The 57,671-nt window shown below is 73.5% G+C and carries 35 protein-coding genes and 1 pseudogene (1 of these 36 running past the window's edge); 14 read left to right on the top strand and 22 right to left on the bottom strand.

What is annotated here, in order from left to right; all coding sequences use genetic code 11:
• The 4 genes and pseudogenes from HS99_RS18135 to HS99_RS41360 form a co-directional block, all read left to right on the top strand.
• Positions 1-877: the 3' portion of a hypothetical protein gene (locus tag HS99_RS18135; RefSeq protein ID WP_030554238.1), read on the top strand. The gene continues 389 nt to the left of window position 1, outside the view; only the last 877 of its 1,266 coding nucleotides appear in the window; its start codon lies off the left edge, out of view; it ends in the stop codon at positions 875-877.
• A gap of 73 nt (positions 878-950) precedes the next feature.
• Entirely contained in the window at positions 951-2,180 is a 1,230-nt protein-coding gene (locus HS99_RS18130; protein ID WP_030554240.1) for a hypothetical protein, read from the top strand.
• Positions 2,180-3,421: a hypothetical protein gene (locus tag HS99_RS18125; protein ID WP_030554241.1), complete on the top strand. Its 1,242-nt coding sequence runs from the start codon at positions 2,180-2,182 to the stop codon at positions 3,419-3,421. The genes HS99_RS18130 and HS99_RS18125 overlap by 1 nt, the downstream gene beginning before the upstream one ends.
• Positions 3,422-3,427: 6 nt before the next feature.
• Positions 3,428-3,644: pseudogene (locus tag HS99_RS41360) on the top strand (transposase); the annotation flags it as partial.
• Between the two features lie 30 nt (positions 3,645-3,674).
• Here HS99_RS41360 and HS99_RS18115 read toward each other — a convergent pair.
• The 5 genes from HS99_RS18115 to HS99_RS18095 all read right to left on the bottom strand — a co-directional run bounded on the left by HS99_RS18115 (position 3,675) and on the right by HS99_RS18095 (position 8,529).
• Entirely contained in the window at positions 3,675-4,949 is a 1,275-nt protein-coding gene (locus HS99_RS18115; protein ID WP_030554243.1) for an NAD(P)/FAD-dependent oxidoreductase, read from the bottom strand.
• 200 nt (positions 4,950-5,149) lie between these two features.
• Complete coding sequence (locus HS99_RS18110; protein WP_370863272.1) at positions 5,150-5,581, bottom strand: nuclear transport factor 2 family protein; 432 nt, start codon at positions 5,579-5,581, stop codon at positions 5,150-5,152.
• A gap of 7 nt (positions 5,582-5,588) precedes the next feature.
• On the bottom strand, positions 5,589-6,392 hold the full coding sequence (locus HS99_RS18105; protein WP_030554247.1) for an MBL fold metallo-hydrolase: 804 nt from the start codon (positions 6,390-6,392) through the stop codon (positions 5,589-5,591).
• Positions 6,393-6,652: 260 nt separating this feature from the next.
• Positions 6,653-7,216 (bottom strand): hypothetical protein, encoded by a 564-nt coding sequence (locus tag HS99_RS18100; protein WP_030289719.1) that lies wholly within the window; start codon positions 7,214-7,216, stop codon positions 6,653-6,655.
• Between the two features lie 32 nt (positions 7,217-7,248).
• Entirely contained in the window at positions 7,249-8,529 is a 1,281-nt protein-coding gene (locus tag HS99_RS18095) for an MFS transporter (RefSeq protein WP_198429365.1), read from the bottom strand.
• 179 nt (positions 8,530-8,708) lie between these two features.
• On the opposite strand from HS99_RS18095, the gene HS99_RS18090 reads away from it, so the two are divergent.
• Positions 8,709-9,803 (top strand): DUF5937 family protein, encoded by a 1,095-nt coding sequence (locus HS99_RS18090; RefSeq protein WP_030289717.1) that lies wholly within the window; start codon positions 8,709-8,711, stop codon positions 9,801-9,803.
• 47 nt (positions 9,804-9,850) lie between these two features.
• On the top strand, positions 9,851-10,702 hold the full coding sequence (locus HS99_RS18085) for a PhzF family phenazine biosynthesis protein (RefSeq protein ID WP_030554253.1): 852 nt from the start codon (positions 9,851-9,853) through the stop codon (positions 10,700-10,702).
• A gap of 57 nt (positions 10,703-10,759) precedes the next feature.
• On the opposite strand, the gene HS99_RS18080 is transcribed toward HS99_RS18085, so the two are convergent.
• From HS99_RS18080 to HS99_RS18035, 11 genes are all read right to left on the bottom strand, one after another.
• On the bottom strand, positions 10,760-12,019 hold the full coding sequence (locus tag HS99_RS18080; RefSeq protein ID WP_078867651.1) for an aminotransferase-like domain-containing protein: 1,260 nt from the start codon (positions 12,017-12,019) through the stop codon (positions 10,760-10,762).
• 65 nt (positions 12,020-12,084) lie between these two features.
• On the bottom strand, positions 12,085-13,215 hold the full coding sequence (locus HS99_RS18075; protein ID WP_030554258.1) for an alpha-hydroxy acid oxidase: 1,131 nt from the start codon (positions 13,213-13,215) through the stop codon (positions 12,085-12,087).
• Entirely contained in the window at positions 13,212-14,330 is a 1,119-nt protein-coding gene (gene hppD, locus HS99_RS18070) for a 4-hydroxyphenylpyruvate dioxygenase (RefSeq protein WP_046386242.1), read from the bottom strand. Before hppD ends, HS99_RS18075 begins: the two co-directional genes overlap by 4 nt.
• A gap of 143 nt (positions 14,331-14,473) precedes the next feature.
• Positions 14,474-15,781 (bottom strand): MFS transporter, encoded by a 1,308-nt coding sequence (locus tag HS99_RS18065; protein ID WP_050366368.1) that lies wholly within the window; start codon positions 15,779-15,781, stop codon positions 14,474-14,476.
• Between the two features lie 54 nt (positions 15,782-15,835).
• Complete coding sequence (locus HS99_RS18060) at positions 15,836-16,858, bottom strand: pyridoxal phosphate-dependent aminotransferase (RefSeq protein ID WP_046386243.1); 1,023 nt, start codon at positions 16,856-16,858, stop codon at positions 15,836-15,838.
• Positions 16,858-17,904, bottom strand: a complete 1,047-nt coding sequence (locus HS99_RS18055) for a class I SAM-dependent methyltransferase (protein ID WP_030289710.1) — start codon at positions 17,902-17,904, stop codon at positions 16,858-16,860. Before HS99_RS18055 ends, HS99_RS18060 begins: the two co-directional genes overlap by 1 nt.
• Before the next feature lie 81 nt (positions 17,905-17,985).
• A complete protein-coding gene (locus tag HS99_RS18050; RefSeq protein WP_079151529.1) occupies positions 17,986-31,425 on the bottom strand; it encodes a non-ribosomal peptide synthetase in 13,440 nt (4,479 codons plus the stop codon).
• A 78-nt stretch (positions 31,426-31,503) separates the two neighbouring features.
• On the bottom strand, positions 31,504-41,250 hold the full coding sequence (locus HS99_RS18045) for a non-ribosomal peptide synthetase (protein WP_050366367.1): 9,747 nt from the start codon (positions 41,248-41,250) through the stop codon (positions 31,504-31,506).
• A 130-nt stretch (positions 41,251-41,380) separates the two neighbouring features.
• Complete coding sequence (locus HS99_RS18040; protein ID WP_030280678.1) at positions 41,381-41,593, bottom strand: MbtH family protein; 213 nt, start codon at positions 41,591-41,593, stop codon at positions 41,381-41,383.
• Between the two features lie 107 nt (positions 41,594-41,700).
• The gene (locus tag HS99_RS45020; RefSeq protein ID WP_157846595.1) at positions 41,701-41,859 is read right to left on the bottom strand and encodes a hypothetical protein; all 159 of its coding nucleotides are present in this window, start codon (positions 41,857-41,859) and stop codon (positions 41,701-41,703) included.
• Positions 41,860-42,095: 236 nt separating this feature from the next.
• Positions 42,096-43,340, bottom strand: a complete 1,245-nt coding sequence (locus HS99_RS18035; RefSeq protein WP_030598234.1) for an IS256 family transposase — start codon at positions 43,338-43,340, stop codon at positions 42,096-42,098.
• Between the two features lie 372 nt (positions 43,341-43,712).
• Between HS99_RS18035 and HS99_RS18030 the strand changes: the two genes are divergently transcribed.
• From HS99_RS18030 to HS99_RS18015, 4 genes are all read left to right on the top strand, one after another.
• Positions 43,713-44,696, top strand: a complete 984-nt coding sequence (locus HS99_RS18030; RefSeq protein WP_030280673.1) for a helix-turn-helix transcriptional regulator — start codon at positions 43,713-43,715, stop codon at positions 44,694-44,696.
• A gap of 158 nt (positions 44,697-44,854) precedes the next feature.
• Positions 44,855-46,096 carry a phosphotransferase family protein gene (locus HS99_RS18025; protein ID WP_046386685.1) on the top strand — a complete coding sequence of 414 codons (1,242 nt, stop codon included), beginning with the start codon at positions 44,855-44,857 and terminating at the stop codon, positions 46,094-46,096.
• A 42-nt stretch (positions 46,097-46,138) separates the two neighbouring features.
• Positions 46,139-46,708 (top strand): hypothetical protein, encoded by a 570-nt coding sequence (locus HS99_RS18020; protein ID WP_030280668.1) that lies wholly within the window; start codon positions 46,139-46,141, stop codon positions 46,706-46,708.
• Entirely contained in the window at positions 46,705-47,469 is a 765-nt protein-coding gene (locus tag HS99_RS18015) for a hypothetical protein (RefSeq protein WP_050366366.1), read from the top strand. Before HS99_RS18020 ends, HS99_RS18015 begins: the two co-directional genes overlap by 4 nt.
• 173 nt (positions 47,470-47,642) lie before the next feature.
• On the opposite strand, the gene HS99_RS18010 is transcribed toward HS99_RS18015, so the two are convergent.
• Both HS99_RS18010 and HS99_RS18005 read right to left on the bottom strand, forming a co-directional pair.
• A complete protein-coding gene (locus HS99_RS18010; RefSeq protein WP_141763751.1) occupies positions 47,643-47,900 on the bottom strand; it encodes a ferredoxin in 258 nt (85 codons plus the stop codon).
• A complete protein-coding gene (locus HS99_RS18005) occupies positions 47,897-49,117 on the bottom strand; it encodes a cytochrome P450 (RefSeq protein WP_046386684.1) in 1,221 nt (406 codons plus the stop codon). The genes HS99_RS18010 and HS99_RS18005 overlap by 4 nt, the downstream gene beginning before the upstream one ends.
• Positions 49,118-49,773: 656 nt before the next feature.
• On the opposite strand from HS99_RS18005, the gene HS99_RS18000 reads away from it, so the two are divergent.
• The 3 genes from HS99_RS18000 (at position 49,774) to HS99_RS17990 (ending at position 51,953) form a co-directional block, all read left to right on the top strand.
• Positions 49,774-50,859: an S-(hydroxymethyl)mycothiol dehydrogenase gene (locus HS99_RS18000; RefSeq protein WP_030280653.1), complete on the top strand. Its 1,086-nt coding sequence runs from the start codon at positions 49,774-49,776 to the stop codon at positions 50,857-50,859.
• Positions 50,859-51,488, top strand: a complete 630-nt coding sequence (locus tag HS99_RS17995; RefSeq protein WP_030280651.1) for an MBL fold metallo-hydrolase — start codon at positions 50,859-50,861, stop codon at positions 51,486-51,488. Before HS99_RS18000 ends, HS99_RS17995 begins: the two co-directional genes overlap by 1 nt.
• A gap of 63 nt (positions 51,489-51,551) precedes the next feature.
• Positions 51,552-51,953 carry a pyridoxamine 5'-phosphate oxidase family protein gene (locus HS99_RS17990; RefSeq protein ID WP_030280649.1) on the top strand — a complete coding sequence of 134 codons (402 nt, stop codon included), beginning with the start codon at positions 51,552-51,554 and terminating at the stop codon, positions 51,951-51,953.
• Between the two features lie 37 nt (positions 51,954-51,990).
• Here HS99_RS17990 and HS99_RS17985 read toward each other — a convergent pair whose 3' ends face one another.
• The 3 genes from HS99_RS17985 to HS99_RS17975 all read right to left on the bottom strand — a co-directional run bounded on the left by HS99_RS17985 (position 51,991) and on the right by HS99_RS17975 (position 53,802).
• On the bottom strand, positions 51,991-52,395 hold the full coding sequence (locus HS99_RS17985) for an SRPBCC family protein (protein WP_030280641.1): 405 nt from the start codon (positions 52,393-52,395) through the stop codon (positions 51,991-51,993).
• Entirely contained in the window at positions 52,392-52,706 is a 315-nt protein-coding gene (locus HS99_RS17980; protein WP_030280638.1) for an ArsR/SmtB family transcription factor, read from the bottom strand. The genes HS99_RS17985 and HS99_RS17980 overlap by 4 nt, the downstream gene beginning before the upstream one ends.
• Positions 52,707-52,842: 136 nt before the next feature.
• Positions 52,843-53,802, bottom strand: coding sequence for a hypothetical protein (locus HS99_RS17975; RefSeq protein WP_050366365.1), 960 nt, complete (start codon positions 53,800-53,802; stop codon positions 52,843-52,845).
• 198 nt (positions 53,803-54,000) lie between these two features.
• Here HS99_RS17975 and HS99_RS44115 point away from each other — a divergent pair, with 198 nt between their 5' ends.
• Positions 54,001-56,415 (top strand): hypothetical protein, encoded by a 2,415-nt coding sequence (locus HS99_RS44115; RefSeq protein ID WP_030554839.1) that lies wholly within the window; start codon positions 54,001-54,003, stop codon positions 56,413-56,415.
• A gap of 365 nt (positions 56,416-56,780) precedes the next feature.
• Here HS99_RS44115 and HS99_RS17965 read toward each other — a convergent pair.
• The coding region (locus HS99_RS17965; protein WP_063737879.1) for an MBL fold metallo-hydrolase at positions 56,781-57,671 on the bottom strand (891 nt) is incomplete at its 5' end.

The following is a 57,671-nucleotide window of genomic DNA, read 5'->3' as shown; positions in this document are numbered from 1 at the left end:
CATGCGGATCAACACGGTGGTCGGCAGCTCGCCGCTGCGGATCGACGTCGAGTGGGCCGAGAGCGGCGACGACTACTGGACCACCGACTCCACCGTCATCGACGTCGGCAAGTTCCCGCCCGACTTCGTGCTGCGCAACTTCATCCCCGAGCAGCTGGTCATCGACAACGGCGGTAGCGTCAAGCTCAACTGGGAGGCGGGCGGCGCCTCCTCGCTCAAGCTGCTGTACGACGTCGCCGAGGTCAACGTCCTGGGCAAGAGCACCTACACCGTCAACAACGTCCGCAGCACCACGGTCTTCTACTTGCGCGCCACCGTCCAGGTCGGCACCGGCACCGTCGAACGGATCCTCAGTACGACGGTCACCGTCCGCGTCCCGGACCTGGAGGTGCGCAACCTCAAGGTGACCGGCGACCTCACCGCGGTCACGAGCGGGACGACCGTGCGGATCAGGGATCTGCGCGGTCCATACGGCGCGCCGCTCCGGGTCAACAGCCACCTGGAGGTGCTGACCGGCAACAACGTGAGCATCGCCGACAACCTCACCGTGGGCGGGGACGTCAACGCCACCGCGACCGGGAGGGTGGTGCGGATCAGGGACCTGCGCGGTCCCTACGGCGTGCCGCTCCGGGTCAACAGCCACCTGGAGGTGCTGACGGGCAACAACGTGAGCATCGCCGACAACCTCACCGTGGGCGGGAAGAGCGTCCTGCGCGACCAGGACTCGGTGCGGATCCGAAACAACAACTACCCGGAGAACCACCTCAACGCCACCACCGCCTTTGGCACGGACAACAGCGGCAACTTCATCGCGGCGGCCTACTGGCGCAAGAACTCCTACGACAGTGCCAGCACCATGACCCTCGAGAAGCGGTAGCGGTCGGAGTCGGCCGGCCCCGTAGTCCCGCAACCCGCCAGCAGAGAACGAGCAGAGAACGAGAAGCACGCTGATGGCCGTCCCGCAGATCACCGCCACCGAGTCCGACGCCAAGAACGGCGCACTGGCCGGGCAGGCACTCCACTTCGAACTGAACACCAGCCCGGACCCGGTGCGGGTCTCGCCGTCCGCCGGCGACCCGGCCCGGGCCGACCTAGTCCTGGTCGGCAGTCGCCGCAGCACCCTCCCGATCGACTGCCGAAAGATCGTGCTCAACGTCCCGACCGGACCCAACTCCCCGGACCTGACCTCGGACCTGAACAGCGCCACACCGCAGATCAGCCTCCCCGGCTGGACCGCGACCACCAACACCACGGCGAAGACGATCACTTTCACCCCCGCCTCCGGCCACGCCACCATCGGGCGCGACGAAGGCGTCACCGTGCAGTTGATGGGGCTCCGGATCAACGCCGTGGTGGGCAGCTCCCCGCTGCGTATCGACGTCGAGTGGGCCGAGAGCGGCGACGACTACTGGAGCACCGACTCGACCACCATCGACATCGGCAAGTTCCCACCGGACTTCGTGCTGCGCAACTTCATCTCCGAGGACCTGGTCATCGAGAACGGCGGCTCGGTCAAGCTCAACTGGGAGTCCAGCGGGGCCTCCTCGCTGCGGTTGCTGTACGACGCCGCCGACGTCAACGTGCTCAACCTGAGCACCTACACCATCAACAACGTGCGCCACACCACGGTGTTCTACCTGCGCGCGACCGTGCAGGTCGGCGGCAACACCGTGGAGCGGATCCTGTCCACCACGGTCACCGTCCGCATCCCCGATCTCGAAGTCGCCAACCTGCTGGTCAACGGCGCCATCACGGCCAAGGGCGAGCTGATCGCGCCCGCCGGCCACCGGCTCGCGGTGAAGGGCGAAGTCGCTTTCGAGGAGGGGGCGGTGGAGCTGCTCGGGAGCCGCCAGGTGTTCGAAGTTGACGCCTCGGTGCAGCAGTTCACGGCGCAGACCGACGGCCTCGCGGTGCTGACGGTGAAAAAGCTGAATGGCAGCATCGACCTCCATAGCGCCTATGTCTCCAGCGGCGGATTGATTGCCCGGGCCCATCCGACGAGCGGTGCCGGGGCCTCGGCGACGCTCCCGGTCCGGAAGGGCGCGCGCTGCGAGTACTACTACAGCGGCCCCATCGACAAGGCCACGGTGCGGGTGACCTGGATCCCGTTCGGCGGGGTGGCGGACAGCGTGCTGGTGGAGAGCGAGCCGGCAACCGTGAACGAGACAGGAGTCAACTGATGGCCACCATTGCGCAGATCACCGTCACCGAGTCCGAGGCCAAGGCCGGCGAGCGGTCGGTGCAGCCCCTGCACTTCCAGCTGAACACCAACCCCGATCCGGTGCGGGTCTCGCCGTCCAGCGGTGATCCCGAGCGTGCCGACCTGGTGATCGTCGGCAGCCGCCGGTCCCTCGGTGCGATCGACTGCCGCAAGATCGTGCTCAACGTCCCCACGGGGCCCAATTCCCCGGACCTGACCTCGGACCTGAACAGCGGCACTCCGCAGATCAGCCTGCCGGGGTGGTCGGCGACTATCAGCACCACGGCCAAGACCGTCACCTTCACCCCCGCCTCCGGCCACGCCACCATCGGGCGCGACGAGGGCGTGACCGTGCAGTTGATGGGTCTTCGGATCAACTCCCAGGTCGGCAGTTCGCCGCTGCGGATCGACGTCGAGTGGGCCGAGAGCGGTGACGACTACTGGGCCACCGACTCCACGACGATCGACATCGGCAAGTTCCCCGCGGACTTCTACCTGCGCAACTTCATCGCCGAAGACCTCATCATCGACAACGGTGGCTCGGTCAAGCTCAACTGGGAGGCGGGCGGCGCCTCCTCGCTGCGGCTGCTGTACGAGGCCGCCGACGTCAACGTGCTGGGCCTGAGCACCTTCACGGTGCACGACGTCCGTCGCAGCACGGTGTTCTACCTGCGCGCCACCGTGCAGGCCGGCACCGGAACGGTGGAGCGCATCCTGTCCACCACCGTGACCGTCCGCGTCCCCGACCTCGAAGTGCAGAACCTGACGGTGCGCGGGAGCGCGGCGTTCGACGCCGGCGCCTCGTTCGCGGCGGACACCGCCTTCGCGGGGAACGCCACTTTTGCCGCGGGCGCACAGTTCGGGGGCAGCGTCACCGGCGCGAGTGCCACGTTCTCGGGCACGGTCCAGGCCGACCGGGTGCGCGGGGTGTTGAGCGCGAACGCCGACAGCTACCTGTTCCAGCGCAAGAACACCATCACGGCCGGCTCGTACCAACGGGCCCTGCCCAGCGACGGCTACCTGGTCCTCAACCATCGTGGCACCGGCGGAAGCGCGACCCTCGAACTCACCCGCTACGGGACGGTCCTGGCGCGCGCCACCGTAGGAGTCGGCCAGTCGGCCACCTTCCTCGTCAACAAGGAGACCGAGTTCCAGCTCACCTCGTCCGGCAGCCCGAACCACGTCCTCGAATGGTGGTCGATCGGCGGCATCGGCCTCTGACCCACCCTCGACGTCGAGATCGTCCGCCGCACCCCCATGACCAGGAGACTCATCGAGCAGCCCCGACGCTGGGTAGTCGAGCGGGACCTTCGGCTGGCTCATGAACCACCGACGCCTGGCCCGCGACTACGAAGCCCTGCCGGCCCGCTCCGAAGCCGTGATCCACGGCGCGATGATCGGCCTCATGACCCGCCGACTCACCGGCGAGACCACCCAGACCTGACGCGGAACCTGACAGGAACGAAACGCCCAGTCAAACCTCGCCGAGGGCGATGTTCGGGTTCGCCAGGCGGTCGGCGTCCACCACGCGCTTGGAGACGATCAGTTCGCGGATCGGGTCGGTGACGTCCCAGACGTTCATGTTCATACCGGCGAGGACCCGGCCGTCCTTGAGCCAGAACGCGATGAACTCGTTGGCCTTCACGTCCCCTCGGAACACGACCCGGTCGTAGCCGTCAGGCTCGACGTAGCCGAGGTATTCCATGCTCAGCTTGTCCCGCGACGCCACCGGCTCGTTAGGCTGCCGGGGTGTCCACTCGGCATCGGTGAAGAAGTACGGGACCCGGTCGTACACCGCGTCCGGCTGCCCGAGCATCGCGCGGGCGGCGGTCTGCGGCTGGTTGAGGGCGTTGGCCCAGTGCTCGACCCGGATGTGCCGGTCGAACAGCGGGTGGTGGGCGTTGGCGACGTCCCCGGCCGCGTACACGTCCGGGTCCGAGGTGCGCAGGTGCTGGTCGGTCCTGATGCCGTTGTCGACCTCCAGCCCGGCGGCCTCGGCCAGCGCGGTGGCGGGGGAGATGCCGATGCCGACCACCACCGCGTCGGCCGCCACCTCGCTGCCGTCGCCGAGCTTCACGCCGCTCACCTTGCCGTCGGCGCCGGTCAGTTCGGTCACCTGGACGCCGAAGCGCAGGTCCACGCCGTGGTCGCGGTGCAGGTCGGCGAAGACCTGGGCGACCTCCCGGCCGAGCACCCGCAGCAGCGGCAGCTCCAGCGCCTCCAGGACGGTGACCTCGGCGCCCACCGTACGGGCCGCGGCCGCCACCTCCAGGCCGATCCAGCCGGCGCCGATCACCGCGATCCGGGCGCCCGGGCGCAGCGCGGCCTTGATCCGGTCGCTGTCGTCGACCCGGCGCAGGTAGAGCACGCCGTCCTGCTCCGCGCCGGGCACCGGCAGCCGGCGCGGCTCCGAGCCGGTGGTCAGCAGCAGCTTGTGGTAGCCCACCTGGCCGTCGTCCGCCAGGGTCACGGTGTGGGCGGCCGGGTCGATCGCGGCCACCGCCGTGCCGAGGCGCAGGGTGATGTCGTGCTCGGCGTACCACTGCGGCGGGTGGACGTAGATCTTCTCCCGGTCGTCCTTGCCCGTCAGGTAGCCCTTGGACAGCGGCGGCCGCTCGTACGGGCGCTCGTGCTCCTCGCCGATCAGGACGATGCCGCCCCGGTATCCGGCCTCGCGCAGTGCCTCGGCCGCCTTGGCCCCGCCCAGGGACGCCCCGACGATCACGATCGGCCGCTCGCTGTCCGCCATTCCCGACTCCTTGCGCTCCGTGGATCGCGCTCCGTTGATCGCGTTGCGTTGATTGCGCTGCGTGGATTGCGCTGCGTTGAAGATCCGGGGCCAGCCTGCCGCCGTCCGGGTGGTCTGTCGAGACCGCGCCGGGCGCGCCGCGCCGCGCTGACCCGTTCGGGTGAACGGCGCGACCGCGGGCGCTCCGGATCACCCGGGCGTCACCCCGTCGTCGCGTCCCTTACCAGCGCGGTGTCCGTGAACTGCTCGAACCGGACGATCCGGCCGCCGCGCACCGTGAAGTGGTGGGCGACCCGGACCGAGAGCGGCTTTCCGGTGTCCCTGTGCACGGCCGTGTAGCGGCCCAGCACCACCACGTTCTCGCCGTCCACCACGTAGGTGTCGTCGTGCGCCGTCCAGTGGTCCCACTCGGCGGCCAGTCGCTCCATGACGTGGGCGATGACGCCCTTCGGGGTGCGGTAGGTGCCGGCCAGCGGGAAACCGGCCATCTCGGTCCACTCGACGTCCTCGGCGAGGGTGCTGCGCAGCGCGGCCAGGTCGCCGCGGGCGGAGGCCAGGTACTGGCGGCGCACCACGTCCGCGGGGGCGGGGGACTCGGCGAAGCCGGCCACGTCCCGGGGGATCTCGATCACCGGTTGCTCACCCCCACGCCATCTCGCCCTTGGCGACCTTGGTGCCGATGTCGACCGCGATCCGCAGACCCAGCTCGGGGAAGCGCCGCTCCAGCGCCTCCTTGGCGGCGGCCGCGTCGGCGCTGCGGCCCAGTTCGGTCTCGAAGGCGCGCAGGTAGGCGCGGGTGTGGTCGATGGCGTTCAGGTCGGTGGGGGCGTCGGCGACCCGGTGACCGGCCGCCACCCAGGTCGGGTGGAGCGCCTCCATGCCGTCCAACAGATCGATCCAGGCGGTCCGTTGGGCGGCGGTCGGGGTGTCGGCCGTCCACACGTGCAGACCCTCGAAGAGCAGCACCCCGCCGAGCACCGCGCGGTGGTGGTGCTGCCACAGGTAGTGCCGGTCGGGCAGGTGGAAGTCGGCGCCGCGCAGCTCGAACCGGTGGCCCTCGAAGACGAGTTCGTCCCCGGGCAGCACCTCGGGTCGCACCAGCCGGGTGGGCAGCTCGGGGCCCAGGTGCGCCCAGGCCCGCAGCTTCTCCTCGAAGGTCTCCTGGATGTGCTCCACGGTCGAGGCGGTGGCCAGGAAGCGGGCCCGGGGGAAGGCGTCCTGGACCTCCTGGGCTCCGAAGTAGAAGTCCGGGTCGCCGTGGCTGACGAACACGGTGGTCAGCTCCTTGCCGGTGGCACGCACCCGCTCGACCAGCCGGCGCCCGTCGGAACGGGTGAACCCGGCGTCCACCAGGAGGGCGTTGTTCGGGCCGCTGACCAGGACGGCGGTCTTGTTGAGCGAGCTGTCGGGAGCGTCGATGATCTCGAAGTCGAGAGCGCTCATGCGCCCACCTCGCTTCGCTCGGCAGGCGCTTCGCGCAACCCGCACCTTGTGCCGACTCGCTCACTGCGTTCGCTCATTCCTAGTGGTCCTTCCTCTGGCCGGGCACGCCTCGTCGCCAGCATCGGCGCTGGCGGCCCGGTCCGCATCCGGAGCCCCGGCCCGCGGCGGCACGCCGTGTGCAGCCGATCGGGTGCACACCGCCGCGGGCTCGGACGACACCCCGTCCGCATCGCGGACCCGGCCACCGGTGTTGAGCGGCGTCAGTGCCGGGTCCAGAGGGTGAGGTCGCTGCTGGTGGCCACGGCGAGGGTGCGGCCGGTGGGGGAGAAGCCGGCGGCGCGGAACTCGGACCAGCAGACGTGGAAGACGTGGTGCCAGGCCTGGCCGTGCTCGCCGGTCCAGGGGCCGGAGGTGAGCAGGACGCGGTGGTGCGGCCACTCCGGGGAGATCACCTCGACGCCCCAGCCGCCGGCCGCGTCGGTGTGGAGGCCGCCGCCCCACAGGCCGGCCACCGGGATCCGGACGTCGGCGACCGGGCCGATGCCGGGGCAGGAGAGGTCCGGGCCGTCCGGGTCCTCCTCCGGGTCGTAGTCGCGCTCCAGCTTCTCGCCCGTCACCGCGTCGAACAGGCCGTGCCCGGTGCTGGAGACCGTCAGCACGAGGTCGTGCCCGGTCTCGGGGTGGACGGCGAAGCCGATGCCCGTCAGCCCGCCGACCGGGATCAGTCCGCCGCGGACCGGCCGCCAGGGCGCCGGCGGGGGGACCACCTCGGTCGCGGCGACGACTCGGTCGTGCAGCTGCTGCTGGTACGGGGTCAGGGCCATGCCGATGATCATCCCATCCCGTCGAACACGCCCTACTCCGTCGGCCCCAGCCGCAGCACCGCCAGCGCCCCGACCGCCGTGGTCAGCGCGAGCGCCCCCCAGAGCAGCCCGGGGCCGGAGGCCAGCAGCGCCGTCAGCACCGCCGGCGCCGCCGCCCGGCCGACCCCCGAGGACAGCTCCCACCGGGCCAGCGCCCGCCCGAGCAGGTGCGGCGGAGCGGAGGCCGCGACCAGGGCCGTGCCCGAACCGGTGTAGAGGATCTCGCCCAGCGTGTACAGCACGGCCACTGCCGCGACGCCCGCCGCCCCCGAGGTGCCGCCCAATGTGCCTGCTGCCCAGAAGCCCAGGTAGGAGACGCTCAGCACGGCCCCCGCGGCCGCCAGCACGGCCCGCCGCGAGCGCTTCGCCAGCCGGAGCACGACGGCCAGCTGCAGCACGATCACCAGCACGGTGTTGCCCACGAACACGCCCGAGGACCAGGCCGCGGAGGTGTGCAGGTGCAGCACCAGCAGCGCGGGCAGCGCCACCTCCAGCACGTCGAAGCAGAACGCGTACGGCAGATTGGCCAGGCTCAGCACGGTGATCCGGCGCAGCGGCTCGCCCGGCGCCACGGCGGCCCCGGCTCGCTCGGCGGCCTTCTGCGGCGCCCGGACCCGCAGCGAACCGACCAGGGCGGCGGCGACCAGGCAGGCCACGCCCGTCACCCCGGCCAGCAGCCGGATCGAGTCCGTGCCGCCGGCGACCGCGACGGTGGCCAGCAGCGCGCCCGCGCCCAGGCCCGCGTTGCGCACCGACTTGCCGGCCGCGAGTGCGGCGTCCCGCAGCCGGCCCTCGGTCAGGGTGCTCACCACGGCGGCGTGGGTGGTCGGCCAGGACTGGCTGCCGATGCCGAACAGCACCGCCGCCGCGGTGAACAGCACCAGCCCGTCGGCCGTCAGGAGGGTCAGCGCGCCGGCCGACCGGAGCACCAGGGTGACGGCGGCGGGCAGGGTGCGGGCGCCGCTGTCGATCCAACGGCCGGTCAGCGGCACCACCAGCAGGCCCGCGACCATCCCGGCGGACAGCGCCAGGCCGACCGATCCGGCGTGCAGGTGCAGCACCCCGACGCCGTACAGCAGCAGGAACGGGCGCAGCATGCCGCCGCCCACCGCGTCGACGGCGAGCGCCGCTGCGTACCGGGGGCCACCCGCGGCGGTCAGCAGGCTCAGCAGGGCGGACGGGCCGTTGCGGCCGGTACCGATCGGCGGGGCGGCCGGCTCGCCGGTGCGGACGGCGGCGTGGTCATGGACGGACTTCTCCTGGGTCACACTCATGGCCGGTACGGTCCGCCCGGGTGGGGGCCGGTGTCCCGTCGATTGACGATTGGCGTCAATCGACGGAAGGGCAGGTGGGAGAGGGTGGCAGGATCGGTTGTCGTGAGTGAGCGAAGCGAGCGAACCGTCGAGAGGTGCGGGTGGGCGAGTGCCCCTGCCGAGCGCAGCGAGGTGGGCGCATGAGCGTGACGATAGACATCACCGGTTTGCCCGAGGAGCGCCTGCTCTTCAGCCCGTCCCCGCTGGCCGAGCTGAACGCCGTGCTGCACGTGCTCTCCGAGCCCGCGCACCACCCGGCGCTGCACGGCTGGGCGGCCAGTACGACCGCCGCGATCCCGCCGGAACTCGCCGAGCGGCTGTTGGAGGCCGACTTCCTGTGGCGCTCCTCGCGCGCCGACTTCCTCGTCCCCGGCCTGCCCGGCACCACCCTCGCCGAGGAACTCGACGCCGTCGACCGGCTCGACGACGAGCGGTACGTCGCCTCCGCCCTGATCACCACCTGCGGCGCCTCCCGGTTCCCCTACCGGCTGGCCTCCCCGCTCACCGACCCGGTCGCCAATGAGCGCGCCCGCGACCTCGCCCTCGCCCGGGGCCCCCGGCAGGCCGCCTTCGCGGAGCGGCTGCTCGCCGATCCGCCCGCGGTGCGGGCCCTGGTGCGGCAGTTGCTGGAGGACTGCCAGTCCGCGTTCTTCGCCGACGCCTGGCAGCGCGTCCTGCCCGACCTCGCGGCCGATGCCCGGCGCAAGGCCGACCTGCTCGCCCGCCGCGGCCTCGCCGAGGCGGTCGCCGCGATGTCCCCCTCGGTCTCCCTGGACGAGCGCGACGGGCGGCGGCGGATCGTCATCGACAAGCTGCAGGACAGCACCGCCAGCGCCGCCGACCGGGGCGGCGTCACCTTCATCCCCACCGTCTTCGGCCGCCCCCACCTGCTGGCGGTGTACGCCCAGGGCTGGCGGCCGGTGCTGCAGTACCCCGTCGCCGAGGCCGGACTGCCAGAGCCGGTCTCGCTCGCCCTGGTCCAGCAGCGGCTGGAGGCGCTCGCCCACCCGATCCGGCTGCGGCTGGCCCGCACCATCGCCCGGGGCCCGCACACCACCGGCGAACTCGCCACCGCCTGGCAGCTCAGCGCGCCCGAGGTGTCCCGCCACCTGGCCGTGCTGCGCAGGGCCGGGCTGCTGATCACCGAGCGGCGCGGGCGGTACATGCTCTACCAGCTGGACCTGGCCGGCAGTGCCCGACTGGGCTCGGACTTCCTGGAGGCGGTGCTGCGTTGACGCGGGCCGCCGGGAACAGTGATCACCGGCGGGACGTTCGTCCGGTCATGACCGACGACGCTCCTGAGATCCTTCGCTACGCCGCCTTCGCGATCCGCCCCGAGGGCGGCAATCCGGCGGGCGTGGTGCTCGACGCCACCGGCCTGACGGAGGAGCGGATGCTCGCCGTCGCCGCCGAGGTCGGGTACTCCGAGACCGCGTTCCTGACCCCGGGGGACGCCCGGGACACGTACCGCGTGCGGTACTTCAGCCCGCTCACCGAGGTGCCGTTCTGCGGGCACGCGACGGTGGCCTCCGCCGTCGCGCTCGCCGACCGGATCGGCCCCGGGCGGTTCGTGTTCAGCACCGCCGCCGGTGACGTCCCGGTCGAGGTCGAGCGAGGTGCCGACGGCTTGCGGGCGACGCTGACCAGCGTCGAGCCGAAGGTCGAGGAGGTGCCGGCCGCGGACGTCGAGGAGGCGCTCGCGCTGCTCGGCTGGGCGGCCGCCGACCTGGACCCGGCGTTCCCGCCGCGGATCGGCTACGCCGGTGCCCGGCACCTGGTCCTCGCCGCGGGCACCCGGGCCCGACTGGCCCGGCTGGACTACGACTTCGACGGCCTGGCCGCCTTCATGCGCGCCCGTGACCTGGTCACCCTGCAACTGGTCTGGCGCGAGGCCGCCGAGGTCTTCCACGTCCGCGACCCGTTCCCGGTCGGCGGTGTGGTCGAGGACCCGGCCACCGGCGCCGCCGCGGCCGCCTTCGGCGCGTACCTGCGCGAGCTGGGCGCGGTGACGGCGCCGACGGTGCTGACGCTGCACCAGGGCGAGGACCTCGGCCGCCCGGGCGTCCTGCGGGTCGAACTGCGCGCCGAGGACTCCCGGGTGCGGGTCTCCGGTACGGCGGTGGCGATCCCGTAGCACCCGATCCGGCGGGCGGGGCCGCCCCCCGCCCGCCGGAGTTCAGGACCGGGCAGCTCAGGACCGGGCGGCTCGGGTCCGGGCGGCTCGGGACCGGTCGGCGAGCAGGGCGGCCAGGCCGTCCAGCCCCCGGTCGACGGTGGCCGGGTCGACCTGGCTGACGGACAGCCGCAGCTGCCGCTCCCCGCCCTCGCCCGGGTAGAAGTGGGACATCGGCGTCCAGATCACCCCGTACCGGGAGGCGGAGAGTTCCAGCAGCGCGTCGTCCACCGTGCAGGGCACGGTGAGCACCAGGAAGAACCCGCCGCGCGGCTCGTTCCAGCTCACCCCGCCGCCGGGCGGGAAGCGCCGGGCCAGCCCGTCCAGCACCAGCGCGAGGTTGCGCCGGTAGAGCGCGGCCACCTCGGCGTTGGCGGCCCGCAGGCTGAGGCCGTGCTCGAGCAGCGCCCCGCCGATCACGGCCTGGGCGATCGGCGAGGTGTTCACCGTGGTCATGCTCTTGACCATGCCGAGCAGGTCGGCCAGCAGCACGGTGCCGCCCGCGCCGTCCGCCACCAGCTGGTCCGCCACCACGTACCCGACCCGGGCGCCCGGCAGGGCCGTCTTGGCGAAGGACCCGAGGTGGACCACCCGCCGCCCGGTGTCCAGGGCCTTGAGCGAGGGCAGCCGTTCCTCGCCCGCGAAGACGCAGTACGGGTTGTCCTCCAGGACCAGGAAGTCCTCCTCGGCGGCCAGCGCCAGCAGCTCCCGGCGCAGCTCCAGCGGCAGACTGGCGCCGCTCGGGTTGGCCACGTCCGGGACCAGGTAGAGCGCGCGCGGGCGCAGCCCCTCGGCCCGGGCGGCGGCGATCTGGCGGCGCAGGTCGGCGAGATCCAGCCCGTCCGGGCCGTCGGCCACCGGCCGCACCGGCAGGTCGGCCAGCAGGGCGGCGCCGGTCAGCCCGACGTACGTCGGCGAGACGGCCAGCACCACGTCCTCGGGGCCGCGGCGCAGCGCCCGCAGCACCAGGAACATCCCCTCCTGGCAGCCGACCGTCACCACGACCGACTCGGCGGGCACCTCAATGCCCTCGTCCACCGCGAGGTGGGCGGCGATCAGCTCGTGGATGATGCCCTTGGTCCGGCCGTACTGGAGTACCTGACGCCGGGCCGCCTCCTCGGAGAGGCCGCGCTCGGTGCGCAGGTGGTCGACGTAGCGGTCCAGGTGGCGGTGGACGGCGTCCAGTTCGAAGAACTGCTCCGCCGGGCGGCCGGCCGCGAAGGAGACCGCCTCCGGGTAGCGGATGGAGATCTCGTTGAGCAGGTTCATCGAGGTCATCGCCGGGTCGGCGAGGGACGCGTGCAGTTCGGCGAGCAGTAGTTGGTGAGGTGGGGCGACGAGGGTCACGGGGCACTCCAGGCGGGACAGGGCATCGGGGTGGTGCGCAGCTCGGCGGCGGCGCCCAGGTCGGCGCAGCCGGCCAGGCCGAGCGCGTGCCGCAGTTCGGCGGCCAGCAGCTCCAGCACCCGGGCGCAGCCCGGCTCGCCGCCGGCCGCCAGGCCCCAGATCAGCGGACGCCCGAGCAGCACCCCGGACGCCCCGAGCGCCAGTGCGGTCAGCACGTCGGAGCCGCCGCGCACCCCGCTGTCCAGCAGCACCTGGCAGTCCCGGCCGGCCAGCGCCTCGGCGACGGCGGGCAGCGCCGTCAGCGAGGGTACCGCCCGGTCGAGCTGGCGGCCGCCGTGGTTGGACACCACCACGGCCTCGGCGCCCAGCTCGGCGGCCCGCAGGGCGTCCGCCGGATCGAGCAACCCCTTGACCACCAGCGGCAGTTCGGTCCGCTCGTGCAGCCAGGCGAGGTCCGCCCAGGTGACTGCGGGGGAGAGCAGCTCGGCGGTGTGCGCGGCCACCGCGGAGACCTCGGCACCCGCCCGGTGCGCCCGCCCGGCGGCGCCGCCCTCCAGCAGCGCCGCGCGGACGTCCCCGGGGAGGGCGAAGGCGTTGCGGGCGTCCCGCAGCCGACGGCCCATGTACGGCACGTCGGCGGTGACCACCAGGCACTCGCTGCCCGCCGCCGCGGCCGCCGCGACCAGATCGAGCAGGCGGCCCCGGTCGCGAAGCCAGTACAGCTGGAACCAGAGTGTGGCACCCGTCGCCGCCAGCTCCTCGAAGCCGACGCTGCTGAGCGTGCCGACGGTGAACGGCACTCCCGCCGCGGCCGCCGCCCGGGCCGAGGCCAGCTCGCCCTCAGGATGGAAGAGCCGGTGGTAGGCGACCGGCGCCACGGCGACCGGCAGGGCCGACCGGCTGCGCACCAGGGTCGCGGTGGTGTCGCAGGCGGACACGTCGGCCAGCACCCGGGGCACCACGGCCAGCCGGTCGAAGGCCGCCCGGTTGGCGGCGAGGGTGTGTTCCTGCTCGGCGCCGCCGGCGAGCCAGTCCCAGACCTCGGGCGACAGGGCGGAGCGGGCGGGGCCGGCGAACTCGGCCACCGAGAGCGGCGGCCGGCGGTCGGTGGCGGTCGGCGCGCTCATCCCGCGACTTCGCTGGCGTTGCGCTGGAGTTCGACGGCCTCGTAGAGGGCGCGGATGTTGTTGCTGCCGAAGTTGCGGGCCCGGATGCGCTCGATCACCTCGAAGAAGAAGGTGCCGCGCGGGTGCCGGGAGCGGGTGAAGATCTGGAACAGCTGGCCGTCGTGGTCCTGGTCGACCAGCAGGTTGAGCTCGCGCAGCTGGTCGAGGGAGTGCCGCAGCGGGGTCAGCCGGGCGGGCAGGGCGTCGAAGTAGGCGGCCGGGGTGCGCAGGAAGGGCACGCCGCGCGCGGCCATGGTGGCGACGGAGTGGACGGCGTCCTGGGAGGAGAAGGCCACGTGCTGCACCCCGGCGCCGCCGTGGTCGGCGAGGAAGGAGGCGATCTGGCCGCCGGCGTCCGGGGTGAGCGGCTCGATCAGGGTGAGCGTGACGCTGTGGTCGGGGCTCTGCACCACCATCGAGTCCATGCCGAGCGCGCCGACCTCGATCCGCTCCTCGAAGATCATCCGGAAGTCGAAGACCTCGCAGTAGCGGCGGACGGTCTCGCGCAGTTCTCCGGAGGGGACGCAGACCGCGAAGTGGTCGACCGAGCGCAGGCCCACCGCGTCGGCGTCGAGGGTCGGCCCCTGGTCGGCCGGCGCGGCGTCGGGCAGGCCGGGTATCCGGTCGGCGGGGACGTCCGGGCCGCGCTCGATCAGGGTGTGCACCACGTCGCCGAAGGCGCCGACCACGGCGGTGACGCAGCCGTCCACGGCCTGCGGGGGGCGCAGCCCGTCGGCGCCCCGGCCGGTCAGCGTCCGGTAGGCGGCGGTGGCGTCCGGCACCCGCAGGGCCAGCGCGGCCACGCCGTCGTCGTGCCGGGCCAGGTAGTCGGTGGCCGGGTGCCCGGCGGCCAGCGGCTGGGTGAGCAGCAGTCGGACGGCGGCCTGCCCGACCAGGGCCGAGACGCAGCGCTCGGCGGTCCCACCGCGCTCGGTGGGCGGGACGAGCAGGTCGAAGCCGTACTCGGTGGTCAGCCGGGTGAGTTCGGCGGCGAGGTCGGCGACGTAGAACTCGACGTGGTCCAGCTGGAGTTCCAGGGGAAGCGGGGCGGTGTCGGGAGAGGAACGGTCGGGCATCTGAGGAGGCTCTCTCGTGAGGAGTGCGCGGAGGCCCACCCCGGGCGGCGGTGCGGTGCGGCAGGGCCGCCGCCGGGGTGGGCCGGTGGCGTGGTGCGAAACGGCGGGGGGTGAAAGGGCGCAGGGCCGCAAGGGCGCAAGGACTAGGGTCGCGGGGCGGACTCGGCGGGCACCTCGGTGGGCTCCTCCGCCGGGTCCTCGGCAGGATCCGCGGTCAGTTCCCCGGTCGGCCGGACGGCCGGCTCCTCCTCGTCCTCGTCCTCGTCGTCCTCGATGACGGCATCGGGCTTGCCGAGCAGGAAGACTGCCGACAGGAGGGCGCCGACCACCATGGCGGCGAGCACCGTCCGGAAGTCCAGCGCCGCCACCAGCCCGGCGCCGACGCCGATGGCGAGCGCCTGCGGGGCGGTGAGCGAGAGGTTGACGGCCGCCTGGGTGCGGCCCATCAGCTGTGGCGGGGTGAGGGACTGGGCGGCGGTGGCCAGGCCGACCACCCCGGCCGGCATGCCGGCCCCGGCGATCAGCAGGCCGGCCGACACCACCCAGACCGAGGGCACCAGCAGCAGGACGGCGCCGAGCCCGAAGACGGCCGAGCCGAGCATGACGGTCCGCCGGGGGCCGAGCTTGCCGATCAGGACGCCGCCCAGCACCGAGCCGCCCAGCGCCCCGATCCCCTCCACCGTCTCCAGCACGCCCAGGAACTGCGGCGAGCGGTGCAGCCCGCCCTGGATCAGCGAGAACAGCACCGGCTGGAGGAAGCTGAGCACGGTGGCGGTGGCGGTGGTGGCGATCAGCAGCGGCAGCAGCGAGGCGGTGGTGCGCAGGTGCTGGAAGCCTGCCAGCACCTCGGTGCGCCAGCGCCGGCCGGACGGTTGCGGCGTCGGCTCGTTCACCCGCAGCGCCAGGAAGGCCAGCGCCGCCGCGACCAGGATGCCGATGTCGACCAGGGCGACGGCCCGGCCGCCGAGCCACCCGTACAGGCCGGAGCCGACCAGCGGCGCCACCAGGGTGGTACCCGCGCGCATGGTCTGGGTGAACCCGACGGCCGCGCCGAAGTCCTGACGCTCTGTCAGAATACTTCGCAGCATGGCGCTCTGGGCCGGGGTGAGGACGGCACCGGCCAGCCCGTAGAGCACCGCGGTGACGTAGATGATCCACAGATGGCCGCGGCCGTCGACCAGCAGCAGCGGCGAAACCGCCACCGCCAGCACGAGGTTGACCGTGACCAGCAGCGGCCGGCGGCGGACCCGGTCGGCGACCAGGCCGCCGAGCGGCAGCAGCAGCATCGGGACGGCGTAGCAGAACATCACCAGACCGGCCGCCGAACTGCTCCCCGTCAGGACCTTCGCCCAGATGCCGAGGGCGATGAAGAGGGCGCTGTCCCCGAGGACGGACAGCGTCTGTCCCGCGATGTAGAGCCGGAATTCCGGCCGCGCCAGAAGTGGGTGCATGTCCTGTCCTTAGTTGCTGCGGTCTGGTGGTTGGTGCTGGACGGCCGGGCGACGCTAGCGGGGCGGGGCGACGGCCCGGTGGGCGCGGGTGAAACCTTCGATCACGGCGTCGTTGGCGTCCTTCTCGCCGACGGCGATCCGGATGCCCTGGCCCGGGTAGAAGCGGACGGCCACGCCGAGCCGCTCCAGTTCCCGCCTGACCGGCGTCTCGTCGCCGGGGGCGGACACCCAGAGGAAGTTGGTCAGGCTCGGCGGCACCGACCGGCCCAGGGCGAGCAGTTCGGCCCGCAGCCGCTCCCGTTCCCCGGCGATCTCGGCGATGCGCCGGTCCACCTCCTCCTGGGCCGCGACGGCGGCCAGCAGGCCCGCCTCCTGGAGCCGGTTCACCGCGTACGGCACCTGGTGGTCCCGTACGCGCTGCGCCACGGCCTCCTCGGCGACGGCGTAGCCGATCCGCAGCGCGGCCAGGCCGTGCGACTTGGACAGGGTGCGCAGCACCACCAGGTTCGGCCACTCGGCGATCCGGGCCGGCACGTCCGGGGCCTCCCAGCCCCGGGCGAAGTCGATGTACGCCTCGTCCAGCAGGACCAGCGCGGTGGCCGGCACCCGGCGGAGGAAGTCGGTCAGCTCCGCCCAGGAGTAGACCGTGCCGGTCGGGTTGTGCGGGTTGCACAGCACGACGATCCGGGTGCGCTCGTCCAACTGCCCGGCCATCGCGGCCAGGTCGTGCCGGGCGTCCGGGCCGAGCGGCACGGCCCGGGCCTCGGCCCCGGCGATCCGGCAGAACAGCGGGTAGGCGTCGAAGCAGGGCGCGGAGTGCACCACGTTGTCGCCGGGGCGGACGACGGAGTGGAAGAGGTCCAGCGCCACGCCCGCCGAGCCGTGGCCGACCACGACCTGGGCGGCCGGGACGGACTGCCAGTCGGCGATCAGCCCGGCGAAGCGCTCCGGGCGCAGGTCCGGGTAGCGGTTCAGGTCGGAGGCGGCGCCGGCCAGGGCGGTCAGGACGGAGGGCAGCGGCGGGTACGGGTGCTCGTTCTGGGCCAGCAGGTGTCTGGCGCCGGAGTCGCCGGCCATCAGTCGGCCTGCAGGACGTAGAGCCAGGAGTGCGGGGTGGCGAGCGCCTCGACGCGGTCGATCCGCAGTCCGGCGTCGGCGAACAGCCGCTCGTAGGTCTCCTTGGTGTGCAGCGGCACGCCCATCATCGCGTGCGCCAGCTCGAAGCCGACCGAGAAGACGGGCATCGCGCTCTGCGACTCGCCCGGGCCGCGCAGCATGGTGTCGCCGAGCACGAAGGTGTGGGCCTTCGGGAAGGCCTCGCGCATCCGGGTGAAGATCGAGGAGCGGGTGGTCGGGTCGGCCAGCAGGTCGTGCAGCAGGAAGAAGCTCATCACGGTGTCGACCTCGGCCACCTCGGCGGCCTCGGCGTCGTTGTCGATCTGGGTGCCGAGCAGGCCCAGCACGTCGGCCCGGACGGCGGTGACCCGGTCCTGCATTCCGGCCGCGGCGATGTCGGCACGGGCGATCTCGGTGGCCGGGCGGCTGATGTCGATGCCCAGGCCGCGGGAGCCCTCGCGCTGCGAGACCACCCGGCGCACCCGGGCGGAGGTGCCGCTGCCCAGGTCGGCGATGGTGCGGAAGTCGATGCCGGAGAGCACGTCGGTCAACTGCGCGGCGAACAGCGACTGGTCGCACTGGGCGGAGCCGAGGGCGACCATCGCCTCGTCGCGGTACACGTCCTCGTTGTAGCGGTGCGAGCCGGTGCTCAGGTGCCCGGCGCGGCCGAACACGTCGTGGTAGCCGCCGACGGCCCAGGTGAAGTAGCCGCGGGCGGAGGCGATCTCGATGCCCGCCTCGGTGGGCAGGAAGCCGGCGCCGTCGGCCTTGAGGTAGCCGTAGTCGGCGGCGGCGCGCAGCACGGCCTCGGTGCGCGCGGTGTCACCGGACCCGGCGGTGAGCGCGGCGGCCGAGAGCGGCTCGCCGCGGCCGATCTGCTCCAGCACGCCGATCCGGTCCAGCGCGAAGATCACGTTGGCGGCGATGAAGCCGTTGTAGGCGTCGGTCGACGAGATCGGCGCCGGGGTGACGCCGCGCCAGGAGTCGGGGATGACGGCAGTCTGCATCGGTGGTGTCCATTCCTCGTGTGGGCCGGGTCGCGGCCGCTTGGCGTGGTGGTGCGGGGGTGTCGCGGCGGGGCATGGCGTTCAGGGGTGGCGGGGCCCCTGGTCCGGCGCCGGGTGGCGCAGGCGGTCGGCGAGCACCGGGCCGATGACCGCGAGCGCCTCCGCGCCGGTCATCGCGCCGTGGGTGCTCGGCACCTCGTGGATCTCCACCCGGCCGCCCACATGGGCCCGCCAGGTCTCGGGGTCAGGGGCGTCGGCCGGGCGGTCCTTGGCGGCGACGAACACCAGCGCGTCGCCGTCGTAGCCCGGCAGCGGGGCTTCCGCGGCCAGGGCGAGGTTGGCGAGGAAGACCTCGACCACCCGGGCCACCCCGGCTCCGCTCAGCCCGGTCAGCGGGCCCTCGCCGTGCCGTACCAGCTCGGCGTAGCCGGCCTCGTCGGCGGGCCAGGCGGTGATCTCGCCGGCCGGCTGGCCGAGGGAGTCGAGGATCGCGGCGAGCAGCGCCGGGTCGCGCTCGGCCCGGTCGTCGCCCGTGAACTCGGCGTACTCGTCGAGTTCGGGATAGCCGTCCAGCACCGCGAGCAGTTCGACCTGCTCGCCCTGCTGCCGCAGCAGCGCCGCCATCGCATGGGCGACCGGGCCGCCGAAGGACCAGCCGAGCAGCGCGTACGGGCCCTCCGGGCGCACCGAGCGCAGCTCGGCCAGGTAGGTGCGGGCCATCTCGGCCAGGCTTTCCGGGTGGCGCGAGAGGTCGGCCAGCCCGGGCGCCTGGAGACCGTAGATCGGCCGCTCGGCGTCCAGGTGGCGCAGCAGGCCGGTGTACACCCAGCTGATCCCGGCCGCCGGGTGCACGCAGAACAGCGGGGGGCGGGAGCCGCGGGTGCGGATCGGCAGCAGCACCGGGAAGGCCTCCTCGGCGGGGGCGCCGTCCCGGGCTCCGGCGAGCAGCTCGGCCAGCCCGGCGACGGTCGGGGCCTGGAACAGCGCCCGGACGCCGAGGTCGTCCGTGCCGGTCAGCTCGCGCATCCCGGCGACCAGCCGCCCCGCCAGCAGCGAGTGGCCGCCCAGTTCGAAGAAGTTGTCGTCGATCCCGACCCGATCCAGGCCGAGCACATCGGCGAACAGCCCGCAGAGCACCTCCTCCAGCGGGGTGCGCGGCCCCCGGCCGCCGCCCGCGCGGCCCGGTCCGGGGGCGGGCAGCGCCCGCTCGTCGAGCTTTCCGTTCGGGGTCAGCGGCAGACGCTCCAGCGGCACCAGGGCGGCGGGCAGCATGTAGTCCGGCAGTTCGGCGGCCAGGTGGGTGCGCAGGGCGTCCGGGTCGACCGGGCCGGCGGCCGGCACCAGGTAGCCGACCAGGCGCTTCTCGCCCGGGGCGTCCTCGCGGACCACCACGGCGGCGGAGGCCACCTCCGGGCGGCGGCTGAGCACCGAGCCGATCTCGCCCAGCTCGATCCGGAAGCCGCGGATCTTCACCTGGGCGTCGATCCGGCCCAGGTAGTCCAGCTCGCCGCCGGCCGTCCAGCGGGCCAGGTCGCCGGTGCGGTACATCCGGGTGCCGGGGGCGCCGTACGGGTCGGCGACGAAGCGTTCGGCGGTCAGCCCCGGGCGGCCCAGGTAGCCGCGGGCCAGGCCGGCCCCGGCGACGTACAGTTCGCCGGGTACCCCGGCGGGCACGGGGCGCAGCCGGGAGTCCAGCAGGTAGAGCCGCAGGTCCGGGATGCCCGCGCCGATCAGCGAACGGGACTGTCCGGCGGCCGTGCCGGCGTCCAGGGGGCGGTAGGAGACGTGCACGGTGGTCTCGGTGATGCCGTACATGTTGACCAGCACCGTGGCGTCCTCGGCGTGCCGCTCGTACCAGGGTGCCAGCCGGGCCAGGTCGAGCGCCTCGCCGCCGAAGACCACCCGCCGCAGGGCGAGCAGGGCGCCGAGCTCCGGCTCCTCCTGGTCGGCCTGCATCAACTGGTAGAAGGCGGAGGGGGTCTGGTTGAGGAAGGTGACCCGCTCGCGGACCAGCAGCTCCAGGAACTCCCGGGGCGAGCGGCTGGTCTCGAAGGGCACCACGACCAGGCTGCCGCCGTGCAGCAGCGCGCCCCACAGCTCCCAGACCGAGAAGTCGAAGGCGTAGGAGTGGAACAGCGTCCAGACGTCCTCCGGGCCGGGGGAGAACCAGTGGTCGGTGGCCGCGAACAGCCGGGCGACGTTGGCGTGCGGGATCACCACGCCCTTCGGGCGGCCGGTCGAGCCCGAGGTGTAGACGACGTACGCCGGGTGGTCCGGGCCGAGCGCGGGAGCGGGGGCTCCGGCGGCGGTGCGGTCCAGTTCGGCCGCGGTCTCCGGGGTGTCGAGCAGCAGCAACGGTACTGCGGAGTCGGGAAGTCGGGCGGCGGCCACGGTGGTGGTGAGCAGCAGCTCGGGCGCGGAGTCGCGCAGGGTGTAGGCGATCCGGTCGGCCGGGTAGTCCGGGTCGATCGGCACGTAGGCGCCGCCCGCCTTGAGCACCGCCAGTACGGCCACCACCAGTTCCACCGAGCGCGGCAGGGCCAGCGCCACCAGGCGCTCGGGGCCCACTCCCCGGGCGGCGAGCAACCGCGCCAGCCGGTTCGCCCGGGCGTCCAGCTCGGCGTAGCTGACCCGCTCGTCCCGGTGGACCACCGCCACGGCCTCCGGGGTGCGGGCCGCCTGGGCCGCGAACAGGGCCGGGATGGTGGTCGGTTCGACCGGGTGCGGGTGCTGCTCGGGTCGGCTCCAGTGGTCCAGGATCAGCGTCCGCTCGGCCGGCGTCAGGATCTCCGCCTCGACGACCGGGCGGGCCGGCTCGGCCACCACGGCGGCGAGCAGTCGCTCGAAGCGCCCGCCGATGGCGGCCACCGTGGCCGGGTCGAACAGCTCCCGGGCGAACTCGACCACCACGCCGATCCCGGCCGGTGCCCCGTCCGCGTCCAGCTGCTCGCTGAAGCCGAACGCCAGGTCGAACTTGGCGAGTTCGGCCGACGGGGGTTCGATGCGGGCGGGCAGGCCGGCGAACGAGGGGGTGGCCGGTTCGCCGGTGCCGAAGGTCAGCATCACCTGGAACAGCGGGTGCCGGGCCGTCGAACGGGCCGGGTTGAGCACCTCGACCAGCCGCTCGAAGGGCACGTCCTGGTGCTCGAAGGCGTCCAGGTTGGCCAGCCGCACCCGCTCCAGCAGTTCGTGGAAGCTCGGCTCGCCGGACAGGTCGGCGCGCAGGACGAGGGTGTTGACGAAGAAGCCGATCAGCTCGTCGAGCGCCTCGTCGGTGCGGCCCGCGATCGGGGTGCCGAGCGGGATGTCGGCGCCCGCGCCCAGTCGGCTCAGGGTGGCCGCGAGCGCGGCCTGCACCACCATGAACACCGAGGAGCGGCTCGTACGCGCCAACTCCGCCATCGAGGCGTGGAGTTCGGCCGGGACGCGGAACTCGACGGTGTCTCCCGCGCGGGTCGGGAGCATCGGCCGCCTGCAGTCGTACGGGAGCGTCAGCTCCTCCGGCAGCCCGGCCAGTGTCCGCTTCCAGTAGGCGAGTTGGATGTGATGGGTGCTGCCCGGATCGTCCTCGGAGCCGAGCAGTTCGCGCTGCCACAGGGCGTAGTCGGCGTACTGGACCGGCAGCGGCTGCCAGTCGGGGGCGCTGCCGGTGCGGCGGGCCCGGTAGGCGGTGTCGAGGTCGCGCAGCAGGGGAGCGACGGACCAGCCGTCGCTGACGATGTGGTGCATCAGTACCAGCAGCACGTGCTCGTCGGCCGGGAGCGAGAGCAGCCGGGCGCGGACCGGCAGATCGACGGCCAGGTCGAAGGTCTCACGGCTCGCCTCCGCGAGGGCCTCCCGCAGCTCCTCCTCGTCCGCCACCGGGTGTACGTGCAGGGCGAGTTCGGAGGTCGCGGCGATCAGCTGGTGGGGCCGGCCGTGGGTGGTCGGGAAGGTGGTGCGCAGTACCTCGTGGCGGGTGACCACGTCGTTGAGGGCCATGGCGAGGGCGGCGGTGTCCACCGCGCCGGAGAGACGGAGGGCGAAGGGGGTGTTGTACAGGGCGCTCCGGCCCTCGAACTGGTCGATGAACCACAGCCGTTGCTGGGCGTACGAGAGCGGGACGAGCTCGGGGCGCTCCCGGGTGGTCAGCCGGGCCCGCACCGGGGTGCGGCTGTTGCCGAGGTGCTCGGCGAGGGCGGCGACCGTCGGGGCGTCGAAGAGGGTGCGGATGGGGAGTTCGGTGTCGAACGCGGTGCGGATGCGGCTGACGAGCTTGGTGGCGAGCAGGGAGTGTCCGCCGAGGTCGAAGAAGTTGCCGTCGATGCTGACGGTGGGCAGTCCGAGGGTTTCGGCGAACAGCTCGCAGAGGGCCTGTTCGGTGTCGGTGCGGGGGGCGCGCCCTTCGGGGGTGCCGGTGTGGTCGGGGGCGGGGAGGGCACGGCGGTCGACCTTGCCGTTGGGGGTGACGGGCAGGGCGTCGAGGGTGACGATCGCCGCCGGGAGCATGTAGGCGGGCAGGCGGTCGGTGACGAAGGCGCGCAGTTCGCCGGGGGTGGCTGCGCCGGTGACGTAGGCGACGAGGCGCTTGTCGCCCGGCTGGTCCTCGCGGACCATCGCCACCGCGTGGCCGACCGCCGGGTGGGCGGCGAGCGCGGCCTCCACCTCGGCGGGCTCGATGCGGAAGCCGCGGACCTTGACCTGGTCGTCGGTGCGGCCGAGAAACTCCAGGACGCCGTCCGCGCTCCAGCGGACGATGTCGCCGGTGCGGTACATCCTCTCGCCCTTTCCGGCGAACGGGCAGGCGACGAAGCGCTCGGCGGTCAGTGCTGGCCGGCCGACGTAGCCGCGGGCCAGACCGTTGCCCGCGATGTACAGCTCGCCGGGCACCCCGGCCGGGACCGGCTGGAGGGCGTCGTCGAGCACATAGGCCCGGGTGTTGGCCAGCGGACGGCCGATCGGCACCACGGCGGGGACCTCCTCACCGGGCGACATGGTGAACGTGGTCTTGATCGCCGTGGTCTCCGTCGGCGCGTAGACCGCGACCACCTCCGTCTCCGGGCACACCCGGAACAGCTGCCGCACGGCCTCCGGGGGCACCACGTCGCCGCCCGTCCACACCTGCCGGACGGCCCGGAACGCCTCCGGGGCCTCCTCGGCCATCAGCCGCAGCAGGCCCGAGGGAGCCTGTACCAGGGTGACGGCGTGCCGGGTGATGGTCGCGGCCAGGGCGGACAGGTCGAGCTGCCCGGGGGCCGCCAGCACGATCCGCCCGCCGGTCACCAGCGGCGCCCACACCTCGGTGGTGGAGGCGTCGAAGGCGGTGGGCGAGTGGAGCAGCACGCTCTCGTGGTGGCCCTGGTGGAAGTGCCGGTTGGCCAGCAGGTCGACCACGTTGCGGTGGGTCACCGCGACGCCCTTGGGAACACCGGTCGAGCCCGAGGTGTACATCACGTAGAGGAGCTGGCCGGGGAGCGAGCGCCGGCTCGCCGGCGCGGCGGCGCGGGTTCCGGTGACGTCGAGCGGGGTCGGTCCTTCGGAGGTGAGCACCGGGTGGTCGCGGTGGGACGGGTCGACCAGGACGAGCTGTGCCCGGGTGTCGGCGAGGATGTGCCGCATCCGGTCCAGCGGGTACCGGGTGTCCAGTGGGACGTAGGTGCCGCCGGCCTTGGTGACCGCGAGGATCGCCGTCACCAGGTCGGCCGAGCGGTCCATCAGGATCGCGACCGGCTCCTCCACCGCCAGCCCGCGCTCCAGCAGGACGGCCGCCAAAGCTCCGGCCCTGGCGTCCAGTTCGGCGTAGCTCAGCCGCTCGGTGTCGGAGACCACGGCGACCGCGTCGGGGGTGGCGGCGGCCTGGGCCTCGAACAGCTCGGACAGCGTGGTGTCGGCGACCGGGACGGCGGTGTCGTTCCAGCCGGTGAGGACCAGGCTCCGTTCGGCCGGGCTGAGGATCTCGATCCCGCCGATGGGCGCGTCCGGTTCGGTGACGACGGCCTCCAGGACGCGCAGCAGGCGCTCGGTGAGGGTGGTGACGGTGGCGCGGTCGAACAGGTCCGCCGCGTACTCCACCGCCGCAGCGACCCCGAGCGCCGTGCCGTCCTCGCCGTGCCGCTCGGTGAAGTTGAAGTTCAGGTCGAAGTGCGCCAGGGACTCGCCGGCGCCCTCCAGGACTCCGCTGACCTCGCCGAGGGTGAGCACGGGCGCCGGGCCGCTGCTGACGGTCAGGACCGTCTGGAAGAGCGGGTGGCGGGCCGGGGTGCGAGTGGGGTTGAGGTGTTCGACGAGCCGCTCGAAGGGGAGGTCCTGGTGCTCGAAGGCGTCCAGGTCGGCCCGGCGGACGCGGTCGAGGAGCTCGCGGAAGGTGGGGTCGCCGGAGGTGTCGGTGCGCAGGACGAGGGTGTTGACGAAGAAGCCGACCAGGTCGTCGAGGGCTTCGTCGGTGCGTCCGGCGGTCGGCGTGCCGAGTGGGAGGTCGGTGCCTGCGCCCAGGCGGGTGTAGAGGGTGGCGACGGCGGCCTGGAGGACCATGAACAGGCTGGCGCGTCCAGCGGCGGCCAACTCGGTGAGGCGGCGGTGCAGTTCGGCGTTCAGCCGGTACTCGACCGTCCCGCCGCGATGGCTCGGGAAGGCGGGCCGCGGACGATCGTAGGGGAGCGCCAGCTCCTCCGGGAGATCGGCCAGCGCGCGGCGCCAGTGGGCGAGTTGGGCAAGCTGGACGCTGCTCGGATCGTCCTCGGCGCCGAGCAGTTCGTGCTGCCACAGGGCGTAGTCGGCGTACTGGACCGGCAGCGGCTGCCAGTCGGGGGCGCTCCCGGTGCGGCGGGCCCGGTAGGCGGTGTCGAGGTCGCGCACCAGGGGCGTGACGGACCAGCCGTCGCCCGCGATGTGGTGGAGCAGGACGACCAGGGCGTGCCGGTCGGCGCCGCCGTCCGTACCGTGAGAGACCAGCGTGACCCGGATCGGCTGGTCCTCGGCGAGGCGAAACACCTCGGCGGTGGCCTCGGCCACGGCGGCCTGCAGCTCCTGTTCGTCGGCCACCCGGTGGGTGCGCAGCACGGGCCGGCCGCTCGCGGCGATCAGCTGGTGGGGCCGGCCGTCGGTGGTGGCGAGGGTGGTGCGCAGCACCTCGTGGCGGGTGACCACGTCGTTGAGGGCCTCGGTGAGGGCGGTGATGTCGATCTCGCCGGTGAGGGGGGCGACGAAGGGGGTGTTGTAGAGGGCGCTCGGGCCCTCGAACTGGTCGATGAACCAGAGCCGTTGCTGGGCCGGGGAGAGCGGGATCCGGGCCGGCCTGGTACGCCGCTGGAGCGCCGGTCGCGCCTGGGCGGCGGGCAGCGCACCGGACAGCTCGCCGACCGTGGGGTGGTCGAAGAGGGTGCGGATGGGGAGTTCGGTACCGAGGGTGGTGCGGATGCGGCTGGCGAGCTTGGTGGCGAGGAGTGAGTGTCCGCCGAGGTCGAAGAAGTTGTCGTCGATGCTGACGGCGGGCAGGTCCAGGGTTTCGGCGAAGAGCTCGCAGAGCGCCTGTTCGGTGGCGTTGCGGGGTGCGCGGCCTTCGGGGGCGCGGGTGTGGTCGGGGGCGGGGAGGGCGCGGCGGTCGACCTTGCCGTTGGGGGTGACGGGCAGGGCGTCGAGGACGACGACGGCGGCGGGGAGCATGTAGGTGGGGAGGCGGTCGGTGACGAAGGCGCGCAGTTCGCCGGGGGTGGCCGTGCCGGTGACGTAGGCGACCAGGCGCTTGTCGCCGGGTTGGTCCTCGCGGACCAGGGCGAGGGCCTGGCCGACGCCGGGGTGGGCGGTGAACGCCGTCTCGACCTCGGCGAGTTCGATCCGGAAGCCGCGGATCTTGACCTGGTCGTCGGTGCGGCCGAGGAACTCCAGGACGCCGTCCGCGCGCCGGCGGACGAGGTCGCCGGTGCGGTACATGCGAGTTCCGGGCCCGCCGTAGGGGCAGGCGACGAAGCGTTCGGCGGTGAGGGCGGGGCGGGCCACGTAGCCTCGGGCGAGGCCGTTGCCTGCGATGTACAGCTCGCCGGGGACTCCGACGGGAACGGGCTGGAGCGTGTCGTCCAGGACATACGCCCGGGTGTTGGGCAGCGGCCGGCCGATCGGGACGGTGGCGGGCACCTCGGCCAGGGTGGCCATGCGGTGGTGGGTGGCGAAGGTGGTGGTCTCGGTGGGCCCGTAGCCGTCGACCACGGTCAGGCCGGGGCAGGCGGTCATGACGCGTCGGACGGCGGCGGGGGAGACGACGTCGCCGCCGGTCCACACCTCGCGGAGGCCGGTGAAGGCACTCGGGTCCTCGGTGGCCACGACGTTGAACAGGCCGGCGGTGAACCAGGCGGCGGTGGCCGCGCCCCGGTCGATGGTGGCGGCGAGTTCGGTGACGCCGAGGCGTCCGGCGGGGGCGATGACCAGGCTGCCGCCGGAGAGCAGGGGTGCCCAGAGTTCGTAGGTGGAGGCGTCGAAGGCGGTGGGCGAGTGGACCAGGACGCGGTCGTGGCCGCCGCCCGCGAACGTCCCGCCGAGGGCGAGGTCGACGACGGAGCGGTGGGTGATGCCGATGCCCTTGGGAGTGCCGGTGGAGCCGGAGGTGTGCATCACGTACGCCAACTGGCTTCGATTTATCGCGAGTTCAAGGTTGTCGGCGGTCTCGTGGCCGACCGCGAGGGTGGTGAGTCCGGCCAGGGCGGGGTGGTCGCGGTCGGTGACGGCGATGCCGGCTCCGGCGTCGGCGAGGACGGCCCGTAGCCGCTCCTCCGGCTGGGCGTCGTCCAGCGGGACGTACGTGCCACCAGCCTTGAGGACGGCCAGCAGAGCGATCACCAGGGCCGCCGAACGGTTCAGCAGCAGCGCGACCGGGGTCTCGATGCCCACGCCCGCCTCGACCAGCCGCAGCGCCAAGCCATTGGCCCGGGCGTTGAGTTCGGCGTACGTCAGTTCCTCGCCGCCGGAGACCAGTGCGACCGCTTCGGGCGTCGTGGCGGCCTGCGCCTCGAACAGCTCCGGCACCGCTCCCGACGGCAGTTCGGCGGCGGGGCCGTGCCAGCCGGAGAGCAACTGCTCCCGCTCGGACGCGCTCAGGATCTCGATGTCGCCGATGGGTGCGTCGGGATCGCCGGCAGCGGCGTCGAGGACCCGCAGCAGGCGCTCGGCGAGGGTGGTGACCGTGGCGCGGTCGAAGAGGTCGGCCGCGTACTCGATCGCTCCGGAGAGGCCCCCCGGTCCGCTCGGTTCGGCGAAGCCGAAGGAGAGGTCGAACTTGGCCACGCTGAGGTCGAATTCGAGTTCGGCGCAGGGGAGGCCGCCGAAGGTGTCGGGAACCTTGGCCTGGTTCTCCAGGGCGATGAGGGTCTGGAAGAGCGGGTGGCGGGCGGGTGTGCGGGTGGGGTTGAGCTGCTCGACCAGGCGCTCGAAGGGAATGTCCTGGTGCTCGAAGGCGTCCAGGTCCGTGCGGCGGATGCGGTCGAGCAGTTCGCGGAAGCTGGGGTTGCCGGAGGTGTCGGTGCGCAGGACGAGGGTGTTGACGAAGAAGCCGACCAGGTCGTCGAGGGCTTCGTCGGTGCGTCCGGCGGTGGGGGTGCCGAACGGCAGGTCGGTGCCTGCGCCCAGGCGGGTGTACAGCGCGGCCACCGCGGCCTGCAGCACCATGAACAGGCTCGCGCGGTTGTCGCTGGCCAACTCGGCGAGCCGCTGGTGCAGTTCGGCGCCGACGGTGAACTCGACCAGCTCGCCCCGGTGGCTGGGCGCGGCCGGTCGCGGCCGGTCGTAGGGCAGCGCCAGATCCTCCGGCGCGTCCGTCAAGGCCTGCTGCCAGAAGTCGAGTTGCTGCCCGATCAGGCTGTCGCGGTCGTCCTCGGCGCCGAGGATCTCGCGCTGCCAGAGGGTGTAGTCGGCGTACTGGACCGGCAGCGGCTGCCACTCGGGCGCGGAGCCCTTGCTGCGGGCCCGGTAGGCCTCGCCGAGGTCGCGGAAGAGCGGGGCGACGGACCAGCCGTCGCTGGCGATGTGGTGCATCAGTACGAGCAGCACGTGCTGTTCGGCCGACAGGGAGAACAGCTGGGCGCGGATCGGCAGTTCGACGGCCAGGTCGAAGGCGTGGCCGATGGCGCGGTCCAGCAGCGCGGTCAGCTCGGTCCCGTCGCCGACGCGGGTGACGGTCAGGCGGGGCCGGAGGCCTTCGGCGATCAGCTGGTGGGGCCGGTCGTCGGCGGTCGGGAAGAGGGTGCGCAGCACCTCGTGCCGGGTGACCACGTCGTTGAGGGCCTCGGCCAGGGCGGCGGCTTCCACCTCGCCGGTCAGCCGGATCGCGAAAGGGGTGTTGTAGAGGGCGCTCGGCCCCTCGAACTGGTCGATGAACCACAGGCGTTGCTGGGCGTACGAGAGCGGGACGAGATCCGGGCGCTCCCGCGCGGTCAGGCCGGCGCGCACCGGGGTGCGGCTCTCGCCGAGGTGCTGGGCCAGCCCCGCGATGGTGGGGCTGTCGAAGAGGGTGCGGACGGGGAGTTCGGTACCGAGGACGGTGCGGATGCGGCTGGCCAGCCGGGTGGCGAGGAGGGAGTGCCCGCCGAGGTCGAAGAAGTTGTCGTCGATGCTCGGCTCGGCCAGTCCGAGGACCTCGGCGAAGAGTTCGCACAGGGTCTGTTCCATGGCGTTGCGGGGGGCGCGGCCTGCGGAGGTGGCGGTGTAGTCGGGGGCGGGAAGGGCGCGGCGGTCGACCTTGCCGTTGGGGGTGACGGGCAGGGCGTCGAGCGCGACGACGGCGGCCGGAACCATGTAGGCGGGCAGGCGGTCGGCGACGAAGGCGCGCAGCTCGTCGAGCGGGGCCGTGCCGGTGACGTAGGCGACCAGGCGCTTGTCGCCCGCCTGGTCCTGGCGGACGGTCGCGAAGGCCTGGCGGACGGCCGGGTGGGCGGCGAACGCCGCCTCCACCTCGGCGAGTTCGATCCGGAAGCCGCGGATCTTGACCTGGTCGTCCGTTCGGCCGACGAACTCCAGTTCACCCGTGGTGGTCCAGCGGGCCAGGTCGCCCGTGCGGTACATCCGGCTTCCGGGCTCGCCGTAGGGGCAGGCGACGAAGCGTTCGGCGGTGAGGGCGGGGCGGCCCACGTAGCCTCGGGCGAGGCCGTTTCCCGCGATGTACAGCTCGCCGGGGACTCCGACGGGGACGGGCCGGAGGGTGTCGTCCAGGACGTACGTCCGGGTGTTGGGCAGGGGCCGGCCGATCGGGACGGCGCCCGCGAGCTCGGCGGCAGCGGTCACGGGGTGGCGGGTGGCAAAGGTGGTGGTCTCGGTGGGCCCGTAGCCGTTCACCACCCGTAGGCCGGGGCAGGCCTGCAGGACCCGCCGGACGGCGGCCGACGAGACGATGTCCCCGCCCGTCCAGACCTCCCGCAGCCCGGCGAAGGTCTGCGGGGCCTCGGTGGCCAGCACGTTGAAGAGGCCGACCGTCATCCAGGCGGCGGTGGCCGCGCCCCGGTCGATGGTGGCGGCGAGTTCGGTGACGCCGAGGCGTCCGGCGGGGGCGATGACCAGGCTGCCGCCGGAGAGCAGGGGTGTCCAGAGTTCGTAGGTGGAGGCGTCGAAGGCGGTGGGCGAGTGGACCAGGACGCGGTCGTGGCCGCCGCCTGCGAAGGTGCCGCCGAGGGCGAGGTCGACGACGGAGCGGTGGGTGATGCCGATGCCCTTGGGGGTGCCGGTGGAGCCGGAGGTGTGCATCACGTACGCCAACTGGGCGCAGTCCAAGCGCCTTTCGAGGTTGTCGGCGGTCTCGTGGCCGACCGCGAGGGTGGTGAGTCCGGCCAGGGCGGGGTGGTCGCGGTCGGTGACGGCGATGCCGGCTCCGGCGTCGGCGAGGACGGCCCGTAGCCGCTCCTCCGGCTGGGCGTCGTCCAGCGGGACGTACGTGCCACCGGCCTTGAGGACGGCCAGCAGGGCGATCACCAGGGCGGGGGCACGCTCCAGCAGCACCGCGACCGGCGTCTCGGTGCCCACGCCCGCCTCGACCAGCCGCAGCGCCAAGCCATTGGCCCGGGCGTTGAGTTCGGCGTACGTCAGTTCCTCGCCGCCGCAGACCAGCGCGACCGCCTCGGGCGTCGTGGCGGCCTGCGCCTCGAACAGCTCCGGCACCGCTCCCGACGGCAGTTCGGCGGCGGGTCCGGCCCAGCCGGTCAGCAGTTGCTCCCGCTCGGCCGGGCTCAGGATCTCGATCGTGCTGAGGGGCGCGTCCGGGTCGGCGGCGGCCGCCCGCAGCACCCGGGTCAGGCGCTGGCCCATGGTGGCGGCGGTGGCGTGGTCGAACAGGTCGGTCGCGTACTCCACGGCTCCGGTCAGGCCGTTGGCGACGCCGTCGACGTCGTGCTGCTCGACGAAGGCGAAGGACAGGTCGAACTTGGCCAGGCGCTGGTCGAGGAGGTGCTCCCGGCAGGTGAGTCCGGCGAAGTCCGAGGGGAGGTCCTCGTCGCTGTCCAGCGTCACCATGGTCTGGAACATCGGGTGCCGGGCCGGGGTGCGGGCGGGGTTGAGCTGCTCGACGAGGCGCTCGAAGGGGATGTCCTGGTGGTCGAAGGCGTCCAGGTCGAGCTGTCGGACGCGCTCCAGCAGGCCGCGGAAGCTCGGGTCGCCGGAGGTGTCGGTGCGCAGGACGAGGGTGTTGACGAAGAAGCCGACCAGGTCGTCGAGGCCCTCGTCGGTGCGTCCGGCCACGGCCGTGCCCAGCGGGAGGTCGGTGCCCGCGCCGAGCCGGGTGTACAGCGCGGCCACCGCGGCCTGCAGCACCATGAACAGGCTGACCCGTTCCGCTGCCGCCAACTCGACCAGGTCGACGTACAGTTGGGATTCGAGGGTGAGATCGGCGGCGCCGCCGAGATGGCTGGGCGCGTTGGGGCGCGGCCGGTCGCAGGGGAGGGCCAGCTCCTCGGGCGCCCCGGCCAGGACGTCCTGCCAGTAGGCGAGTTGGGTGGCGAGCACGCTCTCCGGGTCGTCCTCGGTGCCGAGCACCTCGTGCTGCCACAGGGTGTAGTCGGCGTACTGGACGGGCAGCGGCTCCCACTGCGGCTCGGCGCCGGCGCGGCGGGCCCGGTAAGCGGCGTCCAGGTCGCGGAAGAGCGGCGGGACGGACCAGGCGTCGCTGGCGATGTGGTGCATCAGCACCAGCAGTACGTGCTCCTCGGCGGAGAGCGAGAACAGCGTGCAGCGTACGGGCAGTTCGGCCGCGAGGTCGAAGACGTGCCGCACCGCCCGGTCCACCGCTGCGGTCAGCTCGCGCTCGTCGGTCACCGCCACGGTGGCCACCTCGACGGAGGTGACGGCGGGGTTGTCCGGTTCGGCGATCGACTGCCGGGGCCGGCCGTCGGTGGCCGGGAAGGTGGTGCGCAGCACCTCGTGCCGGGCGAGTACGTCCCGCAGGGCGAGGGAGAGGACGGCGGCGTCGATCTCGCCGTTCAGCCGGACGGCGAACGGAGTGTTGTAGAGCGCGCTCCGGCCTTCGAGCTGTTCGATGAACCACAGCCGTTGCTGCGCGAACGACAACGGGATCAAGGTCTGCCTCCGGCGGGTGACGTGCTGAGTGGGGACTGGGCGGTCGGGCCACCGGGGACGGCCGGTGGCGCGTGTGACCTACGACGGGCTGCCGGGCCGGCGCATCGGCCTGAGGGCGGGCCGGGCCTTGCGGGCCGCGGGCAGCGCGCCGGACAGCTCGCCGACCGTGGGGTGGTCGAAGAGGGTACGGATCGACATCTCGACGCCGAGGGCGGAGCGGATGCGGCTGACCAGCTTGGTGGCGAGCAGGGAGTGCCCGCCCAGATCGAAGAAGCCGTCGTCGATGCTGACCGTGGCCAGGCCGAGCACCTGGGCGAACAGCTCGCACAGGCGCTGTTCGCGGGCCGTCCTGGGTGCGCGGCCTTCGGGGGCGCGGGTGTGGTCGGGGGCGGGGAGGGCGCGGCGGTCGACCTTGCCGTTGGGGGTGACGGGCAGGGCGTCGAGGACGACGACGGCGGCGGGGAGCATGTAGGCGGGGAGGCGGTCGGTGACGAAGGCGCGCAGTTCGCCGGGGGTGGCCGTGCCGGTGACGTAGGCGACCAGGCGCTTGTCGCCGGGTTGGTCCTCGCGGACCAGGGCGAGGGCCTGGCCGACGCCGGGGTGGGCGGTGAACGCCGTCTCGACCTCGGCGAGTTCGATCCGGAAGCCGCGGATCTTGACCTGGTCGTCGGTGCGGCCGAGGAACTCCAGGACGCCGTCCGCGCGCCGGCGGACGAGGTCGCCGGTGCGGTACATGCGAGTTCCGGGCCCGCCGAAGGGGCAGGCGACGAAGCGCTCGGCGGTGAGGTCCGGGCGGTCGACGTAGCCCCGGGCCAGCCCGGCGCCGGCGATGTACAGCTCGCCGGGCACTCCGGCCGGAACGGGCTGCAGGGTGTCGTCGAGCACGTACGTTTGGGTGTTGGCCATCGGGCGGCCGATGGGAACGACGTCCGGCACCGACTCCGCCGAGGAGAACGGAAGTTGGGTCGCGCAGAGGGTGATCTCGGTGGGGCCGTAGAGCACCCGTACCCCGATCCCCGGGACTGCTGCCAGCACCCGGCGGACGGCGGGCGCGGAGACCACGTCCCCGCCCGTCAGCACCTCGCGCACACCTTCGAAGACGCCCGGCTCCTCCTCCGCGATCACCCGGAACAGCCCTGCGGTGACGTGCACATGGGTGAGCCGGTGGGCCCGGACCAGCCCGCGGATGGCGGCGGCGTCCAGGTCGCCCCGCGGCGCGACGACCACCTGGCCGCCGGAGAGCAGCGGCGCCCACAGCTCGTAGGTCGAGGCGTCGAAGGCGTGCGGGGCGTGGAACAGGACCCGCAGGCCGTCGGGGTGCTGCCAGCACGGGTCCGAGGCGAGCTGCACCACGTCCCGGTGGGTGATGGCGATGCCCTTGGGCTTGCCGGTGGAGCCGGAGGTGAACATCACGTAGGCGAGCTGCTCCGGGTGGGGTGCGGCGCGGTGGGCGCGCCGCCGGCGCGGGCCGTCGAACCAGCCCTCGGTGAGCGCCAGGACGGGGCAGGGGGCGTCGGTGGCCAGCGGGTGGTCCCGGTGCGCGGGGTCGACCAGGACGAGCGCCGCGCCGGTGCCGGCGGTGATCTGCCGCAGCCGCTCGGCCGGGTGCCGGTCGTCCAGCGGGACGTAGGCGCCACCGGCCTTGGTGACCGCGAGGATCGCCGTCACCAGCTCGGCGGAGCGGTCCATCAGCAGGACGACCGGGGTGTCGGCGCCGATCCCGGCCTCGGCCAGGTGGGCGGCCAGGTGCTCGGCCCGGGAGTCCAGTGCGGCGTAGCTCAGCCGGGTGTCGCCGCAGACCAGGGCGACGGCGTCGGGGGTGGCGGCGGCCCGGGCCTCGAACAGCTCGGGCAGGGTGGCGTCCGGGACGGGCACGGCGGTGTCGTTCCAGCCGGTGAGCAGCTGCTCGCGCTCGGCCGGGGCGAGGACGTCGATGCCATTGATCGGCGCGTCGGGGTCGGCCGCGACGGCGCGCAGCACCCGCAGCAGCCGCTCGGCGAGGGCGGTCCCGGTGGTGGCGTCGAACAGGTCGGTCGCGTACTCGACGGCCACCGTCAGGCCGGCCCGGGGGCTGGGGGCCTGCTCGGTGAAGCGGAAGGACAGGTCGAACTTGGCCACGTCCAGCTCGAAGGGGTGCTCCGCGCAGGCCAGTTCGCCGAAGGTGGCGGGTACCGCGGCGCGGCTCTCCAGGGCCACCAGGGTCTGGAAGAGCGGATGGCGGCCCGGGGTGCGTGTCGGGTTGAGCTGCTCGACGAGGCGCTCGAAGGGGATGTCCTGGTGGTCGAAGGCGTCCAGGTCGGTGCGGCGCACGCGCTCCAGCAGCTCGCGGAACGTGGGGTTGCCGGAGGTGTCGGTGCGCAGCAGCAGGGTGTTGACGAAGAAGCCGACCAGGTCGTCCAGGGCGGCGTCGGTGCGTCCGGCGACGGGGGTGCCGAGCGGCAGGTCGGTGCCTGCGCCGAGGCGGGTGTAGAGGGTGGCGACCGCGGCCTGCAGGACCATGAACAGACTGGCGTTCTGCATGGTTGCCAACTCGGCCAGGGCCGAGTGGAGTTCGGCGCCGACGGCGGCCTCCGCCAGTCCGCCGCGGTGGCTCGGCGTGGCCGGGCGCGGGCGGTCGTAGGGCAGTGCCAGTTCCTCGGGGGCGCCGGCCAGGGCCTGTTGCCAGTGGGCGAGTTGCCCGGTGAGCAGGGCGGTGGGCTGCTCCTGGGTGCCGAGCAGTTCGCGCTGCCAGAGGGCGTAGTCGGCGTACTGGACGGGCAGCGGCTGCCAGGCCGGTGCGGTGCCGGCGCTGCGGGCCCGGTAGGCGGTGGCGAGGTCGCGGAAGAGCGGGGCGACGGACCAGCCGTCACCGGCGATGTGGTGCATCAGCACCAGCAGCACGTGCTCGTCGTGCGGCAGGGAGAACAGCGTGCAGCGGACGGGGAGTTCGGTCGCGAGGTCGAAGACCTGCCCGCCGGCCGCGGCCAGGGCGGTGCGCAGCTCCTCCTCGGTGGCCACCGGAACGGCACGCAGCGGGAGTCGGGGTGCCTCGGTGACCAGCTGGTGGGGCTGGCCGTCGGTGGTCGGGACGAGGGTGCGCAGCACCTCGTGCCGGGCCACCACGTCCCGCACCGCCCGCTCGAGGGCGGTGATGTCGACCACGCCGGTGAGCCGGACCGCGACAGGTGTGTTGTAGAGCGCGCTCGGCCCCTCGAACTGCTCGATGAACCACAGGCGTTGCTGGGCGGGGGAGAGCGGGACGAGCGCGGGCCGGTCGGCGGGCCGCAGGGCCGGGCGGACCGGGCCGGTGCGGGGCAGCGCGGTGGTCAGGGCGGCCACGGTGGGGTGGTCGAAGAGGGTGCGGATCGGCAGCTCCGCGCCGAGCGCGGTGCGGATGCGGCTGACCAGCTTGGTGGCGAGCAGGGAGTGCCCGCCCAGGTCGAAGAAGTTGTCGTCGATGCTCACCTCGGCCAACCCGAGCACTTCGCCGAACAGTTGACATAGCGACCGCTCCGCGTCGGTGCGCGGTGCGCGGCCCTCGCTGCCGCTGTAGTCGGGGGCGGGCAGGGCGCGGCGGTCGACCTTGCCGTTGGGGGTGACGGGCAGGGCGTCGAGGGTGACGATCGCCGCCGGGAGCATGTAGGCGGGCAGGCGGTCTGCGACGAAGGCGCGCAGTTCCTCGGGGCCGGCCGCGCCGGTGGCGTAGGCGACCAGGCGCTTGTCGCCCGGCCGGTCCTCGCGGACCAGGACGGCGACCTGGCCGACGGCCGGGTGGGCGGTGAACGTGGCCTCGACCTCGCCGAGTTCGATCCGGAAGCCGCGGACCTTGACCTGGTTGTCCGCTCGACCGACGAACTCCAGTTCGCCCGCGAGGTTCCAGCGGGCGATGTCGCCGGTGCGGTACATCCGGGCGCCGGGCTCGCCGAAGGGGCAGGCGACGAAGCGCTCGGCGGTCAGGGCCGGCCGCCCGACGTAACCCCGGGCGAGGCCGTTCCCCGCCAGGTACAGCTCCCCGGGGACGCCCACCGGCACCGGGCGCAGCCCGGCGTCCAGCACGTACGCCCGGGTGTTGGCCAGCGGGCGGCCGATCGGGACGACGCCGGGCACCTCGGCCGCGTCGGCCATGGGGTGGTGGGTGGCGAAGGTGGTGGTCTCGGTGGGCCCGTAGACGTTCACCAGCTTCAGGCCGGGGCAGCTCTCCAGCACCCGGCGCATGGCGGCGGGCGAGGCGATGTCTCCGCCCGTCCACACCTCGCGCAGCCCGGTGAAGGTCTGCGGGGCCTCGGCGGCCAGCACGTTGAAGAGGCCGACCGACATCCAGGCGGCGGTCACCCCGCCCCGCCCGATGGTGTCGGCGAGCTCGGCGACCCCGAGGCGTCCGGCGGGGGCGATGACGAGCCGGCCGCCGGAGAGCAGGGGCGCCCAGAGTTCGTAGGTGGAGGCGTCGAACGCGGTGGGCGCGTGGACCGGGACGACGGCGTGGCCGCCGCCCGCGAACGTCCCGCCGAGGGCGAGGTCGACGACGGCGCGGTGGGTGATGCCGATGCCCTTGGGGGTGCCGGTCGAGCCGGAGGTGTGCATCACGTACGCCAACTGGGCGCCGTCCGAGCGACTTTCGAGGTTGTCGGCGGTCTCGTCGCCGACCGCGAGCGTGGTCAGTCCGGCCAGGGCGGGGTGGTCGCGGTCGGTGACGGCGACGGTGGCGCCCGCGTCGGCGAGGACGGCCCGCAGGCGCTCCTCGGGCTGGGCATCGTCCAGCGGGACGTACGTGCCACCGGCCTTGAGGACGGCCAGCAGCGCGATCACCAGGGCGGGGGAACGCTCCAGCAGCACCGCGACCGGTGTCTCGGTGCCGACCCCCGCCTCGACCAGCCGCAGCGCCAAGCCGTTGGCGCGGGCGTTGAGTTCGGCGTACGTCACTTCCTGGCCGCCGGAGACCAGCGCGACGGCCTCCGGTGTCGCGGCGGCCTGCGCCTCGAACAGCTCCGGCACCGCTCCCGACGGCAGCTCGGTGACGGGGCCGTGCCAGGAGGACAGCAGCTGCTCGCGCTCGTCATCGGTCAACACATCGACGGTGGCGACGAGTTCGGCCGGGTCGGCGACGATCCGGTCGAGCAGGGCGAGGAAGCGGTCCAGCAGGGCGCGTGCCTCGGCGGGGGTGAAGGCGTCCGGCTGGTGGTCCAGACGCAGCTGGAGGCCGTCGCCGGGGGTGAGGGCCAGCAGCAGCGGGTAGTGGGCGCTGTCGACGTCCTCGACCAGGGTGACGCGGGTGGCGCCGCTCGGATCCGCCTCGTCCAGGGCGGACGGGTCCGGGTAGTTGCCGTAGACCGTGACGGTGTCGAACAGGCTTCCCAGTCCGGCGAGTTGCTGAATCTCGGTGAGGCTGAGGTGCTGGTGGTCGAGCAGCGCGGACTGCTCGTGCTGCAGGCGCAGCAGCAGCTGCCCCCAGCTCTCGGCCGGGTCGAGGGTGACCCGTACCGGCACGGTGTTGATGAGCAGGCCCATCATCCGCTCCACGCCCGGCAGGTCGTGCGGCCGGCCGGAGACGGTGGTGCCGAAGAGCACGTCCTCCCGACCGGTGAGCCGGGCCAGCAGCACGCCCCAGGCGGCCTGGACGAGGGTGTTCAGGGTGACGCCGTAGCGGCGGGCGGTGCGGCCCAGCGCCTCGGTGGCCTCGGGGGTGAGGCCGGTGTGCAGGCGGAGCGGCAGCTGCGGGGTGGCGGGGGTTCGGCCCGGTGCGAGCAGGGTGGGCTCGTCCACTCCGGCGAGGGCCTCGGCCCAGGCGGTGCGGGCGGCGGCAGCGTCGCGCCGGGTGATCCAGCGCAGGTACTCGCGGTAGGGGACGGCCGGGGGCAGCGGCTGCCCGAAGTACAGGCTCCACAGTTCCTCGGCGAACAGCGGGGTGGACCAGCCGTCCAGCAGGATGTGGTGCGCGGCGGCGATCAGCCGGTGACGGCCGGGGGCCAGGGTGAGCAGGGTGTAGCGCAGCAGCGGCGGCCGGGCGAGGTCGAAGCGGCGGCCGTACTCGGCGGCGGCGATCCGGTCGGCCTCGGCCGCCGGGTCGGCGTGGGCGGTCAGGTCGAGGACGGTGAAGGGCAGTTCGACCCGGTCCGGGACGGCCTGGACGGGCGGTCCGTCGGGGCGCTGGTGGAAGCCGGCCTTGAGGTTGGGCTGGCGCAGCAGCAGCGCCTCGGCGGCGGCGCGCAGCCGCCCGGCGTCGACGGGGCCGGTCAGGTCGAAGGTGCAGACGGAGGTGTAGACGTCGGCGCCCTCGGTGTCGTACGCGGCGTGGAAGGCCATGCCCTGCTGGAGCGGGGAGGTGGGCCAGACGTCCACCAGGGCGGCGGGGGCGTGGAGTTCGCTGAGCCGGTCCAGCTCCTCCTGACCGAGGGCGACCAGCGGGAAGTCGGAGGGGGTGTGCCCGCCGGCGTCCGGCCGTTCGGCGTGCTCGGCGAGGGCGCCCAGTGCGGTGAACCACGCCTCGGCGAGCGCGCGGACCCGCTCCTCGTCGAGCAGTTCGCCGGCCCAGGACCACTGGGCGACGAGCAGCGGGCCCTGCGGGGTGTCGACGGTGGTGGCGTCCAGGCCCAGGACCCGGCCGAGAGCGAGGCCCGGGGCGGCGCCCTCGGTCATCGCCTCGGCCCCGGCGAGGACGTCCTCGGCGGTGACGCCCTCGGGCTGGAAGCGGCCCAGGTAGTTGAACTCGACCTGCGGTTCGGCGTAGCCCGCGAGCAGCTCGGCGGTGGCCGGATTGAGGTGGCGCAGCAGGCCGTAGCCGATGCCGTAGTCCGGTACGGCGCGCAGCTGCTCCTTCACCCGGCCGAGGGCGCGGCCGAGTTCGGGGCCGGCGGAGGTGACCTCGGACCAGGGCAGCGCCCCGGGGGCCAGCCGTACGGGGTAGAGGGAGGTGAACCAGCCGGCGGTGCGGTGGAGGTCGACGCCGTCGACGATCTCCTCGCGGCCGTGGCCCTCCAGGCCGAGCAGGACCGCGCCGTCCGGCCCGGCCGGGGCCCCGCCGCGCCAGTGGCCGAGGGCGAGCGCCAGTGCGGTGAGCAGGACGTCGTTGACCTGGGCGTGGTAGGCCGCGGTGACGCGGGTGAGCAGGGCCTGGGTGGTTCGGGCGGGCAGCACGAGGCGCAGGGTGCCCTCGGTGGCGTAGGTGTCCCGGGCGGGGTCGAGGGGGCGTTCGCCGAGCAGCGGGTCCGGCGTGGCCAGGGCGGCCTGCCAGGAGGGGAGTTCGGCAGCCCGGCGGTCGGTGCGGGCCTCGGCGGTGAGCAGCTGGGCCCAGCGGCGGAAGGAGGTGGGCACCGGCGGCAGCGCCGGCTCGCGGCCCTCGCGGGCGGCGGCGAGCGCGGCGAGCAGGTCCTCCTCGACGATGCGCCAGGTGACGCCGTCCACCACCAGGTGGTGGATCACCAGCAGCAGCCGGACGGGCAGTTCCGGGCCGGCGTCGAAGCGGACGGCCTGCAGCATCCGGCCGTCCTCGGGGGAGAGGCGGTCGCGGGCGGCTCCGGTCTCGGCGCGCAGCGCCTCCGCGGTGGCCGGGCCGGTGGCGGCGCGCAGCACGGACGCGGCGGGGACGGCGCCGGGGGCGGGGACGTGCAGCGTCCAGGGGCGCTCGGCGAGCGGGGAGGTACGGGCCCGGAGCACGTCGTGGTGGTCGAGCAGGGACTGCAGTGCGGTGGCCAGTTCGGTCTGCGACGTCCCGGCGGGGAGGGTGAGCAGGGTGGACTGGTAGAAGCTCTCGACGGCGCCGTGCTGTTCGGACAGCCAGTGCACGACGGGCGTCGGCAGCACGTCGCCGAGGCCGGCCCCCTCGGGCTCGACCGCGACCGGGCCCTCCAGCGGGCGGGCGATCCGGGCCAGCGCCTCGACGCTCGGGGCGTCGAAGACCGACCGGGGGGTGAGCTGCAGTCCGGCGTGCCGGGCCCGGGAGACCAGCTGGATGGCCACGATGGAGTCGCCGCCGAGCTCGAAGAAGGACTCGGTGACGCCGACCCGGGGGATCCCCAGCACCTCGGCGAACAGCCGGGCGAGGGTGTGCTCCAGCTCCCCGGCGGGGGCCCGCCCGCCCTCCTCGGCCGCGCCGAACACCGGTGCCGGCAGGGCGAGCTTGTCGACCTTGCCGTTGGGCGTGAGCGGCAGCCGGTCGAGCACCACGACGGTGGGCACCATGTGGTCGGGCAGCCGCTCGGCGCAGTGGGCACGCAGCTCGGCCGGGTCGGCGGCGCCGACGGTGTAGCCGACCAGCCGGCGCTCGCCCGGGCGGTCCTCGCGCACCAGCACCACGGCCTGGCCCACCCCGGGGTGGGCGGAGAGGGTCTGCTCGACCTCGCCGAGCTCCACCCGGAAGCCGCGGATCTTCACCTGGTCGTCGGCCCGGCCGTGGAAGTCCAGCTGGCCGTCGGGCCGGCGGCTGCCGAGGTCGCCGGTGCGGTACATCCGTTCCCCGGGTTCGCCGAACGGGCAGGCGACGAAGCGGTCGGCGGTCAGTGCGGGGCGGCCCAGGTAGCCGCGGGCCAGGTGCGGGCCGGAGACGTACAGTTCGCCCACGGTGCCCGGCTCGACCGGGCGCAGCCGTTCGTCCAGCACGTGGACGCGCACGTCCTGGCAGGGGTGGCCGATCGGGGGCTGCTCGGCGCCGGTGAGCGGCTCGCTCATGGTGACGATGACGGTGGTTTCGGTCGGACCGTAGCTGTTGAGCATCAGGCGGTCGCGGCCGAGCCGGGCGGCCAGCTCGCGCGGGACGGCCTCGCCGCCGCCGATCAGGGTGCGCAGGCTGGGCATCGGGGCGTCCGGCAGGGTGGCGGCCATCGCGGTGGCGACGTCGGCGTGGGTGACGCCGTACCGGTCGATCAGGGCGGCCAGCGCGTCGCCGACCAGCTGGCTCTGCTCGCGGGGGAGAACGAGCGCGGCGCCGGTGGTCAGAGCCACCGCCAGGTCGGAGACGGACACGTCGAAGCTGAGCGAGGCGGCCTGGAGCACCCGGCTGCCGGGGCCGACCCCGGTGGCGGCGACCTGGGTGCCGATCATGCTGGGCAGCCCGGTGTGGGTGACGGCCACGCCCTTGGGCACGCCGGTGGAGCCGGAGGTGTAGATGACGTACGCGGTGTTCCCGGCGCTCAGCGGCCGCACCCGTTCGGCGGCGGTGAACGGGGTGCCGGGCCGGGCGGCGAGCCCGGAGAGGTGCGCGGGGGAGTCGAGCAGCAGCCGGGGGGCGCCGGTGTCGGGCAGCCGCTCGGCGGTGGCCGCGGTGGTGAGCACCAGGGCGGCGCGGGAGTCGGTGAGCATGTGGCGCAGCCGCTCGGCCGGGTAGGCCGGGTCGGCGGGCAGCCAGGCGGCGCCGGTCTTGGCCACGGCGAGGATCGCGGCGACGGCCTCGGGGGACTTCGGCAGGGCGAGCGCGACGACGTCCTCGGTGCCCAGGCCGCGGTCCGCGAGCACCCGGGCCAGCCGGTTGGCGCGGGCGTCCAGTTCGGCGTACGTGAGGGTGGTGTCGTCCGCGTACAGTGCGGGGGCCTGCGGGGTGCGGGCCACCTGGGCGTCGACCAGCCCGGTGAGGGTGGGGCGCGGATCGGGGTGGGCCGGGGCCCGGTCGGCCAGCCGGGTGGCCAGCGCGGACGGAGTGGGGGCGTCCAGCAGGAGCGGCAGCGGCACGCGGAAGCCGAGCTCGGCGCGCACCCGGGCCAGCAGCCGCACGGCGGCGGGTCGGTCACCGCCCAGCTCGAAGAAGCCCGCCGCGGGGTCGACCGAATCCCGGCCGAGCACCTCCGCGAACAGTCGACACAGCTCCTCGGCCGATGCCGGCCGCGGATCGGCTCTGTGCGTCTGCTGGTCCCCGGACATGTGCGTCTCTCCCTCGTTGCGGCTTGACCCGCGGGGCGGTCGGCCCGGTCGGCCCGTGGTGTCCGGGCGGCCGGCGGAGCGTGTGGTGGGGCGGTGCGGTGCCGGTGGGGGCGCCGGGGCGGCGCCGCGGTCAGTGGCCGGACAGGTGGGCGACCAGGCTCTTCGGCCGCAGGTCCTGCCAGTGCTGCTCGACGTAGTCGACGCAGTCCTGGCGCGCGGCCGCGCCGAAGACCCGCTGCCAGCCGTCGGGCACCGGGCTGAAGACCGGCCACAGCGAGTGCTGGCCCTCGTCGTTGACCAGGACGAGGTACTCGGCCTCGGGGTCCTCGAACGGGTTCGCCATCGTCGGTTTCCTCTCTGTTCGGAGAATTACGAGGAGGGGGGAATTGCGCCGGAGTGAGATGAACGGATCATGTCAATTTCGGTTTCACCGGATCCGCTTCGAGGCGTTCACGGCCCCCAGCCGGAGTCGTCCCCGTGCATGCCCGAGGGGCCGGCGGCGGCGGGGGACTGGTACGGTCCGGTGTGGCTCTGGAGGCCGACCACGGCAACCAGCAGAACGGCGAGAATCCCGAGCATCTTGTGAATGCGACCGGCAAGATTCGTCATGGCGAATTCCTCTTCCTGAGGCGGGCGGTGTGTGCGCTCCTCGCTGTGAATGAATCCTGCCGAGGCTCAAACTGGCGTGGAAGCTCTGGCCGTTATCGGGATCACGCAATGCGGGAACCGGAAGCGTGAACAGACTGTGTCAAAAACGGGCAGATCTGATGCAAAGAGCACCTGGCACTGTCAGATCAGTGGTGGGAGGCGAGGCATGCGGAGGCCCGGGCGGTACGGGGAACGGGTCAGTGCCCGGACCCCCGCCGCAGCTCCTCCCGGACGGCCGGCCAGTCCCCGGCCCACGGCCGCCCCGCCCCGGCCGGCGACTCCAGGGCGAGTGTCGCCAGGTAGACCCGCTTGAGCGCCGCCTGCTCGTCCCGCACCCGCCCCGCCGCCTGCTCGATGCGGCGCAACCGGGCGTGCAACCGCTCCAGCGCGCCCCCGCCCGCGAGCAGCCGCCGCGCCTCGGGGCCGAACCGGAAGCCGGGCGCCAGCAGCGGCCAGGCCGCCCGCCACACCCGGAAAACCTCCCGGTGGCCCGGGCCCCACTCCCGCTCGGCCCGGCCCAGCCGCTCCAGTGCCGCTGCCTCGGTCGGCGCCGTGCAGATCTCCCGCAGGGCCCGGGTCAGCCCGCTCCAGTCCTCGCCCGGCGCGTGCCGCAGCGCGGCGGGCAGCAGGTGGGCCACCGAGGTGTGCACCACCGCGCGAGGCCATCGCGCGGCCGCCGCCTCGGCCAGCCCCGCTCCAGCGTCACCCACCAGGACCCATACCTCGCGCACCCCGCGCTCGGCCAGCCCGTCCAGCACCTCCGGCCAGTGCTCCCCGTCCACGGCCGGCCACAGGCCCAGCACCTCCCGCAGACCGTCGGCGGAGATCCCCAGCGCCAGGTGCACCAGCGGGCCGCCCGAGCGGCCGCTGCGCACCGAGTCGAGGAAGACCACCGGGTAGACCGGGTCCAGCGGGCGCCCGCGCCGGTCGGCGAGTTCGTCGAGCACCTGGTCGGTGATCACCGACACGGTCTCCCGGCTGAGCTCCACTCCGTACACCTCGGCCAGGTGCGCCACCAGCTCGCCCGAGCTGAGCCCGCGCGCGGTGAGCGAGACCACCAGCCGGTCGAGGCCGGGCAGCCGACGGGCCCGGGGCCGTACCGTACGGGGCGCGAAGCTGCCGTCGCGGTCGCGTGGCACCCGCACGTCCACCGGGCCGATCTCGGTGAGCAGCCGTCTGTCCCGCGCGCCGTTGGGGCCGTTGGGGCCACCGGGGCGGCCGGCGACCGTACGGCCGCCGGCGGCGGTGGGGGTGTTGGTGCCGGGGTCGCGCAGGTGCTCCTGGAGTTCGAGCTCCAGGGCTCGCTCGATCAACTGCTTGGCGAGCGCCTGCAACAGCCCGCCGTCGCCCAGCAACTGCACCGCGCCGGAACCGACCTGCGCGGCGGCGGCCTCCGCGAGCTGCCGCACCAGACGCTGGTCCACGAACTCGGCCAGGTCCACGGACGGGGGCCGTGGATCGGGATCAGCTCGCAACAAGGGGTGCCCTCCGTCCGTCGGCCGGCCGATCCACCGGCCGTTCGCTCCGGCCGCCCTGACGGGTCGACACGTGCAATGCGGCGGCCATCCGCCCGTCACCGCAGTCGGGTACGGTCGTCCTCGCCGTCACCACCGTCGGACGCCGTTTCCGGGCATGCCCGGTTTCGCCGTGAACCGCTGATTTCCGCGCCTTCAGGGCGTACACTCGCGGCTGTCGTGGCCCGGGGGGGATGCGTCCGAACAGCAGGCAAGCACCATCCTGCCCTTTCGGATGCCTGGCTGTAGCCGGTGCGGGCATTCGTGAAAGCGCAATGCCGAAGCCGGAAGGACCCCCAGATGTGCGTATCCCAGGACAGGTGTACGGAAAAGGGGACACCCCAACTCTGTGACCGGGGTATCGAGTACTACCGGGCCGCCCTCACCAAGGGGGCCGCCGTCGGGCAGGCCCCCGAGTGCCTGCTCAGCATGGGCCTGCTGCGCACCCTGCCCGGGGCCGGGCAGCGGCTCGCCCCCGTCCCGCCCGACCTCGCGGTCACCGGCCTCGCCCGGCCGCTCGAACTCGCCGTGCTGGCCCACCAGGAGCAGCTCGCCGAACTGCGCACCGCCTTCACCGCGGCCGAACAGGCCTACCGGGACGTGATGAGACAGGCCCAGCTCCCGATCCGCCTGCTGGCCGGCGAGGAGATCAACCCCGCGCTGGAGAAGGCCGTCGCGGCCTGCACCGAGGAACTGCGCACCGCCCAGCCCGGCGGCGGCCGCGGCGCCGACCAGCTCGCCGACGCCCTCCCGCGCGACCTCGCGCTCGCCGAACGCGGAGTTCGCCAACGCACCCTCTACCAGCACACGGTGCGCTCACACGGCCCGACGCTCGCCTACATCGAGCAGGTCACCGCCCGCGGTGCCCAGGTGCGCACCCTCAACGAGGTCTTCGACCGGGTCATCATCTGCGACAGCTCCACCGCCTTCATCCCGGCCGGTGCCAAGCGCGAGGCCGCCGCGGTGCTCATCCAGTACCCGCCGCTGGTCGAGTACCTGCTCAAGATCTACGAGCTGATGTGGGAGCGCGCCGAGCCCGTCACCTACCCGGAGGGCCACCACCGCCCCCGACTGCTCACCGACCGCACCCGCCGCAACGTGCTGCGGCTGATGGTCAACGGCTTCACCGACGAGGCCATCGCCTCCCGCCTCGGCATGAGCACCCGCACCGTCTCCAGCCACATCCAGAAGGCCAGCGAACTCCTCGGCAGCCGCAGCCGCGGCCACCTCGGCTACATCATCGCGCGCGAGGGCGTGCTGGACGAAGCGCCCGACGAGCTCTGACCGAGCGCCAGGTGCCTTTCCTCTCGGCAGGGCTTCGGGCAGCGAAGCCTCGGCAGGGGAGCACCGGGTCCGCTCGTGGGCGGGGCAGTGGGTGGGGCAGCGGGTGGGCGGCGGAAATTCGTTCGCGCTCCCGGAGGCCGGTCGGCGAAGCTGCCCGGATGCAGCGAGCGAGCAGCCGGACCGTGACGGTCGACCTCACCCACGGGGAGGAGTACTTCGGGCAGTTGGGCCCGTTCGAGGCGGACCTCGGATGGTGGTCCTCGGTGGACGGGGTCGTCGCGCGGGCGACGGAACTGGCCGGAGCGCCGGTGCTGGTGACCAGGCTGGTCGACGGGCACAGCGAGGACCCAGGCCACGGCGGCCGGGTGCGCTACCACGCCGAGGCGCTCCGGCGGCCGACCGCCCTCGAACCCCGCCCGCTGGACGGCGGAACGGCCGCCCTGCTGGCGCCCGCCGACCGCCGCGCCGCGTGGGCCACGCCCGAGGGCCTGCGCGCCGCGCTGGCCTGGGCCGACACGCAACTCGGCGCGATCGGCCGCCCGGCCGGCGCCGCCGCGCGGCAGATCCGGACCTGGAACCTGTCCGCCCTCTTCCGACTCTCCACCGCCGCCGGCACCGACGCCTGGCTGAAGACCACCAGCCCGCGGTTCAACGCCCTGGAAGGAGAGGTGATCGCGCTGCTCGGCGCCGCCGACCCGTCGCTCGTCCCGACCGTCCTCGCCGCCGACCCGGCCCACGGCCGGCTGCTGCTCGACCACGTCCCCGGCGAGGACTGCTGGAGCCCGTCCACCGGGACCGTCGCCGACGTCGTCCCGCGCTTCGTCGCCGCCCAGGCGGCCCTGGCCGCCCGCCCGGGCGCGCTCGCGGGCCTGCGAGACCGCACGCCCGCCGCGCTGCACGCCCAGTTCCTGGCGCTGCTGGACCGCCTCCCCGCCGAGACCGACCTGACGGCCGCAGAGCAGGACCGGCTGCGGGACTTCGCCGCCGAGCTGCCCGCACTGCTGGACGGGCTGGCCGCCTGCGGGCTCCCGGAAACCCTCCTGCACGGCGACTTCCACCCCGGGAACTGGCGCACCAACGACGGCAGCCCGGTCGTGGTCGACTACGCGGACGCCTGCCTCGGCCACCCCGCCCTGGACGGCCTGCGCCCCCGCGCCTACCTCACCCCGGAGGCCTGGCAGCACGCCGCCGTGGTCTGGACGGCCGCCTGGCGCGAGCACGCCCCCGGCTCGGACCCGCGCCGCGCCCTGGAGCTCGCCGAGCCGCTGTACCACCTGTCCTACGCGCTGCGGTACCAGGAGTTCCTGGACCACATCGAGCCCAGTGAGCGTCCGTACCACGAGGGCGACCCGGCCGCCGAACTGCGCGCCGTTCTGGCACCGGGCGTTTCGACCCGCTGAATGTGGGCAGCGGCTGAGCACCGAAGGACGAGGGAGGACCTGATGTCAACCGGGACCCTCATCGCGATCATCGTCCCCGTGGTGGTCGTACTGATCCTGGCCGCCGTGGTGCTGTGGTACGTGAACCGCCGCCGCCGGCTGCAACAGCGGTTCGGCCCGGAGTACGAGCGCGCCGTCGACCGTACCGGCAGCCACCGGGCCGCCGAGCGGGACCTGCGGGAGCGGGAACAGCGCCACGACCAGCTGCAGATCACGCCGCTGCCACCGGACGCGAGACAGCGGTACACCGAGGACTGGAAGCGGGTCCAGCAGGAGTTCGTCGACCGGCCGGGCGAAGCCGTCCAGCACGCAGACCGGCTGGTCACCCTGCTGATGCACGACCGCGGCTATCCCACCGAGGGCTACGAACAGCAGCTCCGGGACCTGTCCGTCGAGCACGGACGGACGCTGGAGCACTACCGTGCGGCCCACGCGACCAACGCCTCGGCCCGACGGGCCGACGCCACCACCGAGGAGCTCCGGGGCGCGATGGTGCACTACCGCGCGCTGTTCGCGGAGCTCCTGAACGGTGACGAGCCCCCGGGCCGGGACAGCGGGGCCGGAAGGAGATGACCGAGATGTCGCACATGCACTTCGACGACAAGGGGCGGATGACCACCGAGAAGTCCGCCGCCACCGAGGAGGAACAGCGGACCGGGGCCGAGCGGGACACTACGGTGTTCGGTTCCGAGGAGCAGGAGGGAATCGAGTCCCGGGAGAGGCAGCGGGCCGTCTACCCGGGCGAGGCCACCGGCAACGCCGACAGGTCCGACACGGCCGACACGAGCGGGACGACCAGCACCGCTGACATCGCGGGTACGACCGGCACGACCGAGGCCTCCGGCAGCACCGGCACCACGGACACGACCGGCACCACGGACACGACCGGCGCTACGGACACGACCGGCGCTACGGACACAACCGGCAACACCGGCACGACCGAGGCCCCTGGCACGACCGGCACCACCGGCACCGGTGGCGGCCCCGACGAGGCAGGTGACCGCACGATCCGCGCCGAGGAGGGCGAAGTGCCGGACCAGTCGGACGAGGGCCGCAGCGCCGACCGTGAACCGCTGCTCCCGGCGGCGGAGACCCAGGAGCTGCGCGAGCGCTGGCAGCAGGTGCAGACGGACTTCGTCGACGACCCCCGCCAGGCCGTCCACACCGCGGATGCCCTCGTCGCCGACCTCATGCAGCGACTGGCCGCGTCCTTCGCCGACCGCCGAAGCAGCCTCGAAGGCCAGTGGAACCGGGGTGACGAGGTCGAGACCGAGGAGCTGCGGGTCGCCCTCCAGCAGTACCGCACCTTCTTCAACCGTCTGTTGCAGAGCTGAGGGAGGAGAGCCTGTGTCCGCAGCATGAGCTGCCCGGGTGGAACGTGCGCCGCCGAACCCGGTGCCGTCGCCGGTGTTGCCCGAGCTGACGTTGCAGGAGCTGGAGTGCGTCTCGGCCTTGATCCGGCCGGTGTCGGCTGCCGCGGGTGCGGCAGCCGACACCGGCCGGGCCGTCACTCCGCCGGGGCGATCCGGTACCCTCCACGCGCCGAGTGCAGGGCCAGTGCCTCGACCGGGCAGTACTCCACCGCCTCGGCCAGCCCGTCCGTCAGCTCGGCGCCCGCGTCGGCGTACTCGGCCACCGGCCGGGCCCGCCCGTCGGCGTCCAGGGCCAGCGAGCCTGGGGCGCTCAGCGCGCACATCCCGGAGCCGATGCAGCGGTCGCGGTCGACCCGGACGACCACCGGCTCCGTCCCGGCGGGGCCCGTCACCAGGCGACCCGCAGCGCGTTGGGGCTGCGGGTGAGCAGTCCGCGCCGCCAGTCGATGTCCTCGACCGGGTCGGCCATCCGCAGCGCGGGCAGCCGGCGGGCGAGCCGGTGCAGGGCGAGTTCGAGTTCCATCCGGGCCAGCCAGGCGCCCAGGCAGTGGTGCGGTCCGGCGCCGAAGGTGAGCATCGGCGCGGCCAGCGGGGAGAACAGCTCGGTGCGCAGGTCCCCGGTGAAGACCTCCGGGTCCTGGTTGGCGGAGCCGGTGTCGGCGGCGACGACGCTGCCGGCCGGGATGACCACCCCGCCGATCTCGACGTCCTCCACCGTGCGGCGCAGCAGCCCGGGCATGTGCTCCGCGGCGTCGCCGAGCGGGACGGCCCGCAGGATCTGCTCGGTCGCGGCGGCTGCGCTCGTCTCGTCGGAGGCGAGCCGCTGCCAGGCCTCGTGGCCGTCCTGGAGCAGGTAGACCAGGGCGTTGCCGAGGCTGGTCATGGTGGTCTCGTGACCGGCCACCACGAGGCCGATGACCAGCGCGATCAGTTGGCCCTCGGTGATCGAGCCGTCCTCGGCGGCGGCCGCGAGCAGGCTGCTGACCAGGTCCTCGCCAGGGTCGGCGCGGCGGTCGGCGATCACCTCGGCGCCGAAGGCGGCGAACTCGGTCATCGCGGTGCCGATCGCCTCGGCGCTGTAGGCGGTGGTGGAGAGCGCGTGGTCGCTCCAGTGCGCGAGCCGCTTGCTGTCGAGGTTGTCCAGGCCCATCAGGCGGCTGATCACCGCGACCGGCAGCGGCCGGGTGTAGGCGCCGACGACGTCGGCGGGGGAGCCCCTGTCGATCAGCTCGTCGATCAGCGACTCGACCACCGAGGCCACCCAGGGCTTCCAGCGGGCGATCGCGCGCGGGGTGAACGCCCGTTGCACGGTGCGGCGCAGCCGCTGGTGCTCCGTGCCGTCGATGTTCAGCATGCTCTGCGGGTCGTCCAGGATGTTCGGCGTGACCATGAGCGGCGGGGCGTCCGGCGCGTAGAGCGGGGCGCGGCCGAGGCGCGGGTCGGTCAGCACCTGGCGGACGTCGGCGTGCCGGCTGACCAGCCAGACCGGGGTTCCGGTGGGCAGCGCGGCGAGCCGGGGCGGGCCGGGTTCCAGGTGGCGCAGGCAGTGCATCGGGGGGAGCGGGGCGGTGCCGGTGCCGGCACCGGTCGCACTGTTCTCGGTGGACATCCGTACTCCAGACTCCAGGGCGGGGGCCGCGGGGGCGGCCCGACGGGGGGTGCATCCGGGGTGTGGCGAGGGGGACGGGCGGTTCGGCCGGGGGCGGCTCGACCAGGGCCGGCGGTGCGGGTGGTGCCGGGTGGTGCGGGTGGGGCGGTCGTGCGGGTGGTGCCGGGTGGTGCGGGGAGCGTTGCCCGGGCGGGGGCACGGGCCGTGCGCGGGCAACGCCGGACGGCGCCGGATGGCGCGAAACGTACGGGGCGTACGGTCGGTGCGCGCCCGGCACGTGCGGCGTGCGGTGGCGTGCCGTCAGGTGGGGCGGATGTGCTGAGCGTGGTCGCGTGGACCGTCTCAGCTACGACCGTACGTGGACGGCGGGGCACCCGTCTGCGGCACTTCCAGCCAACGGCGGCGCTTTCCGGGCAGTTCGCAGCATGCTGACGGGCGCTCAGCGCCACTCGAGCGCCCCTGCCCGCCGGGCCGCGCGGGGCCGGACGCCGCGTCGGCACCCGACCGGTCGGGCGCTACCCTTCGTAGGCAGTCCTTCAGCAGTGCTCCTACAGTTCTCCTGCGGTCCTTCTGCAGTGCTTCTGCAGGCGCTCTGCAGTCGTTTGTCGCAGGTCACGCCGGTGCAGAGCCGCATCGGCCGATGGAGGTGGAATCGGATGGCCCAGCAGGTCAAGGCAGTCATCGCGCGTGCCAAGGGTGCGCCCGTGGAGGTGACCACGATCGTGGTACCGGACCCGGGGCCGGGCGAGGCGGTGGTGCGGATCCAGGCCTGCGGCGTCTGTCACACGGACCTCCACTACCGCGAGGGCGGCATCAACGACGAGTTCCCGTTCCTGCTCGGCCACGAGGCCGCGGGCATCGTGGAGTCGGTCGGCGAGGGCGTGACCGAGGTCGAGCCCGGCGACTTCGTCGTCCTCAACTGGCGTGCGGTGTGCGGTCAGTGTCGCGCCTGCAAGCGCGGCCGCCCGCAGTACTGCTTCAACACCCACAACGCGAAGCAGAAGATGACGCTGCTGGACGGCACCGAGCTCTCCCCGGCGCTGGGCATCGGCGCCTTCGCCGAGAAGACCCTGGTCGCGGCCGGCCAGTGCACCAAGGTCGACCCGGCCGCCGAGCCGGCCGTCGCCGGACTGCTGGGCTGCGGCGTGATGGCGGGCCTCGGCGCCGCGATCAACACCGGCAGCGTGGGCCGCGGCGACACCGTCGCCGTGATCGGCTGCGGCGGAGTCGGCGGGGCGGCCGTGATGGGCTCCCGGCTGGCCGGGGCGTCGAAGATCATCGCGGTGGACATCGACGACCGGAAACTGGAGACGGCCCGCAAGCTCGGCGCCACCCACACCGTCAACTCCCGCACCACCGACCCGGTCGAGGCGATCCGCGAGCTGACCGGCGGCAACGGCGCGGACGTCGTGGTGGAGGCCGTCGGCCGCCCCGAGACGTACAAGCAGGCCTTCTACGCCCGCGATCTCGCCGGCACCGTCGTCCTGGTCGGCGTGCCGACCCCCGAGATGACCCTCGAACTGCCGCTGCTGGACGTCTTCGGCCGCGGCGGCGCGCTCAAGTCCTCCTGGTACGGCGACTGCCTGCCCACCCGGGACTTCCCGATGCTGATCGACCTGTACCTCCAGGGCCGCCTGGACCTGGGCGCCTTCGTCACCGAGACCATCGAACTCGACGCGGTGGAGCAGGCCTTCGAGCGCATGCACCACGGCGACGTCCTCCGCTCGGTGGTGGTGTTCTGATGGCCGCCCGGATCGACCGGCTGGTCACCGCAGGGACCTTCGAACTCGACGGCGGCAGCTGGGAGGTGGAGAACAACGTCTGGATCGTCGGCGACGACGAGGAGGCGGTGGTGATCGACGCCGCGCACGACGCCGACGCCATCGAGGCCGCGCTCGGCGGACGCCGGCTGCTGGCGATCGTCTCCACCCACGCCCACAACGACCACATCGACGCCGCCCCGGCGCTGGCCGAGCGCACCGGCGCGCCGATCCTGCTGCACCCGGACGACCTCCCGCTGTGGAAGCTCACCCACCCCGAGCGGCTCCCGGACGGCGAACTCACCGACGGTCGGCGGATCGAGGTGGCCGGCACCGAGCTGACCGTGCTGCACACCCCCGGCCACGCGCCCGGCGCGGTCTGCCTGTACGCGCCCGGGCTCGGCACCGTGTTCACCGGGGACACCCTGTTCCAGGGCGGCCCGGGCGCCACCGGCCGCTCGTTCTCGCACTTCCCGACCATCATCGACTCGATCCGGGAGCGGCTGCTCTCCCTCCCGGCCGACACGGTGGTGCGCACCGGCCACGGCGACCCGACCACGATCGGAGCCGAGGCGCCGGCTCTGCCGGAGTGGATCGCCCGCGGCCACTGACCGCCCGTACCGGTACGGCCCCCGGGGAGTCGATCACTCCCCGGGGGCCGTACCATCGCGATCATGGCCCACGACCCGCGCGAGCTCGACGACGCCTTCCTCGCTTTCTGGCGCGAGCGGCACATCTCCACCCTGACCACCGCCCGGCCGGACGGGACCCCGCACGTGGTGCCGGTCGGCGTCACCTTCGACCCGGCGACCGGCACGGCCCGGGTCATCACCAGCCGCACCAGCCGCAAGGCCCGCAACGTCGCGGCCGCCGGGCCCGAGGGTCTGCCGGTCGCGGTCTGCCAGGTCGACCGGGCCCGCTGGTCCACCCTGGAGGGCACGGCCGTCCTGCGCGACGAGCCGGCGCAGGTCGCCGACGCCGAGCGCCGCTACGCCGAGCGCTACCGCACGCCGCGGGAGAACCCGGACCGGGTGGTCATCGAGATCACCGTCAGGCGCGTCCTCGGCCGCGCCTGACGCTCCCGCCACTGCTCGCTCCGCATCTCCCCACTGCTCACTCCGCGAGTGCCGGGGCGATCCTGCGCAGCACCGACGGCCAGCCCTGCCCCATCCCCTGGTGGGCCTGCCGGCCCATCGGGTTGTCCAGGTCGAACCCCGTGTGCTCCAGCAGCAGCCGGGTGCCGTGCCCCTCGGGCACCAGCCGCCAGGTGACGGTGGTGTCCAGCGACCCGGCGGCGAAGCTGTACCGCAGCAGCCGCTCCACCTCCACCTCGACCACCTCGCACGGCTGCTGCCCCCACGGCCCCATGTCCAGCGTGAACCGGTGCCCGACCACCGCCTTCACGTCCCCGGCGGCCCACCACCGCGCGTGCAGCTCCGGATCGGTCAGTGCCTCCCACACCCGTGCCGGCGGGTACGGCAGGAACTCGTCGCAGTGGATCGCGGCCTTCTCGGTCATGAACCCTCCTCGTCCAGGAGCCGGTGCAGCGAACGCATCCGCGCCCGCCAGTAACGTTCGAACGGCTGGAGCCACTCCTCGACCGCGGCCAGAGGCCCGGGCTCCAGGTGGTAGTACCGATGCCGCCCGCGCGGCTCCTCCCGCACCAGCCGGGCGTTCCGGAGCACCGCCAGGTGCTCGGACACGGCCGGCCGGCTGAGCTCGAACTCCCCGGCCAGCTCCCCGGCCGCTCGTGGCCCGGCCCGGAGGCTCTCCAACAGTTTCCGCCGCACGGGGTTGGCCAGCGCGCTGAAGACGTCGACGTCCGCCATGGCTCCACCATGCGTCGGAGACTCCCGACATGTCAACTTCTCCCGACGCATGGGCGCGGATCGACGGCGGTCCACCTCGACGCTGTACGGGTGGTCCATAGCGAGCCGTGACGCCGCGACAGCGGCCGGGCGGCCGTCAGCGCGCGGACGGCAGGACGTTGCGCAGGTGGTAGCCGTCGCCGTAGCGGACCAGGCCGCGGAGTTCGGCCAGCGGGTTGAAGGCCTGGGCGTCGCGCCGGTGGGGTTGGTGGGTGAAGGGGATGCCGGACCAGGGGTTGTCGGGGTGGTGGTGGCTGCCGGGTTCGGCGGCGGGATCGACGGGCCAGTGGAGCCAGACGGAGTCGCACCGTAGGCAGACGACCTCGCCCAGGTACCAGACCGCGCCGGCCAGGAAGGGGCTGGTCGGGAAGGAGCCGCTCGGGGACGGACCGCTCGGGAAGGGGCCGGTCGCCTCCGCGTCGAAGGCGTCCACCGCCGGGTACCGCCGCCGTACCTCCCGCTCCAGCGCGTCGAGGCCGGCCGGGGAGAAGTCGTACGCGCTCCGGCCCCCCGGCAGCTGGTCCGCCCAGGCCGGGAAGGCCGCCCGGCGCTCCCGCAGCCAGGCGGCCAGCACCGGGTCGTCGGACTGCGGTCCGATCGGGTCCAGCGGCGAGACCTCCTTGTGGGGCGTCCAGTCGGAGCGCTCCGCGCGGACCGCGGCCACGGCGGCCGCGAGCCGCGAGTGCTCCCGGCCGAACACCTCGCCGCCGGCCTCGGCGAGTGCGGCGTCGACCAGTGTGCCGACGGACAGCGGCGCCAGGCCAAGCGCCGGATCGGGGAGCACGATCGGTCCGGTGTCGTCCACGCCCCACCGGCCGCCGCCGGTGACCAGCAGCACTTCGCCCAGGTATCCGGCCGCCGCGCGGGTGAAGTCCTCGTCCGGTCCGCCGGGTTCGGCGAGCAGCACCTGCTCCAGGGCGGCCAGCGAGCCGGGGCCGTAGTCGAGGGCCGGGCCGTCCGTCAGGTGCACCCGCTCCAGGCGGGCGACGAGGAGGGGAAGGTCCTCCAGCCAGTCCTCCAGCATCGCCCGCCCCGTCCCGCCGTGATCGTCGTCCATGTCGGTCAGCCTATGCCCTGGGCCGTCAACTCCCGTGAATTCAGGCGAAATTGTGCCTTCTGTGGCCGATCTGTAAAGCCGTCGAATTCCCTCCGCGCCGCGGCTAGGGTGGCGCCCGCCGGGGACGTGTCGACGGGGGCCGCACGCCGCCGGGCGCACGTGTCCGAGTTCCGGCCCCCACGAGGGGATCGCCACACCGTGCAGACACCGTTACGCCCCAGGGGGCGGCTGGCGGCCCAGGCCGCGGCCGTCGTCCTGGGCATCACCACGCTGGTGCTGGCCGGACTTCCCGGCCTGCAGGAGCACGCCGAGGCGGCGCCGACCATCACGCGCTGCCAGGACAAGTACGGCACCTCGCCGACGCCGCCGGACCCGTCCACGCTCCCCGGTTACCGGCCCGCCGGCTCCGGCCAGTGGGCCACCCCGGACGCCGAGCAGCGCCTCTACCCGTACGACCTGCCGTCCCAGGGCTTCAACGGCCTGGAGGACCCGTCCAGCATCCCGCTGCCCCAGGGGTCGGACCCGAAGAAGTACGACTGGGGCACCATCGAGAACGCGGTCGGGACCTGGATGCAGAAGCAGGCCGGCAGCACGCCCTACAAGGGCAGCTTCAACGACTGGCTGAACAACGTCTACACCCGCAACGTGGGCAACAACCGCCGTGGCGAGGCCTACGAGCGTGAGGTCGTGCGCTACTTCAACCTCGGCGGGGTCGACTGGATCTGCCAGGGCAGCCTCAAGGACCTCGACGGGAAGCTGTACCAGGAGCTGAAGGACGAGCTCGGCGACCAGTTCCCCAAGAGCGACCGCAAGTTCGACGCGGTCAACATGCGGACCAGGACGATCTACGAGATCAAGTCCGGCATCGGTTACGACAAGGCCCAGCTCCCGGTGGACAAGGCCCTGAGCGCGCGCGGCTGGAAGGTCGTCTACATCAACGGCCAGCAGCCGGACGGCAGGACGATCGACAAGTACAAGGCCGCCGGGGTCGACTACTACCGGCACTCGGCCACCCCGGAGCCGCAGTTCAAGCAGACCCCGTACCTGCGCCAGGACCCGGCGACGATGACCGCGGACCCGGCCGAGCCGTCCGTCGGCGCCGGCACCGACATGGTGAAGGGCTCCGCCCCGACCCCGGAGGAGGCGGAACAGGAGGCCCAGCGGACCAACGGCCTGATCGAGGAACCCGAGCAGGACATCCGCCGCCCCGGCGGCATCGACTTCTCCACCCTCGACCTCTCCTACGTCGGCCAGACCAAGGCCGGGAACCTGAAGTACGCGTTCAGCGCGAGCAACACCGACGAGGACGGGAAGCCCGGCTACGGCGGCCAGGAGAAGGCGCAGCTCATCTCGGACGCCTTCTTCACCTGGCTCGCGCTCACCCCGGACCACTTCTGGGTCAACCTCAACCCCGACGACCCGAGCACGATCATGCAGCCGCCGTTCGACAGGACGGACGCCGGACGGGTGCTGCTCGAGGCCGACCTGGCCATGAAGCGCGACTTCGGCCGGACCGAGGACCCGAAGACGGAGGCCGGGAACAAGTTCTGGTACGGCATCTCCCGGGTCGACGGGCTGCCGTGCATGAACTCCACCCGCAACTGGATCGTGCCCAAAGAGGCCAAGGTGCGCGTCCAGGACGACGGCGTCTACATCCTCGACAGCCCGCTGGAAGTCAAGACCGTGGCCCAGGACTACACCAGCACGGGCCCGGGCCAGAGCTGCCACCTGACCAAGGAGCAGATCGACCACAACATGGACGTCTACCGCTCCACCATCCTGCCGATCGTGGAGAAGGAGGTGAACGAGGACCCGAAGTACGCGGACCTGCGCCGCGTCTACAAGGCCCGCATCGGCGCCGAGTACGTCCGCCAGACGGTCGCGAAGGACCCGAAGGCGTTCGGCGGCGCGTTCACCAAGATCATCGACAGCAACGACGTGTCGAAGTGGCCGCTGCGCGGCAAGAACGCCGGCTGGGACAAGATGACCGTCTGGCGCGAGATGCGGAAGTCGTTCACCGAGGGCGACTTCACGTACCAGCTCCCGCTCGGCGGCACCGTCTACACCTACATCGTCGGCGGGGTCGACTTCCAGCAGCAGCCGCAGCAGAAGATCGACCAGGCGGCCTTCCGGACGGCGAAGCCGAACCTCGACGACGTCACCCAGCACGCGAAGGCCGAGGCGCTGTCGTACAAGGACGACGGGGTCACGGTCATGGGCGGCGACAACAGCGGCCAGGCGGGCACCAGCGGCGACCCGACACCCACGCCCACGCCGACTCCCACGCCCACCCCGACGCCCACTCCGACTCCCACCCCCACGCCGACGGGAACCCCCGCACCGACGCAGACCCCGACCGGTGGACCGACCACCGGCCCGACGCCGACGCCCACCGGGCCCCCGACACCGAGCGGTGACGCGGGCGGCGGTACGGGCGGCGGTACGGGCGGCGCGAACGGCGGCACCGGCACCGGAACCGGCGCCGGTGGCGGTGGCGGCAGCCTCGCCTCCACCGGCGCCCGGATCACCGGCCTCGCCGGAACCGCCGCCGCACTCACCGCAGCCGGCACGGCCCTGATCTGGCTGCGCCGCCGCCGCAACACCACCGACTGACCCCGAGGGCCTGTCCTCGAACTCCCGCCCGCGGCGCGGACGAAAGGAGTTCGAGGACGGGCCCCAGGACCGAACCCGCCTGCTGCTGACGTAGTCGGCAGGGATCGGTTGTACATGCCCCAGGAGATCCCGAGCCCGAGGTTGTCGATGATCTGGGTCCGGACGAAGTGGCCCGGGCCGTCATAGGCCCACGGGGACCGGGCGCCGCCGTAGGAGTCGTACCGGATCTGGCCGTTGTCCCGGACCAGGACACACACGTCGGCGGACGGTTCCGCCGGGGCACGGCCGGACGGGGTGATGCTTCCAGCGGCCGATCGCCGTGACAAGGGCCGGTTCCGGACGCCCGGGCGGTAGGCGCGCCGTAGTCAGAAGGTGAAGCTCTCCAGGTGGTCCAGGCGGAGGAAGCGGGCCTCCGGGTCGGCCCGGTGGACGGCGGCTTCGAGCTCGGCGAGGCCGCCCCAGTCGCGGGCGGGTTCGTTGAGGGGGTGGTCGAAGTCGTCCCAGTGGGTGGGAACGACGTACGGGGGGTGGTCGAGGACGTCGAGGAGGCGGGGGACGTAGTCGGGGACGGAGGCTCCGCCGGGCTGGAGGAGGAGGACGTCCGGGGTGAGGCCGGTGAGGTGGCGGGCGTCGTAGTTGGCGCCGCCGCTGTCGAGGATGCTCAGCTTGTCGCCGACGGTGATCAGGTAGGCGAGGGTGCCGCCTTCCACGAGGTCCGAGATGACGCGCGGGCGGGGCGGCGGCGAACCCGGGCGGGTGCCGGGGAAAGGAACCTTGGAGCGGGGGCCGGTCATCGAGTGCAGTGAGTTGATCACCTGGACGGTGTAGCCGTCGAACTGCAGGTACTCCCCGCCGTGCACCATCGACAGCTGGTCCTCGGGCGCGCCGAGCGCGGCCAGCAGGTTGGCGTGGGTCTCGGTGCCGAGGACGGTCGCGCCGGTGCGGGCGGCGAGGTACGGGACGTCGGACAGGTGGTCGTAGTGACCGTGGGTCACCAGGATCTGGTCCGCGCGCAGCCGGAGGCTGTCGATGAGGGCGGTGTCGACGCTGAGCGGGGTGGCGGGGTCGGCGCCCTTCGGGGTGTACGTCCCGGTGGGGAAGCGGGTGATCCAGGGGTCGATCAGGATCGTGGTGGGCCGGTCGGGATCGCCGAAGCTGATCTCCCAGCCGTTGTTGCCCAGCCAGCGCAGCCGCACACCGGCCGGGCCGGGCGGCCCGGGGCGGTGCCGTCGGCGGCCGGACGGTCGGACACCGGC

Source organism: Kitasatospora aureofaciens (genome assembly GCF_001188955.3).
GTDB lineage: Bacteria > Actinomycetota > Actinomycetes > Streptomycetales > Streptomycetaceae > Kitasatospora > Kitasatospora aureofaciens.
Note: the sequence above shows the minus strand (reverse complement) of the source record. Positions and strands in the feature narration are given on the sequence as shown.

What these genes read in the sequence shown, in the direction of transcription:
- HS99_RS18130 (WP_030554240.1), top strand. Translation starts at nt 951, where the DNA reads ATGGCCGTCCCGCAGATCACCGCCACCGAGTCCGACGCCAAGAACGGC.
- HS99_RS18125 (WP_030554241.1), top strand. Translation starts at nt 2,180, where the DNA reads ATGGCCACCATTGCGCAGATCACCGTCACCGAGTCCGAGGCCAAGGCC.
- HS99_RS18115 (WP_030554243.1), bottom strand. Translation starts at nt 4,949, where the DNA reads ATGGCGGACAGCGAGCGGCCGATCGTGATCGTCGGGGCGTCCCTGGGC.
- HS99_RS18105 (WP_030554247.1), bottom strand. Translation starts at nt 6,392, where the DNA reads ATGAGCGCTCTCGACTTCGAGATCATCGACGCTCCCGACAGCTCGCTC.
- HS99_RS18100 (WP_030289719.1), bottom strand. Translation starts at nt 7,216, where the DNA reads ATGGCCCTGACCCCGTACCAGCAGCAGCTGCACGACCGAGTCGTCGCC.
- HS99_RS18095 (WP_198429365.1), bottom strand. Translation starts at nt 8,529, where the DNA reads ATGAGTGTGACCCAGGAGAAGTCCGTCCATGACCACGCCGCCGTCCGC.
- HS99_RS18090 (WP_030289717.1), top strand. Translation starts at nt 8,709, where the DNA reads ATGAGCGTGACGATAGACATCACCGGTTTGCCCGAGGAGCGCCTGCTC.
- HS99_RS18085 (WP_030554253.1), top strand. Translation starts at nt 9,851, where the DNA reads ATGACCGACGACGCTCCTGAGATCCTTCGCTACGCCGCCTTCGCGATC.
- HS99_RS18080 (WP_078867651.1), bottom strand. Translation starts at nt 12,019, where the DNA reads ATGACCTCGATGAACCTGCTCAACGAGATCTCCATCCGCTACCCGGAG.
- HS99_RS18075 (WP_030554258.1), bottom strand. Translation starts at nt 13,215, where the DNA reads ATGAGCGCGCCGACCGCCACCGACCGCCGGCCGCCGCTCTCGGTGGCC.
- hppD (WP_046386242.1), bottom strand. Translation starts at nt 14,330, where the DNA reads ATGCCCGACCGTTCCTCTCCCGACACCGCCCCGCTTCCCCTGGAACTC.
- HS99_RS18065 (WP_050366368.1), bottom strand. Translation starts at nt 15,781, where the DNA reads ATGCACCCACTTCTGGCGCGGCCGGAATTCCGGCTCTACATCGCGGGA.
- HS99_RS18060 (WP_046386243.1), bottom strand. Translation starts at nt 16,858, where the DNA reads ATGGCCGGCGACTCCGGCGCCAGACACCTGCTGGCCCAGAACGAGCAC.
- HS99_RS18055 (WP_030289710.1), bottom strand. Translation starts at nt 17,904, where the DNA reads ATGCAGACTGCCGTCATCCCCGACTCCTGGCGCGGCGTCACCCCGGCG.
- HS99_RS18045 (WP_050366367.1), bottom strand. Translation starts at nt 41,250, where the DNA reads ATGTCCGGGGACCAGCAGACGCACAGAGCCGATCCGCGGCCGGCATCG.
- HS99_RS18040 (WP_030280678.1), bottom strand. Translation starts at nt 41,593, where the DNA reads ATGGCGAACCCGTTCGAGGACCCCGAGGCCGAGTACCTCGTCCTGGTC.
- HS99_RS45020 (WP_157846595.1), bottom strand. Translation starts at nt 41,859, where the DNA reads ATGACGAATCTTGCCGGTCGCATTCACAAGATGCTCGGGATTCTCGCC.
- HS99_RS18030 (WP_030280673.1), top strand. Translation starts at nt 43,713, where the DNA reads ATGTGCGTATCCCAGGACAGGTGTACGGAAAAGGGGACACCCCAACTC.
- HS99_RS18025 (WP_046386685.1), top strand. Translation starts at nt 44,855, where the DNA reads ATGCAGCGAGCGAGCAGCCGGACCGTGACGGTCGACCTCACCCACGGG.
- HS99_RS18020 (WP_030280668.1), top strand. Translation starts at nt 46,139, where the DNA reads ATGTCAACCGGGACCCTCATCGCGATCATCGTCCCCGTGGTGGTCGTA.
- HS99_RS18015 (WP_050366366.1), top strand. Translation starts at nt 46,705, where the DNA reads ATGACCGAGATGTCGCACATGCACTTCGACGACAAGGGGCGGATGACC.
- HS99_RS18005 (WP_046386684.1), bottom strand. Translation starts at nt 49,117, where the DNA reads ATGTCCACCGAGAACAGTGCGACCGGTGCCGGCACCGGCACCGCCCCG.
- HS99_RS18000 (WP_030280653.1), top strand. Translation starts at nt 49,774, where the DNA reads ATGGCCCAGCAGGTCAAGGCAGTCATCGCGCGTGCCAAGGGTGCGCCC.
- HS99_RS17995 (WP_030280651.1), top strand. Translation starts at nt 50,859, where the DNA reads ATGGCCGCCCGGATCGACCGGCTGGTCACCGCAGGGACCTTCGAACTC.
- HS99_RS17990 (WP_030280649.1), top strand. Translation starts at nt 51,552, where the DNA reads ATGGCCCACGACCCGCGCGAGCTCGACGACGCCTTCCTCGCTTTCTGG.
- HS99_RS17985 (WP_030280641.1), bottom strand. Translation starts at nt 52,395, where the DNA reads ATGACCGAGAAGGCCGCGATCCACTGCGACGAGTTCCTGCCGTACCCG.
- HS99_RS17980 (WP_030280638.1), bottom strand. Translation starts at nt 52,706, where the DNA reads ATGGCGGACGTCGACGTCTTCAGCGCGCTGGCCAACCCCGTGCGGCGG.
- HS99_RS17975 (WP_050366365.1), bottom strand. Translation starts at nt 53,802, where the DNA reads ATGGACGACGATCACGGCGGGACGGGGCGGGCGATGCTGGAGGACTGG.